The organism is Cohnella phaseoli, from assembly GCF_003386235.1.
GTDB lineage: Bacteria > Bacillota > Bacilli > Paenibacillales > Paenibacillaceae > Cohnella > Cohnella phaseoli.
Window position 1 is genome coordinate 57672 of the sequence record NZ_QRDZ01000010.1, and the last position, 57671, is coordinate 115342.

Sequence of the window (57671 nt, forward strand, 5' to 3'; positions counted from 1 at the left end):
CGAATTTCGGAACAGACGTTAAAAGCGGCGCAAATCTTTGCAGCATCGCTGCCTGTGCTGATTGTCTATCCGTTCCTGCAACGTTTCTTTGTTAAAGGCATTGTGTTGGGCAGCGTTAAAGGATAATTTCGTAGAAGCAGCAATTCGGAGGAGATAAGATGACTACAGCAAGTTATGAAAAATGGGTGTGGATCGAATTAATCGGCTTCGACAATAGAGCAAGCGATTTCGGCGTTGCGGCTTATTTGGACACGGTCGGCACAGTTCCGGACGGCATTTCCTTGCTTTTTTTTACGCCGGATTTTGTTCACGCCCATAAAGGAATGGAGCGGGAGCACATCCTACCGATCGAGATGTGTTCTTACGCCGCGCGTCCTTACGGCAAGCTGCATGATCGGCAGCAGTGGACGAACTACCAATTGCACGGGCTGGTTAAGGAATTGCAAAAGCAGGGTGTTAACGTCTACTGCAGCTTTTTTAATTTATTTCTGTTCAGCGATGAGGGCAGGGAGAAGGCCAGCGAGTGGTGCGCGGCGCACCCCGAGTTGTATGAAATGCGGAAGACGGGAGAAGCGTTTCCTGTTATTAATCCACTGAAGCGGTTCAAGGACGGGACGTATTACGAAGATGTATTTGTCCGCGATCTGATGACCGTTATGCGAGATTACGAATTCGACGGCTATCACGGCGCCGACGGTTACACGAGCCCGCGTCTCAGTCTGGCTGAAGCCGATTACTCGGATGATATGGTTGAGCAGTTCTTGCGGATAAGCGGCGTGGAGCTAGCGTCGGGCTTGCAGGCAGTATGCGACGGTGATTCACTTGCATTGGAGAAACGCGCAGATTGGATTTGGACACATCAGCGAATGGACTGGATTCGTTTCTATGCCGTCCGTTGGGGCGAGCTCTGGCAGAAAATAATGCCGGCGATACGCAACGCAGGTAAAAAAGCCGTACTGAATTCGGTCTGGACGCGGGACCCGTTTGAAGCCTTATATCGTTACGGCGTCGATTACCGGCTGCTGGCCGAGTCCGGCGTTAACGGCTTTGTCATTGAATCCGTTGGCGCCTCGCTTTCCGCGGGAGCGGGGGAATGCGAATATAAGGAACCAGGCTCCGAATTCATGGCGATGATTATGGCGATTAAAGCTTATACACCCGACATGAAGCTCATCTGCTTAAACGCGATCCAGGACACGAACGAGCAGTGGGACGGTATCAGCCACGTGCCGACTATTGTTGAAAGAGATATTTACGCCTTCTCCAATGTCTATTTGCAGGACCGGGAAGGGCTGCGACGCTGCGCGTCGGGGTTTGTGGCCTGTTTGGGCGACGGGATCGAGAAGATGAGCTGGGACAAAATTGTGCGTCAATGGAATCTGGGCTTCGACGGTGCGCCGGAGCGGATTATCGGCGCGAGTTATGTCTGGTCCGACGAAGCGCTGCAACGTTCGTTGGAAGCGTATCCCGCAAGCCGGGGCTGGTCGGCGCATAAATGGCTTACCGAGCTTATTGAAGCAGGCGCGCCGCTTCACTCCGTGGTGAACGTGAAAAATTTGCCGCAGACGAGCGGTGCGATATGCACAGTAGATGTGCAGCTATTGAACGATGAGGAATTGGATCGGGTTCTGTCTTACCGGAGCGGGCCGTCGGTCCTTGTCGGCACGATGACGAAGCGGATTTCTCAAGCATTTGAAAGCAGGGGCTTGCAGGTAAGCTGCGAGCTGAATCAGTTGTTTGGCGTCGCTTGCGATGAGAACGGTGCAATAATCGCAGCGATTGTCGGGGACGAGGCGGATCGTCGCGCGTTCGGCGAGCAGAGCGATCTATCCGCTTTGAACGATATCAAGAGCTGGCTGGAGCCGTTATTTTACCGCGAGGTATCCGCTGAATTTTTGAATCGCTGCGTTCAGGTGCTGACGGATTGCACAGGTGCGCCAAGGACAGTTAGCAACTCGCGATACATTCGCACAGCCGTATTGGAAATCCAACCCGGTCGGTGGCGGCTGCTGATCCGAAACCTGCACATCAATTATAAGTCGGCGCATCTGGATCTCGGCCGCTCCATTGCGAACCTTAAAGTGCTGACCGACTTTCCGGGCATTCCGATTTTCCCCAAGGGTTCGGAGTTCAGCCTGTACGTTCCCGGTCGCGGAATCGTCATTGTCGAAGTGCAAATGAACAAGCTGAATCGTTAAGTTGGAGACCCTTATGTGGTCTAGCGACTTGCCCCGAAGAATGGAATAAAGAGCCGTAAAACACTGCCGACGGTCGTTGCTGCCGTCGGCTGTTTACGTTTTTAACAGCTCCTTTGCAAGTAGTCGTGGACAAAAGATAGCGAAAGTGGAAATCGGAAAGTAGTGGGTCCATATCCCGCTTAGTATAATGAAGCTGATTTTCAACCTTCTCTTGTCCGGGAGAAGGTAAAGCAGGCCCGTAGTGCGCATCAGGAGGTATAGAGAATGCAACGTTTGAGTGAAATGCTTGGAGGTGCCGATCAGGCATTTATTGTCTGCTTGGGAGATTCGATCACGGAGCAAAACGAGCATACGCATGGAAAGCTGAACTACGTGGGCCAGCTTCAAGAAAAACTGCTCAAAAGGTTCGGCCGGCGGCAATTGGTGTTGAATGCCGGCGTAAGCGACGATACGACGCGGGAGATTTTGGAACGGTTGGATCGGGATGCGTTAAGGTTTCAGCCGCATGTCGTAGCTTTGATGATCGGCATGAACGACTCCCTTCGGGGAGCCGGTGAAGTGCAGCAGTTTAAGTCCAATCTGTCCTCCATTGCGGAAAAAGTCAGATCCGCAGGCAGCAAGCTTATTTTGTTGACGCCCAATACGATCAATGCCAGCTTGGAGGAAAATTTCATTCGAGACAGCTACCCTCTCTATATTCAAGCCATGAGAGAGCTCTCTGGCGCGGAACAGGTGCCGTTATGCGATGTCTATCAGGCTTTCGAGGAGCGAAGAGAGAAGGAGCCGAACAGTCAATGGACGTTGATGAACGATTGCATCCATCCGAATGAATACGGTCACGACCTGATGGCGGAAACGTTGTTTCGATTTCTTGATCTGACGGCTTAAGGAAGGAAGTTGTTGCAAGTCGAACCGGACAGGGGAGGAGGGCGTCATATGTCCGTCATAACGGTAGCAGGCAAGATGGAAACGGAAGACCTGGGTTGGATTCTGCCGCATGAGCATGCGTTCATCGATCTGCGCCCACTGGTGCCTGAACCCCAAGCGATTGGGGCGAAGTCGTTGGCTGCGGAGAAGGTGAGTCTCGCCAATTTCGGGGTATTGACCCGCAATCCGTATGCGGTTCTGGACAACGCCGTGATCGACGAAGAGGAGATCGTTAAGGCCGAGCTCATGGCGTTCAAGCGGGCCGGAGGCGGCGCTTTCGTCGACCTGACGCTGCGGGATATCGGACGCGATCCGGTTCTGCTGGCGGGCGTGTCGCGCGAAGTCGGAATTCCGATCGTCGCAGGCTGCGGATATTATATCCACGCTTCCCACCCGCCGGATATGGATGACAAGACGGTTGAATCCATCGCCGAGGAAATTCATCGGGAAGTGACCGTCGGGATGGACGGGACGAACATTCGAGCCGGCGTCATCGGGGAGATCGGGACGAGCGCGGTCATCCACCCGAATGAGAAGAAAACGTTGATCGCAGCGGCGATGGTGCAAAGCGAGACCGGGTTAGGCCTTCATGTACACACGGATCTGTGGGCGAGGCGCGGTCTTGAGGTCATCGATATTCTGACGGCCCACGGAGCCGCTGCGGACAAAATCTGCATCAACCATGTGGACGTCGATATCGTGCCGGATTACTTGAAGGCTCTGCTCGACCGGGGAGCGTACATCGAGTTCGACAACTTCGGCAAGGAGTTCTATGCCGACAGGCGGCACAAGAGCGTCCTGAAGGGGGTGTTCGCACGGGATATCGATAGGGTGCGTACGATCAAGGAGCTCATCGACTGCAGCTATCTGCGGCAAATTCTCGTCTCCAACGACGTCTGCCTGAAGATCGGCTTGCATCGCTACGGCGGCTGGGGCTACGACCATATTCTGACGAACATCGTCCCGATGATGGAGGATGAAGGCATCGAGCCGGAGCAGATCCGGGAGCTCATGTGCGGCAATCCGGCGCGCTTTCTGGACAGTGACTTAGCATAATAAGCGGCGCGAAAGACAGATCGGGAGGGATGAACATGAAAATGATCGATTGCAGCTGTGCGATCGGGTACAAGACGTTGAATTACGAAGTCGTAAACCACGAACATTTGCTAGTCCGGGAGAAGGTGAAGCAGGCCCGCGATGCGGAGGAATTGCTGGCCGAGCTCGATTTCTGCGGCATCGCCCAAGCGGTCGTCAGCCACAACGCGATGGCGGACGTCGATCCCGATTACGGGAATCGGCTTGTGGTAGAGGAAACCGCGAAGGCGCCGGATCGGCTGCTGCCGAGCTGGACGATCTTGCCCCCTGTCACGGAACGGCAGTATGCGCCCGAAGCGCTGTTCCCGGCGATGAAGGAGAACGGCGTAAAGCTGCTGAGAGCCTACCCGCAGCGTAACCGTTACATGCTGAATCGGGTGGCGATGGGCGAGCTGCTGTCGGCCGTCTCCGACGCTCGCATTCCGCTGTTTCTCTCCCCGAGCGAAGGTTGGGAGCCCGTCTACGACGTGCTGCAGGAGTTCCCGGAGCTTACCGTCATTTTGTGCAACTACGGGTTGTGGAGCCATGCCCGACTGACGTTCCCGCTGCTGCGCAGCTACAAGAACTTTTACATCGAGACCGGGGACATGCAGGCGGCAGGGGAAATCAAGGAAATCTGCGGCAAATTCGGCTCGGAACGGCTGCTGTTCGGCTCCGAGTTTCCGAGCAACGCGATCGGCGGACCGCTGGCTTGTCTGCTCGGTTCGGGCATCAAGCAAGAAGAACTGGAGAATATCGCATTCAAAAACGCGGAAAGACTGCTGGGCGAGGTGAGCTTATGAGCAGAGTGCCGATGACCAATCCGTCGCTGCTGGCACGCGAATTCGCGGAAACCGGCAGACTGTCGAGCCTGTCCTACATCGACATGCATACGCATATGGGACCGTTCTACGGGACGTATTTGCCGGAGGCCGAGCTGGAGACGATGATTGCGACGATGGACAGGGAGAACATCGAATGGATCATCTCCGCTCCCCACAGCGCATTGTTCGATCCGATCGGGCGCAATTCGGAAATTCGGGCGGCGATGGCGAAGCACCCCGACCGGATCAAAGGCTATTTTGTCGTCAATCCGCATTACGTCGACAATCTGGACGAGGAGCTGGCCGACTATGACGAAGTCGAGGGCTATGTCGGATTCAAGGTGCTCCCGGACTATCACAAGTACCCGCTGACCGGCGAGAAGTACCGAAAGATGTATGAATTCGCGAACGAGCGCGGACTTCTGCTGCTGTCGCATACATGGGGACACAGCTCGTACAATCCGCCGCAGATGATGGGACAATTGGCGCGCGAATATCCGAATATGACGTTCCTGCTCGGGCACTCCGCGCCGGGGGAAACGGATGTCGCCATCAAGCTGGCCAAGGAGCTGCCAAACGTCTATCTGGAGCTTTGCGATACGGGACGTCTGAACGGAATGATCGGTAAAATGGTGCGCGAGGCCGGATCGGAGAAAGTGCTGTTCGGCACCGATTTCCCCTGGTACGACCCGAATTATATGCTGGGAAGCGTGCTGTTCTCCGGCATCGGCGACGACGACATCGTCAACATTATCCGGAACAACGCCGTGCGGCTCGTGTCCGGCATCCGGGGCAGACGGTGAAAGGCTGCAGGACGGGGACCGGATCGTGGTCAAGCGCTTACGGAACGAAGCAGGAGCAACATCGCATATGAAAAGGAGCAGAACTCATCATGAATGAAATCATTGAATCGTTTGAAACCGCCAAGGGAAACGTGTTCGGCGACTTGCTAACGAATCGGGCGGAGCATCGGCCGCTCAAGGTCGGCCTGCTGACGCTCGGATTTTTCGAATATTGGCGGATGTTCCCGGGCAGTCTGCACGCGAACGTCACGTCGGACCTGACCGCCGTATACGAACGGCTGAAGGCGGCGCTGCCGGATGATCTTGTCGTCTGGCCGGGGTTGGTCGATACGTTGGACGCGGCGGACGCGGCCGGGCGGAAGCTGAAGGAAGAAGCCATCGACCTGATCGTCTACGTCGCCGGGACCTATTGTCCCGATTACATGGCGATCCAGGCGCTGGAGAACTTTCGCCATCTGCCGCTGCTGATGTTCAATACGCAGGGCACAGGCGAGATCAATCTGAAGACGGACTACGAGAACATCCTGCGCAACAGCGCCTTGATCGCCAACCTCCAGCTTGCCGCGACATTCCGTAAAATGGGCTGGTTTGGCGGACTTAAAGTTGTTGTCGGAGCAATCGGCGATGAGGATGCCTATGCGGAGATGGGCCGGTACGCTCGGGCCTACCGGGCATATATCCGACTTCGCAGCGTCAATATCGGCGTCATCGGCCATGTGTTCAGGGGGATGTACGATTTCGAGTACGACAAGACGACGATCAAGGGTACGCTCGGTCCGAACCTCATTTCCATTCAGCTCGATCATCTGTTGAGCCGCTTTGAGGTCGTGTCGGAGGAAGAGATTGCGGACGGCGTCGCTTTGGCCCGGGAGAGCTTCAATATTGTCGGTCTGGAAGAGGACGACATCCGCAAAGCCTCCCGCCTTTACGCAGCCCTTCGGAGCACGTTGGAGCGGTTCCGGCTGGACGCTCTTACGCTGCTCGGGCAGCACTACGTGGAGCAGAAGACGGGAACGACGCCGTATTTGGCGAACACGCTGCTTCACGAGGAAGGCCGCTATGTCGTCAACACCGAGGGCGACATACACGGCTTGATCATGATGACGCTGATGCGGCAGCTGGGCGGGGAAGTGCCGGCATTCGCGGAATGGGGCGAATACGACGAGCGGCTGAACGCGTTATTGATGGTCCATCACGGGTATGCCAATCCGGCATATGCACGAGACCGCAGCTCGGTGAAGGTGAATCGTTCTCCCGAGCAGTGGGGACTGCAGGGCGCCGGCTTCGGCTTTGAATACACACTGAAGCCGGGTGTCGTGACGATCAGCCATCTGATCGTCGATGCCGAAGGATACAAGATGCTGATCGTTCGCGGCGAAGCGCTGGATATCGCGGACAACATTCCATGCGAGGAGATTACGGCCGTCGTGAAATTCCCGGTGCCGATCAAAGCTTTTCTCGCGGAATTGATCAAGGAAGGCTTCGCCCACCACTGCATTATCGGATACGGGGATCTGACGGAAGAACTGTCATATGTCGCCGACTTTATGGGAATTCGCAAAGTAACGTATTTGTAGGAAGCATCAGAGAGGAGCGGGATGGAAATGGCCTCGATACCGGTCGAAGAATATCGCGCCAGAGCCGACAGGCTGCGCGCGTTGATGAGAGAGAAGGGGCTGCAAGCCTGCCTTATCTATGGGGATGAGTATCGCAAAGAAAACCTGCGCTACATGAGCAATTATTGGCCGCTGTTCGAACGAGGCGCGGTGCTGTTACCGCTCGTTGGGGAGCCGATCGTAATTGCCGCTCCGGAGGGGGAGCTTATGTGCCGCGAAATGACGGCGTGGTCCGATGTGCGGCTGCTGCCCCAGTTCACCTGCGTCACGGTGCCGGATGAGATCGAGTATCCGCAGGCGAATTATACGAGCTTGAAAGCGATTCTCGCCGAAATCAATGAGGCGAATCCGCTTCATGCGATCGGCATCGCTGGTCTCGACGCGATGTCCGCCTCGCTGCTGGCGACGATCGAAGGCAGCGCAGAAGGCGTGGAATGGATCGATGCGGGAGAGCTGCTGTTCCGGCTCAGGATGACGAAGACGGAGCATGAAATCGCCTGTCTGAAGGAAGCGGCGCGCATCGCGGATGAGGGCTACAAGGCGATGATCCGCAATGTCCGACCGGGCATGACCGAGCTGGAGTTGTCCGCGTATGCCTATATGGAATGCACGAAGGCGTGCGCGGAGTTCGTGCCGTTCATCGTTATGGCGAGCGGCGAGCGGGTGAACACGATCATCGGCAGGCCGACCCGGAAGGTGATTCAGGACGGTGAAATGATCATGACGGCGATTGCGGTTCAATACGAGGGCTACGTAGCAACCGTCGGATTTCCGTTCGTCGCCGGACAGATGAGCGAGGAGCAGCGGGCGTTCATATCGCTTCTCGTCGAGGCGGAGGATATCGCTCTGTCCCGGCTTGGTCCCGGCAACGCCATGAGCGGACTCGTTGCCGCCGTTAAAGCCTATTTTGCCGACAAGGGCGTTACCGCTTACGATCTGTATCCCCCCTTGCACGGTTGCGGACTTGCCGAAGCGGAATCGCCGTATCCCGATGAGAACAGCGCGGCCCGGTTTGAAGTCGGCATGACGGTGAACACCGACATCAGCCTGTTCGGACATCCTCACGGGTCGAACCGGGTGGAAGAAAGCCTTGTCGTGACGGAGGACGGCTACGAATCGATGTCTGCGCTCGTCCGCCAGCTTAGCCGGACGTGGAAGGAGCGCGGCGTCGTGGCGTTGGCTCCCGAGGACGGAGGCGCGGCATGAGCGGACAGGGCGCGAAAAACTGGTACATCATCGATGGCTACTTACCTTATAAGGGCAAGGTTGAAGAAGAAATTTTCGAAGGCCACGAGGCGATCATGATTCTGAACTGCCAGGAGGAAGACACCGAGGTGCGCATGGACATCTTCTACGAGGATCGCGAACCCGACCGGGACATTCTCATCGCCGTCCAGGCGGAGAGGGTCAAATGCATCCGTATGGATCGTCCGGAGGACATCGGCGGAATCGCCCTGGATCGGCAGCTCCAATACTCCCTGCGGTTCCGCAGCGACAAGAATGTCATCATTCAGTACGGGAGAATGGACATCGCTCAGCCGAATCTGGCTTACATCGGGATGATGGGGTATTCGGAATAATGAAGATTACCGGAAGACGGTTCACCCTCGGGGGAGAGCCCTGAAAAATTACAGAGAAGGTAAAGGCCGATGAGTGATCATCGGTCTTCTTTGTGGTAAATCGGCAAATATAAAATTCGCTGCCCTTAGGGTTGATCAATAGCCAAATCGAAAATAGGTAGCGTTTGTATTGCGGAATGTTTTCCGTAGGTACAAACGCTTATTGGCGTTGTACCTACGGACTGCTTTGCGTATTTTGCAGTTTAAGATTACCTTTTTAATCCATACAGAAAAAGTTTGGTTATTTCTTTGGAAAGCTCATCAGGCGTTTTTAAGCCTGTCCATAATTTTGTTAATGCGAGGTGTCCGATAACGCCAACGATTGCCGAAGCGACAACGCTTAAATCGAAGTCAGGATCAAAAAAGCCGTTTTTTACTTCTGCAGTCAGGTTTTCTTCAATCTGTTTGGCCATTTGCTCTTTTATTTCAGCGGCATCCTCCGAGAGAAAAAAGCCGATTCGTGCGATTTGTTCATTTTCCTGAAATACCTGAAAAACCGAGGCGATATTGTTACCGATTCGTTCCGGCAGCTCGGTCTTCTCACTGTCGGAAGGTAGCCTGCTTTGCTCAACCCGCGGGTGCAGCTTAGATTTAAATAGATCGATTAATTCCTGGAAAATGGCTTCCTTGCTCTTGAAATAGAGATAAAAGGCGGGCTGCGTCACGTTTGCCGCCTTTACGATCGCACTGATTTTCGTATCGTGGAACCCGTGTAATGCAAATTGTTCTGCTGCGATTTTCAAAAGCAGCTCTCTGCTTTTTTCTCCGTCCGCTCCGGCTTTCCGCCCTCTTTTGTTCAGTGGGAACCACTCCAGCCCTTGTATTCTCTCTTAATCGCTTTGCTTATGAATATAATTACTACCTTAACAGCCTCATATCCTTTCGCTTGATTAAAAAATTCATGCCTTCCGGGAAAGCTCTCCGTTGTAAAGCTTCCTCGCGTTTAAGGTGCTTTCCAAATAAATTACTATGTAGTAATATTACTTGTGAGTAATATATTAATCTCATTTCAGCTATAAAATATAAAAAAGGTGGACTGAATTATTCATGGCGAGGCTTATGCGATTCGGTTTGTTAAGTGCGTTGGCTTTTTGTGCCCTTTTTTGGGCCGGGCTTCATGCTCATGCGGCTGTCAGCGGCGATTTTGAATATATGGATAATCCGGACGGCACGGTAACGATTACCTATTATCATGACCCGGTTAAATATGATAATCATTTGGTAGTTCCAGCGCGGCTGGACGGTAAAACTGTAACCGCTATTGGAGATCAAGCTTTTCGTTACGCTTTTATTTTTGGAGTAACGCTTCCGGACACGATCAAGAGTATTGGAAAGGAAGCATTTGAACTGACTCGCGTTCTTAAAAATGTAAAATTGCCAAGCGGATTAGTTTCAATAGGCGACCATGCTTTTAATTACAACCAGATCGAACAGATTACTCTGCCTGACAGCCTGGAACATATAGGTTTCTCGGCATTCAGCTACAATAAACTAAAAAGTGTGTCATTCCCAAGCGGGCTTAAAAGTATGGATTGGTTTGCCTTCTGGCATAACGAAATTACTTCGGTGTCCTTTCCGGAAAATATGACTAAAATCCCTAAACATACTTTTGTTGAGAATAAAATCACTTCGATCACGATTCCGAAACATATAACCGAAATAGAGTCTCACGCATTTTCGGGGAATCCGCTAACAGAGGTAACGATTCTTTCGGCTGCAACCCAGCTGAGTCGAGATTCTATTTTAGAGGTTGGATCCCCATTCACGGTTTATGGGCACAGCGAGTCGCCGGCGCAAAAATTTGCTTTTACCAATAGTTATCTTTTTGAGCCATTTAAGATGAAGGTAACTTACGATGGAAATGGCTCAGCCGGGGGGAGCGTTCCCGTTGACGATAAATCGTATGTAAGATGGGAACAAGCAACGGTGTTAGGGAATACAGGATGGCTGGAACGGCCAGGGTATCGTTTTGACGGATGGAATACCGCTCCCGATGGCAGCGGCGAAGATTACGCCGTTCATAGTAAAGTCAGAATCGAAGAAGATGATGTTATCTTATATGCCAAATGGGGGGCGGCGGCGGATGCCCAAGCTCCCGTCATTACCGATACGATTACCGCAGAGAATACCCAGAGTACGAGCGGGTTGGTCATCATGCCGAATCCGGCGGAGTTCGACTCTGTGACGTATTATAAAATTAGCGCGATTGTTGGCGGAACGCTATACAAGTCTGACAGTACGACACCGATCTCGGATGGAGAATTTATAACGGTTGCAGAAGGCGCTGCGGGTCTGAAATTTACGCCTGATGCGGATGCGAACAGTGTGGCCGGCGATGTATTCTCGTTCCAGGCGCAAGCCGCTTACGATTCTAACGGAACGGGGTTAAGTCCGGCTTCCGAAGCTTCAATTACGGTCAGCGAGGTGAATCAAGCGCCTCTGGCGCCTGATATTCGCTTGCCGGCCAAGGCTATGAACGGGACGAAGCGCATTTCGTTTGCTGAAATTCTAAAGAACGTATCACCGGGTCCGGCGAATGAAAGCGATCAGGCGCTTACCGTCACAGCAGTAGATAACGCGGTTGGCGGCACGGTAGAAATACAAGGAACGGATATTCTTTTTACACTGAACAACAATTATGAAGGTATAGCAAGCTTCCGGTATACGGTCGCCGACAATGGCACAACCAACGGAATGGACGATTTCAAGACGGCGAGCGCGATCGTCAGCTTCGAGGTTGAAGAGGGGGTAGACGATACAAAACCTGATCTTACTTTGAAAGGAGACAATCCGCTGTATCTTCTGCTCGGAGAGCCCTATCATGAGCCGGGATATACGGCATATGACAATGAGGTTGAAGATGTAACGGCTCTTGTAACCGTTACAGGTTCCGTTTATACGCAGACGCTGGGCAGCTATGAGCTTACGTATCGAGTTGCGGATTTAAGCGGTAACGAAGCGGAAGCCATTCGGACGGTGCGCGTGGTTTCGAACGACTTGGCGGATTTGTCTGTTGATGTTAGCGGGTTGCAGCCTGTATTTGATCCGGCAATCGAATTATATTCGATGCAAGTTCCTCATGCTGCGAGTGTGCTTCATGTTACAGCTTCTCTATTGGATCTATCGGCAACGCTGACGATAGACGGAGAAGCGAAGGGGCATCGGGAAGCCAAATCCGTGAGCTTGAGGGAAGGAAGGAACAGCATTACGATCGTGGTGGCGGCACAGGGAGGAGCAACGAAGACGTATACGATCAACGTTGTCCGTGTCGGCGCTCCCTCCCAAGGCGGCGATTCAGGCGGAGGCGTGCCTCCCGTGCCCGACAATACTGACATAGAGAAACCGCAAGAACCACAAAAGCCGCAGGAACCACAAAAGCCGCAACAGCCGCAACAGCCGCAACAGCCCCAAGATTCGGCGCCCTCATTTACGGACATCGCCGGGCATTGGGCGGAAGACACGATCAAGCTCGCTGCGGCGAAGGACATCGTCAGCGGCTATCCTAACGGTCTGTTCAAGCCGAACAGCCCGATTACACGGGCAGAGTTCACCGTAATGCTGACAGGCGCTTTGCACCTGGAAGGATCGCGTACCGCACTCGCCTTCGCGGATCAAGAACGGATCGGCGAATGGGCGAAGCATGCTGTCGCCAAGGCCATGCAGGCAGGCATCGTTCATGGATATCACGATGGCAGTTTCCGGCCCAATGCGCAGATCACCCGGGCGGAGATGGCTTCGATGATCGCGCGGGCGCTTGGACTAAAGCTTGCCGCCGATGGGACCACCGGTTTCGCTGACGATGATGCGATACCCGGATGGGCGAAGAGCGCAGTCGATGCGATTCGCAAGCTTGGCCTTGTCGCTGGTCGTGGAGGCAATCAGTTCGTTCCGAACGAAACGGCAAGCAGAGCGGAAGCTGTCGTTATGCTAGTCAGAATGTTGGAGCTTCAAGATAAGATGACTATTTAAACCAATCAGAAGGACGCCGTCAGGCGTCCTTCTGCCTAGTTACTGACTTTGTTCTTCTGCAGCAGCTCATCGTTTTTTTCTGCGAAACGGTCATTGTGAGAAGAAACGCCCGCCATTTTTGATACTGTAGGATCGATATAGAGTTTGGCGCTATTTACAGCGAGGACGGCATCATTAAATGCGCCTGCAATAAGTCTTACTTTCCCTTCATTCGTTATAATATCGCCTGCGCCAAATATGCCTGGCATACTCGTGCACATTTTTGGCGTAACGGAAATGCCCCATTCTTCCGAGGCTAAGCCCCAATCCAAAATTGCGCCGCCAAAGTGTCGATCAAACCCATGATTGACGAGCACTTCGTCTACTTCAATTTCTGTCGTATCCTTGGAATCAACACGCTGTAATGTGACATGTTCGATTTTATGGCTATTGCTATTGCCATGTAAACGAGAAACTGTATAAGGAACAAAGGTTGTGGCGAGAGATTTCATACGCGTTACAGACGATTCAAAAGCACTAAAGTCATCTCGTCTATGAACGACATACACTTTTTTGGCGATTGGAGCCATTTCAATGGCCCAATCTACAGCGGAATCGCCCCCACCAGAAATGAGTACCCGTTTATCTTTAAACTTGTTTATGTTCGTTACTGTGTAGTGAAGGTTGGTTAGTTCATATCGGTCGGCCCCTTCGACCGTTAATTTCTGAATCCGCGTAATACCGCGTCCTGTAGCTAAAATAATCGTTTTCGTATAATGCTTCTCGCCTGTTTTGGCTGTTAACATAAAAATGCCGTCGGCGCGTTTGTCCATGCCAACAATTTCTTGACCGAATACGATTGTCGGCATAAATGTGGTTGCTTGATTGATTAAGGAATGAATAATATCTTCACAGCGAACAGGCTCAATTCCACCGACATCCCATACTAACTTTTCAGGGTATGTACGCATAAACCCGCCTAATTCCTGTTTCGCTTCGATTATTTTTGTTTTCATTTCACGCATGCCGCTATAGAAAGCAGCATACATCCCTGCAGGACCGCCGCCGATAATAATGACATCATAAATGTCTTGTTTCATTTAGCGCACCAGCTTTTCCACTAGGTAATCAAGGAAGAGGGGAGACCCAACTAAACCTTCACCTACAACGTAATCTGCTGTTTTTAACGGGTAAACATGTCCTGCTTTCACAGCGGCCATTGTTTTCCACATCGGGCTATTCTCTAAATCCTTCATGGATTGTTCGCTGCTATAATTTTGCATTTGACGTTGCTCGACAAAAATATGGTCTGCGTCAATGCCAGGCAATACTTCCAAGGAAATAGGCGTGAACCAAGTATCGCTATCTTTCAACATCGTTGGAATATTTAATCCAAGCTGTGTGTATAGCATGTCACTGCCAGGGCTGCCCTTTTCAGTGCCCAGCACACGATATTGCTTCTGTTCTACACGTAATACGAGAATTTTTTCGTCGCCAATAGCATTGTGCAGTTTTTCTTTGGTGTCTTCTATTTTTTCTCTATACTTCGCGAGAGCAAGCTCAGCTTCTTTTTCTTTATTGAACAGTTCGCCAAGAGTAAGCACAATTTCATCTGTTGAAAGGCCAGCCTCAACGGCAACAGTAGGGGCGATTTTACTTAAAGCCTCATATTTAACGGCATCAATAGCCCCACTTTCAGCAACAATTAGATCGGGTGCCGCCTCCAGAATCACTTCCAGATTTTCTGCATATTGCTGTGTTGGAATCATTTTGACATTGTGCTCATTAAATAATTTCGGGCGATATTCCGGTTCGATTTCTTTTACAATTGTGACCATGTTAGGTGTTACGCCGATTTGAATTAAGTTTTCAGCATAACTAGAACTAAGGACTAGCAGATTCTTGGGTTGGGTAGGGATGGTTACCTCGCCAAAGACATCTTTTACAACACGTGTTGCAGGCTCAGTTTCGTTCCCGTTAACTTTTGCTTCACTTCCGTTATCTTTACTAGCGGTTGAGCAAGCAGCTAAAGTTAAAACGAACAGTAGAAGAAGTGTATACTGCACGGTTTTTCTCACTAAATTACGCCCTCTTTTCTTTGATAATGATTATCACTATCAAATTATAGCGAATAATGAGTCAACCTAATATAGCGTAAAGCGTCTTAAAAATTGGATTATTGTGTTGTTGAATAAGCGCCTCCCAAAATAGATTGTTCAATCTGCCGCATTATTTCCCTTTTACCAAACACACTGCAATTGTTAATCCATAAGCCTGTGTCAACATAAAATACATGTTTGTTTTTTACCGCATCCAAATTGGCCCATTGCTTACTTTGTTGGAGTGTTGATAGGCTGAGGTCTGCATTGTAATAGTCCATTACACGTTTCTCAATAAACAAATACGCAGGATTCGCTTCCTCTAATTGTTGTAAAGAGCACGAGTTGAAACTTTTTTCGTTTGTGCGAAGCTTTGCGGGCATTTGCAAACCGATTTCCTTATATAGAAGTATAGCTGTGTCGCAGGAGGATTCGCCTACATAACGATAGCCCAGCTCTTCTACACGGAGGTAAAGCACGGTAGAGTTACTCGAGATGTGATTTTGTATTTTGTTTTTTAGAAGATCTACCTGAGCAGTAAGCTCGTCAATCATTTGCGTAGCCTGACCTGCTTTGTTGAACAATTCGCCGAAATAGCAAATAAGTGAATTAAGATCGTGCGGCAGCCCTGTTAGGACGGGTGCAGCGGAGCGAAAATGTTGTTTCGTATCTTCGGTTAAGTTGGCGCTGATAATTAAATCGGGTTGTTGTTGTACAACGATGTCTTGCGGAATGACATATTGAGGTGTATCTAATAGGGTCACACCCCATTGATGAAACATGCCTTTTTGATAGCGGGGGGTTAAGGAATTAGTAACGACAACACAATGGGGGATGACGCCGAATGCAATTGCAATTTCTGCGTGTGCAGACGAGAGAAAGCAAATTCGGTATTGTGCAACCGTTTTTTTGAATTTCCTAGGCGAGTGGCCGACAATTCGTGTAAACTGTCGACTAAAATATTGAACATCGTCAAAACCCGCTTTTTTTGCAATATTTTTAGATAAGTCATCTGTGAGGAGCAGCATTTCCTGAGCACGGAAAATACGATAATGAATTAAATACTCTATCGGCGTTTTACGATAGATATCAATGAATTTTCTTGAATAATACGATGGGCTGTACCCGGCGATCGCCGCTAACTCGTTTCTTGTCATCATTTGATTATATTTTTGTTGCATATACGTTACTGTGCGCTCAATTCTTTGTTCAAGCGTGTATTCATCGGTTTGTTGTTCTGGATCTAATTCTTTTAATAAATGGTATAAAACATATTGCTTAATGGTTGTATTGAGATGATCCGTCGTTTCAGCGAGCGATATTCGAATATCTGCTACGACCGTTTCAGGCACTCTTTGAACATAATAGCCCGTCGTCGTATTTACATCCCAATCGCAGAGCGATTTCATTTTCATGTCATACGTATTGAAGCTAATGATATAGCCCGAAAAATCAAGGTGATTGGTTTTTGTCAGTTGGATGACGGAACCACTTGCAATAGCAATTAAATGACCAAATATAATATGCTCTTCATGCCCATTTATCGATAGCGTTGCTTGGCCATCCGTAACCAAAAAGAGAGAAGCTTGGTCAAGGTGCATACTCGATTGTTTAGATAACGATTTGGCTAAATCTTTTATTTCCGTGCAATGTGCAAGCCAATCGGGATTAGAATCAAGCATTATTTGCTCCCCCTATTTTTTGGGTGTGCCGGTCAGAAATAAATAAGAGCGAGACGTGGGCCGGTAAATCCCCCTGTCCCGCTAAGCAGGTAATCGCATAATTTTGTAATCATACAGCAGCTGTCAAGAGAGCGATAGTCGATGAAGGGCACGGTTTTTGGCCATCTCTAAATAGTATCGTCAATAACTCATAAAAACGTTAAGATGAATCTCTTTGGCGAGACTTGGCCGGCGTCTTCTGGAGCTGGTGACATTAGGTTTGCAAACATGTTCTATCCGCAATCAGAGACATCCGATTGCGAGAATGGCAGCTGCTGCGGCGAATAGGATTGGAGAATCGCCTCGTCCGTCATTTGGAAAACGATTTTAGCGCCTTCCGTTAATTGAGCATGAGTAAAGAACAACTTCTCATGCGTTTCACCGTTAAGGGCAACCGATTTTACATACTTATGATCAGAGCTGTTGTTTACGGACTGTATGTCCAGCCTACGTCCATTCTGGAGCTTGACGCTCATGCTGCCGAAGAGCGGGCTTCCGAGCGTATACTCAGGCACGCCGGGGCAGAGCGGATACATGCCCATCGCTCCAAAAATATACCAGGCGGACAGGCTTCCGTTATCCTCGTCTCCGGGAAGTCCGTTCGGTTCCGCGCTGAAATGCTCCTCCATCGTCTTTCTTGCCCAATATTGCGTGCGCGAGGGAGCCCCAAGCGCCGTAAACAAGTAGGGGAAATGGAAGCTGGGCTGGTTGCTGATGGCGAACTGCCCCAGATCGGCCGCGGCCATCTCCGACATCTCGTGAATTTCCATTCCATATGAACCTACATTAAAATGCGGTTTCGCCGCGAACAGCTCGTCGAGCTTGCGAACCATCTGCTCAGAGCCTCCGAGCAGTTCCGCATAGCCGCGAATATCGTGCTGAACAGCCCAACTGCACTGCCAGGCCCCGCCTTCGCAATAAGGGCCGCCCCAATCCAGCGGATTGAAGTCCGGTCTCCATGCTCCGCTTTCTTGCCGCCCGTGCATGAAACCAACCTCGGCGTCGAACAGCAGGCGATAGTTGCGGGCGCGTTCCGACAGGGCAAGCTGCGACTCGCCGTCTCCCAGCGCCCGGGCAATGACGGATAGGCAGAAATCTCCATAGGCGTAGTCAAGCGAGTGGCTTACGCTATGGTGGACAAGCTCGTCCGGCAAGTAGCCCAGTCGAATATAATGATCAAGACCTTCCCGTCCGACCATGTCGCGATCAGGCGGCAGGGTGGCATGCTTCAGCAGTCCCTGGTATGCGGTTTGAGCGTCGAAGCCGTCGATTTCCTTGGCAATGGCGTCCGCGAATACAGCGTCAATGAGCGTTCCCGGCATAGCGCCGCGTTCTCCCGGCGACACCCACTTGGGCATCCAGCCGCTTTCTTTGTAGGCGAGCACCCAGGATTGCAGCATCTCGCCCAGCTCGCGGGGACAGAGCAGACTGAACAGGGGGACTGTCGTCCGGTACACATCCCAAAAACCGACGTCCGAATACATCGGCCCCTCGCAAAGCTTGCCGTTGAATGGGCTATAGTGAACGGTCCTGCCTGAGGCGTCCAACTCGTACGATTTCCGGGGAAACAGAAATGTCCGGTACAGACACGTATAAAATGTGCGCAGCTGATCCACGGCTTCATCGCTCTTTATTTCGATTGTGCCAAGCCGCTCCTCCCATTCAGCGGCGGCCTGACTGCGCAGCTCGTCAAAATCGGCGTCCCCAAGCTCGCGTTCCATGTTCAGCGCCGCCTGCTCGAGGCTAATGAACGACAGGCCAATCTTTGCCTGAGTCGTTCCATCGGTCGGCAGCTTCAAGCCGACGCTAGCGCTAAGCTGCTCGCCCGTATGGCTGAGCGCACCGACCGGCGCGAACTCGGCGTTGTAGATGTCGCACGCCGTTTCGTCCAGTTCGCAATCGAACGCAATTACGAAATACAAGGCGAAGTTGTCGGGGGTTCCGCCTCTGCTCGCTCGCGTGAAGCCGGATAAGGTTCGAGCGGCGTAGTCGAACTGAAAGCTTGATTCGCCTTCGTAGGTCGCCAGCAGCAGTCTGGCATTTCGCGAATCTTCATACGCGAGCCTGATCGCGGCGCTCCGTTCTGCGGGTGTAAGTTCCAGCGAGGCCCGATAGCGGGAGAAGCGCACCGACAAGTAATCCGGCCGCAGTGTCGATTTCTCCGGCTCATAAGAGCTGGGGCGAAGCTCCGGCGCCAGGCAGGACGGTCCGGTTTGCGGCAGCAGCAGCAGCTGGCCGTAATCGCCGATCCAAGGACTCGGCTGACGGGTCAGTCGAACCCCGTTCAAGCGGCGGTCTGACGGATGAAAAAACCAGCCATCCTTCACTTCCCTTGTCTGCAGACTCCAGGAAGCCATGCCGAACGGACGGGAAACAAGCGGCAGCGTGTTGCCGTATGAATATTCATATACGGAAGCGGTTCCTTGCAGCGGATTGACATAGGACAATCGTTCCATCTTTCGCGCACCTCTTTTTCAATTTGAATATTCCCCATTGTAGGTGCTTGTTTTTTGAAATACGTGTTAAAATTAAACAAAACCTCTCATTTTTTATGATGAAAGCCTGGTGTGAGATGATTCCCCATCACTACAGCGGAGATATCGAGATTCATGGAGAGTTTCCCTACACGTTGAAAATCCATCATCTGACCGGCAATGTTCCGTCACACGTGCATTATTTTCTCGAGTATACCTACGTCTTCCAAGGCGAAGCCATCGAGATAATCAACGGAATCGAGCGACGGATCGCGCCGGGAGCGTTCACGCTGCTGTTCCCTCATCAAGTTCACGAGCTGCGAATCGCGCCGGGGCAGGAGCTGTTCATGTACAATGGAGCGATTGGACTTCAGGCTTTTTTTAATCGATCGCATCCTCTGATGTCCTTGCAGGGACTGCTTAAGGAGGCGGAGTCGGATTGGCACACCTCCTATGCGCTTGATGAACCCTATGCGGATTCGGTGTACAGGCTGCTTGTTCAAATGCATGAGGAAATTCGCAGCGATCGGACGTGGCGTGAGGCGATGTTTGTGTCCAAGCTGTTCGAGCTGTTCATTCTTGTGGATCGATTTCGCCGGCGTCTCGGCGGCAGTGCAGGAGCCGGGGGCAGGAACGACGCCAGAGGAGGCATGTGGACGGTCATTCGGCATGTGTACCAGAATTTTCGCGATCCGATTTCGCTGAGCAGCTTGGCGGCGACCTACGGATACACTGAAGCGCATATTAGCGCGGAATTCAAGAAGCTGACAGGGGGAAACTACTCGCGATTTCTGGAACGTATCCGGTTGGCTCACGCGTGCAGCTTGCTGATTGGCACCGGGATGAAGGTGACGGACGTCTGCTATGAGGCTGGGTTTTCATCCTATCCGACTTTTGCCCGTGTTTTTTCCGAGCGAATGGGCAAGTCCCCGATGGCTTATCGGAAAGACGGGAAAAAGTGATGCTTGCTAAAGGTGAAAAATGTTGAATAAATAACGAAACAAGCGTATGATGAGTTGAAAAGAAAAATAATTGAATCAGAGGTTTTGTAATGAAAAAAAAGGTGACCATGCAAGCGATAGCGGATGAGCTGGATATTTCGAAGTCTCTCGTATCCAAGGCGCTGGCCAACCTGCAAGGCGTTAGCGATGAGACGAAAGAGCTTGTAAGAAGGACAGCGATCCGGATGGGCTATCGCGCTGTTCCGGTTCTGAAGACGAACAGAATAGGCAAAACGGGGAACGTCGCGGTGCTGCTTCCGCGCGATGACTTGAAGGATTCCGATTACTGGGGGAAGATCATTCACGGCATCGAGGAGGAGCTAAGCAAGCTGCAATTCAGCATGATTGTTGCCGGGATTGACACCTCGATCGCCATTGAGGATGGAATGCCGCATTGCATTTCGGAAAGAAAAGTGGACGGAGTCATCATTCTGGGACAGATTCCGTATACTTACGTTCAGGCCATTCATGCTGCCGACATTACCGCAGTGTTGGTAGATTCCTCCCAAGGTCGAATTAAACTGGATTTGGTTATGGCTGAAAATTATGGCGGGGCGTACGAGGCGACATGGTACTTGCTGGATCGAGGCCATCGGAAAATCGGGTTTGTGGGCGATCTGTCTTATGCGGCGAGTTTCAAAGAGCGTTACCGCGGCTTTACCGCAGCAGCCCAAGATTATCGCCGCGATCGACCGGATGAAGATATTCGGATGTTTGAATGTACGGGATCTCGGGCGGGGAAAGTGATTCCGTTCTCCGTTCCTGAGTTTGAAGCGATGATTGTACAAGAGGAGAGACCGACCGCAATCGTCTGCGCGAACGATCCCGTTGCTTTTAATTTACTGCAGCTGCTTGGGAAGTTCAATCTTTCATGCCCCGGCGATATTTCTTTGATTGGATTCGACAACGTGAATAAATGCAATTTGTTTATTCCGCCCTTGACGTCTGTAGACGCTTGTAAAGAGCTGATGGGCAGACGGGCGGTAGAGATGTTGATGCGAAGATGGGAAGACCCTGAGCTACGACCGGAGCAAATCAATGTGATGACGCAAATTGTGGAACGGGATTCCGTTGCAAATAGATAATGTTAAAGTTGATATTTGTTGAAGTATTTAATTCAACAAATATCAATTTTTTTATTGAAATTTGCCCTTACCTATGTATAATTGAGTGTATGAACCATTTGAAAGCGCATTAATTCTGGGATGAGGAGTGGATTGGCTCGGGGGATCACCTTTTTGTTTGAAGTTTATTTAAATTTAATTCAACAAGTTTCAATTCGAACGTGAGCTAATGGGGGAGATTGTTTTGAAATTAGTTTCGACGAAAACGATGCTTGCAGCCATAATGGCAACTATGCTGCTGTTAACCGCGTGTGGAAATTCCAACAATCAAACGAACGGTACGACGACGCCGAGCTCGGCGAACTCCAGTCCGTCAGCAGGCGGCAGCCCGGAACCGGAGAAGCAGGAAAATGTGGAATTGAAGGTCATTAACTTCCGCGTCGAGGACAAAGCCTTCTTCGATGAAGTCAATCAGGCGTTTGAAGCAAAATACCCGCACATCAAGATTAAGTATGATGCGGTTCCGACAAAGGATTGGGCTGCTTTTAAGGAAGCGCGTATTACGACTGGAGACGTAGACATCATGGGGAGCGGAGGCGAGGCGGATATTTACAATCCGGCCCTGAGGCAGCAAATGGCGGATATCGGCCAGCATCCGTTCTTCGATCAATTTTATCCGGATGCATTAAAGGCTGGTCAGTTGGACGGCAAACAATACTTCCTGCCGATGAGCTCGATCGCGCTCGTGACCTTCTATAACAAGAAGATCTTTGCCGATCTGGGGCTGAGCGTGCCTCGAACATGGGATGAGTTCGTAAGCGTAAGCGAAAAGCTGAAGTCGGGCGGGATTGAACCGATCATGTACGGGGGGAAAGACCAATGGCCGATCAATATGGTTATCGGCGCTCTGGAAGCCGGTATCGTAAGAAGCCAAGATCCGGCTTTCTACGACAAAATGAAAACGGAAGAAACCAAATTTACCGACCCTGCCTGGGTTGAAGTGTTCGAGAAGCTGGGCGTTATTAGCAAGTATATGATCAAGAACTCACTTGGCCTCGATTACGGCCAGGCGCCAGGATTGTTTGCCCAAGGCAAAGCGGCGATGATGATTGACGGCTCCTGGAGTTTGTCGCAGATTGAAGACGCCAAGCCTAATTTCGAGGTAGGCGCATTCCTGCTGCCTGGCAGCAACGATGAGGAAGCAAACGGTATTGCGACCACGAAATTCGGCTTCGGATGGAATATTTACAGCGGTTCGAAAAATAAAGAAGCTGCGGTTACGTATTTGGAGTTCATTATGGAACCGGCGAATTATCAGAAGTACATGGATATGGTCAGAATGCTGCCGGTCATTGACGGCATTCAGGTGACTTCTCCGGTTGCCAATGAAGTTTCCGCCCTCTTGAAGAAGCAGATGCCGATTTGGGAGCTTTACCGGATTCCAGGCGCCAAATACGAATTCGAAAGAATCGGCGTAGAGATCATTATGAACAGGCTGACGGCTGCGGAGGCTGCCGACCAGTCTCAACAAGCGCTCATCGGAAGTAAAAGCAACTGGCAATAAAACCGGAATGAATTCATGCGGCAAGGCTGCCTTGAATTTGCAGCCTTGCCTGATGGGGAGATCAAATGGCGCCGTTTCAAAGTCGACACGCAAAGCTATGGCCTATTGTTGTCACGCTGCCTGCTTTACTGTTGTTTGGAGTTTTTGTTTTGCTGCCCGCACTTGGAAATTTTTATTTTTCGTTTACCGATTTTAACGGAAATATTCATGTGCCGCATCGTTGGGTTGGCTTGCAAAACTACATGCAGGCTCTATCGTCCGATTTTCGCAATATTGGAGAAGCCGTACAAAATACGTTCATCTTCTCCATTCTGGTCACTCTGGGACAGAACGCGCTGGCCGTTCTTCTCGCGGTTCTTGTGAACATAAAGCTCCGCGGGCGTAATATTTACCGTTCGGTTCTATTTATGCCCAGCGTACTGGGCGTCGTGGTGATCGGATTGATCTGGACGCTGATGTTCGACCCGTTCTCGGGTCCGGTGCATGCGCTGCTGCAGTCGATGGGCTACGACTCGCCGCTGTTGGGCAGTCCGAATGCCGCCTTATATTTGGTTGTTTTTGTCATGATTTGGTCTTATGCCGGGTACTCGATGATCATCTACTTGGCCGGTCTGCAAAATATTCCGGAAGAGCTGTACGAAGCCTCTCGCATCGACGGAAGCTCGGATTGGCAAAACTTCAGACACATCACGCTGCCTCTGCTGCAACCTGCGATCACACTTAACGTTCTGCTTAGCATTATCGGCACACTTGGCGCCTACGACATTATCGTCGTGCTGACGAATGGCGGTCCGGGAATGGCCTCTACGACGCTGGGGCTCTATATTTTTAAAAATCTGTATTTGCCGGGGCTGTCCAAGGGCTACCTGGCTGCGCTCTCCATCCTTCAGTTTGCGCTCATTTTGTTCGTTGTGGTCATTGTGCAGTATTATCTGCGGCGCAGGGAGGTTGATCAGTAATGGCTGCGCGCGATAAAGGGAAATACGGATTGGCGCATCTGGTGTTGTTGGTTTTCTGTCTGCTGATCCTCGCGCCCGTTCTGCTGCTCGTTAACGTGGCCTTGAAAAGCAATGTGGAATTTCTGAACTCGCCGCTTTCCTTCGTGAAGGAGTTGGAATGGAGCAATTTTACAGAAGCCTGGCTGCAAGCGGAGATGGGGCTCTATTTCAAAAACAGTGTCATTATCACTTTTTTCGTATCCGCATGCACGTGCATCGTGGCAACGATGGCGGCTTATCCGATTGCCAGAGAGCATTATCGAGGCTCCCGGTTTGTTCACATGCTGTTCATGTCCGCGTTGTTTTTGCCGGTTGGTTTAGTTCCGCTTGTCGTCATCATGGATAACCTGGGGTTCATGAATTCATACATCGGCTTCATTTTATTCAAGACCGGGGGCAGCCTTGCAATTGCCGTGTTTATCCTTGTTGCCTTCGTCAAATCGTTGCCGCGGGAACTGGACGAAGCTGCCGCGATGGATGGATGCGGCTACTTGAGATTTATTTTTACCATTGTATTTCCTTTGATCAAACCGGCGTTTTTTACGGTGGCGATGTTGACGGCCATGAACGCTTGGAACGATTTTATTAATCCGCTCCTGTTTATGACGGATAAAAGCATGCGGCCGCTTACGGCCGGTCTGTACATGTTCTTCGGCCAATTTTCTACGAACTGGACGATACTGGCTGCAGGGATTATCGTTGTCGCGGCCCCGTTAATGACGGCATACGTGTTTTTGCAAAAGTATATTATTGCAGGCGTGACCAGCGGTGCGGTTAAAGGATAATGGAAATTTGGGAGGACGTCTTAGTTGGAATTTTTATTGTCGGCGCACAAGTGGTCTGTTAAAGGTTTCTATCCATGGGTTCCGCTGCTTAAGTTCGGAACGGAAACGGGGCGCGAATTGTTGGGGGTCACGGATTGGATTCCGGCTTCCGTCCCGGGCGGCGTACATTACGATCTGTTTAGAGCCGGGTATATCGATCATCCGCACACGGATTTGAACAGCCTGAAGTGCGAATGGGTTGAGAATCGCTGGTGGATGTACAGGACAGTCGTTCCCCGTCCGGAGAGAACAGGCCATAAAGTCGAGCTAGTATTCGAAGGTCTGGATTATAAAGCCCGCATTTTCCTGAACGGGTCGCTGCTCGGCGTTCATGAAGGCATGTTCCATCCGGCGATTTTCGATGTAACGGACGAAGTCAAGCAGCACGAGTCGCTGACGATTGACGTATTGCTCGAGCACGCTCCGGATGAAATGTCTCAAATCGGCTTAACTTCAGAGACGCATACGCAGAAAAGCCGCTTTAATTATAAGTGGGATTTCTCGGCTCGGATGGTCAATATCGGAATATGGGATACGTGCAGGCTTGTTGTTCACGAGACTTGTTCTTTGGGGGAAGTGTACGTGCTTTCCGACACGGAGGACGGAGACGGCTTGATCGAGCTGGAGGCTGAAATTCGGCTGCATGGTCAGGAAACGCTCGTGCCGGGAAAGCAAACGCTGCAAATCCAATGTGTGAGCCCGGACGGCGAAGTCGTTTATTCCACGGAAGAGCCTCTTTCCTTGGAACGATTGTACATCAGAAACAGGTTGAAGATCGCTAACCCCAAGCTATGGTATCCGAACGGATACGGCGAACAGCCGTTGTACGAAATTCGTTTGACGCTAATGGAACAAGGGAACGCCTATGAGACGCGCCGAATGAAAACCGGAATTCGAAAGCTTGCGTATGCCCGGAACGAGAGAAGTACCGACGATGCGCTTCCTTATACATTCGTCATTAACGACACCCCCGTTTATGTGAAAGGGGTCAATATGACGCCGCTTGATATGTTGTACGGCAACGTATCGTCGGCTCATTATGAATGGCTTGTGCTGCTGATGAAAAATGCCAATGTGAACCTGGTCAGAGTATGGGGCGGGGGCATCATCGAGAAGGAAATTTTTTATGCGCTGTGCGACCGGTACGGCATCATGATTTGGCAGGAATTCATTCAATCGAGCTCGGGCATCGACAATACGCCGCCCAAGCATCCGGATTACTTGAACCTGTTGGCGCTCAGTGCCGAATCGGCTGTCCGGAAACGGCGAAATCATGTTTCCCTGTCCGTTTGGAGCGGCGGCAATGAACTGACGAGCGAGTTCAACAAACCGTCCACCTACGAGGATGAGAACCTGGCCATGCTGCAGCAAATCGTTGCTCGTCTGGATCCGCAGCGGCTGTTCTATCCGACATCGGCATCCGGTCCCGTGGAATTTATTACGAGAGACAAAGGCGTCTCTCATGACGTTCACGGTCAATGGAAGTATATTGGGAACCCGGAACACTACGAATTGTATGGCAATTCGGATAATTTATTTCACAGTGAATTCGGCGTGGATGGCGCCAGCTCGGTCAAAAGTCTCGTAAAATTTCTCGGACCCGGCCATCGGCTTCCGGTTTCCATGAAGCAAAGCGAAGTATGGCGGCATCATGGCGAATGGTGGGATACGCTGGACCGGGATGAAACTTTTTTCGGACCGCTGGCCGAATTGGAGCAATTTGTACAATGCAGCCAATGGCTGCAGGCTGAAGGCCTGCGCTATATAGTAGAAGCGAATCGCCGACGTAAATTCGCGAACAGCGGCAGCATCGTCTGGCAATTAAACGAGCCTTGGCCCAATGTATCAAGCACCTCCTTAACGGAATATTACGGTGAAGCGAAAATGGCCTATTACTGGGTGCTGAACGCTTACGGGAAGCTTCATGTCTCCCTGAATTACAGCAAATTGAATTACAGCGCGAACGAAAGGTTTGCATGCGATATTTATGCGGATGGGGAGCAGTCAGGGGAATTCTGGATTGCCGCCGAGGCGCTTGACGGGCAGGGGAACATCCTGACAAAGCGGGAGTACTCGGGAACGCTGTCCGGGGATAGATGCCTGAATGCAGGCGCTTTTTCCTTCATTCTTCCCAATCCCTGTCCCGCTTTGTTCGTCATTCGATTGCGTCTGTACGCAAATGGCGAAACGGCCGAGAATATGTATTATTTTTCCTCGGAGCGGAAGCTGTATTACGAATCCGCGCTAAGCTTGTCGGGTGCCGATTTGTCTATACGCGCAATGAATGATTGGCAGTGCGGCCTGACTGGAACCGAAGGGAGGTGGATGCGAAGCTTTGAAGTAACCAATACGGGAGGTGACATGGCGCTTCACGTATATCCGGAAGAGACGACAAACGCATTTTGGATGGTTGCAGAGCGGGCGTATATTACGCTCATGCCGGGAGAAAAACGAGTATTCAACGTTGTCTGCATGCGAAAGGCTGGAGGCGGCTTTTTGGAGATGGATGCGCCGGGTGCCGGCGCCGAGGTCGATCTGCCGAAAATCGCTTTTAATAAATTCGGGAGTGCAATCATGCGCGGGGAGGAAGACGTATGTTTATCAAGCTAGCGCGAGTCACGCTTGTCATCGCACTTTTGTTTTCTGTATGGGGAGGCGCCGGAGAAGATTTCGGTTCGTATTCGAAAGCTTATGCGTCCGGTACGTCACCGGTTCAATTGGACTTGTCGCCTTATTTTAACAACGATGCGTTCAGCTACGACGCGAACCGCAGCAACGGCGATCTGGATGGGAATGGGAATACGATTTCCGCAGATCTTGTTCAAGTCAATCCGATTTATGCGGGCGCGCCATTCACGCTGGGCCCCTTGAGTGACGGCAGCCAAAATAACATTAAACCGGGCGGCCAGATTATTGAACTGGACGATGAGCCGTACAACTCGATTCGGGTATTGGGAGCGGCCTCGGGTACGGATGAAACGGGCTATTCTTCCGGCAAATTTACTTTTGTCTATGCCGACGGGACGACATCCGAGGAAACGCTGTTAATGCTGGATTATCGAAGCCAGAGCGCCTTCGACCTCGAAAACCAACAAACGGTGCAGACGATGACTCATCATCACAGCAAAACAGCAGATATAATGGAGAACGCGAGATTGTACCAATACAATCTGTCGCCGGAACCGGGCAAGAAGCTGGATAAGCTGATTCTGCCCAACAATGCGCAGTTGAACATTTTTGCGATGACGCTGTTTGTAGGAATTTCGGTCGACTTGTTCAGCGAATATAACCATGACGGTTTCAGCTACGATACGGATACGCATCCTTGGAGAAATCGGAAAATCGGGGATGGCGCTTACGATTCTCTTGCGGGGAGCGGGAAAACGTACTCGGCCAATCTCGTACACCGAATTAATGCGCTCGATGGCGTTTCTTATTCGCTAGGCCTGTTCGAGGACGCTTACGACAATGCAGTCGCTGCCGTCGGTCAAACCATTCCGCTTCGTCGGGACAACTATTCTTCCGTTCAAGTGGCAGGGTCCGCTACCGCAGGGGATAAAACCGGAACGTTTCGCATCCTCTATACGGATGGAACGTATGACGACATGTCCGTGACGATGAAGGATTGGGCCACCGCCAACCCATCCGGACAACATATCCTGCAAACCCTGAATCACAGACATACCGGCCCAAGAGGCAGCGGTTCGGACGAATCCGTGACCAACTACATCTTTGTGTACGAATTGGCAGTCGACACAGCCAAATCGGTATCCGGCATCGTGCTGCCCAATGAATGGAACATGCACATTCTGGCGATGACCTTGCTTCCCGGACCGACGGGAGGTGTGGTTCCGCCCGCACCAGATCCGCGCGTGATGCCCCTGACGCTTCCGTCCGAGGACGTGCCTGTGGCGATGTACAGTGTAACCGATTTCGGCGCGGTCGCGAATGATCTCATCGACGACACGGCTGCTTTTCAGCAAGCGCTGGACGCCGCAGCATTCTACGGTGGCGGAGTTGTTTTCGCGCCAGCGGGGCGCTACGTCTTTGAAGGCCATCTTTCCGTTCCGGAGCTGGTCACGCTAAGAGGGGAATGGCAGAACCCTGAACAGGGCGGGCTTGGAACGGGAACCATTCTGATGTCTTACGAGAACAAAGGGAACGAGAATGGCGCTGCTTTCATTTCCACGAAGCAGTCATCGACCGTGCGCGACGTCACGATCTGGTATCCGGAACAGGACGATATCGGAAATATCCAAGCCTACCCTTGGACGATTGCAGCCGACTTGACAACGCGAATCGGACCGACGCTAAAAAATATCACGCTCATCAATTCGTACAAAGGCTTCAATTTATTTCTTGCGGCGTGCAGCTACTCAAAAAACATATATGGCACAGTCTTGAAGCAAGGCTTCGAGATCGATAAGATCGGCGATATTCTCCGTATGGAAACCGTCCATTTGCGACCCAAATATTGGGCAGACAGCGGTTTGGGGACGCCGCCGACCGAATCTTCCATTATGGCTTACCAGAGAGCGAACGGAACCGGAGTCGTGCAGAAGAAGAACGACTGGGGTTACATGTACGATGTGTTTCTTGAAGGCTACGGGATAGGACTGCTAGTCGAAGAAGGCATATACGGCAAATACAACGGACAGATTCAGAAGCTTCGCACCGAGAACGGCAAGATCGGGATCAAGCTCGCCGATCCGAGCGGTGCCGGAATAACCATTAGCAATAGCACGATCAACACGACGGGCAGCGATGGAATTTCTGTGGAAGCGCCTTCAACCTTCGATGAGGAAGCGGTCGTCTTTTTCAACTCGACGACTTTCGGTTCGCCGGACGGTATTCCGGTCAAGATGGATGGCGCGGGGACGCTTAGCTTCGCTCATGCGACTTTTTCGGATTGGGGGTCGGGGAGGGCTGTCGAAGCGTCGGACGGAACGCTGATTATTACATCTTCCGTATTCGGTGTGGACCAGCCTGAAGTCTGGCTTGGTTCCGGAGTCAGCTCCTTGACGATGGTCGGCAACGAATTTGCCGGCAACTCGCCCGATGTCCATAGCCTCAGCTCGGGAGACATCAAGTTTAACAACGACGCGCGAACGGCCTTCTCTCCGCAGCTGCCTGCGGGCGATCCGCTCATCCCGGCCAATCGCAAGCCGTCGACGTCGAATTTCTTCAACGTGAAGAAAGCGCCGTACAATGCCGAGGCCGATGGAACGACCGACGATACCGGAGCGATTCAGGACGCCCTGGACGACGCCGGGACAGCAGGCGGGGGAACCGTCTACTTGCCGGCTGGTCGCTATAACATAGCCGGACATCTGTCGGTACCTGGCAACGTGGAATTGAGAGGCGTCAGCGACGGACCTTACCATTACGGTTCGAAACGGAAAGGCACGGTGCTGCTGGCATCGGAAAATCAAGGCGACGAAAGCGGCGATCCCTTCCTCGCGTTGGGTCAGGATGCCGGCGTTCGCGGTCTCAGCGTGTTTTATCCGATTCAAAACTTCAGCGCACCTATTGCCTATCCCGCAACGATTCAAGGAAATGGAGCCGGGGCTTATGTGAAGGATGTAACGCTTCCGGATTCCTATACGGGAATCAAAATGAACGAAGGCGACTATTTGATCGACTATGTCAGGGGCGTTGCGCTCAAAACGTTTATCGATCTCGACGGCGTGAACGGCGACCCGGGATATATCCGCAATCTGATGAATACGGTTGGGGACTGGCAGGATGCAGGACGCGAAGACAATGCTCCGCGTATCAATTGGTGGATGAATACCCCTTCGACGATGGCAACTGGCATCCGGATTCATAACACGTCGCATGTGAATGTTTTCCAAAGCTTTTCTTATGGGGTCGGTTATGGAATAGGCATCAGCGGAAACTCGTCCGATATCCAGGTGTACGGTTTCGGTGCGGACAATGCGGAGCACGGGGTTGAGCTGGGCGGCTCGGGCACGAATATTAACTTTATTAATACCCAGCTTACGGCAATCGGAGGAGGCAATAAAAGATACATCAACACCGCTCATACGTTTACCGGGGATGTCAAATTTTTCAACACAATTGCTTGGGCCGCACAGAACGGATCGCAATTCAACGGTCCGGGCAGCGTAACTTTGCAGCAGTACCATGACACTTATTCCGGAAATCCCTATCGGATCAGACACATTAGCGGAAAGCTGTGGCTGGACAGCTCCGTATTCCCGCAAGTCAGCGACCAGGTGTACATTTCGCTAGGCGCTGAGGATGCGGCGATCTTCGCGAACGTTGGCGTAAACGGGCTTCAGGTGCACAATGATTTGGGCGATCCCGATGTATGGATGAATATTCGCAAATAGAACATCCGGGAGGTCTGTCGGTCGGAATGACACCCGGCCGACAGACCCTTCTATAATGGAGGAAATGACAATGGCAAAAAAAGTGAGATTAGCCGTTATCGGCGGCTCGCGCGGCGGGGCATTCGACAATGCGCTTTCGATACTCGCAGAATGCTTGGAGCTGACGGCCGTATGCGATCTGAACGAAAAGGTTCTTCAGGACTGGAAGATAAAGTACCCCGAAATTGTTACGTTTTCCAGCTATGATCAGCTATTGGAAAGTCCGTTGGTCGACGCCATTTTCCTGGCGACCCCGATGTTGCTTCATGCCGATCAAGCGATTCAGGCGCTCCGCGCGGGGAAACACGTTCTGAGCGAAGTGATTGCCGCGCATACGATTGAAGACGGATGGAAGCTGATTGAAGCGGTGGAAGCGAGCGGCTTGAAGTACATGATGGCGGAAAATTACTGCTATACGCGCGAGAATAAAATGGTTCAGCAGATGGCTGACGCAGGCGCCTTCGGCGAGATTACCTATGCGGAATGCGGATACATTCACGATGTCCGGAATTTGCTGCATGGCGCGGACGGGAGCTTGACCTGGCGCGGACAATGTGTACACGATTTTAATGCTTGTACTTACCCGACTCATTCGCTCGGTCCGATCGCCAAGTGGCTCGGCATTGATCAATCGGGCGGTGATCGCTTCGAGGAATTGGTCACCTTCAATACCAAAAGCCGCTCGACGGCCAACTATTTTCGGGAACGGTTCGGAACGGATCACCCGGGCGCACAGCCCGATTTCTGGCGGCAGGGGGATAGCTCCACGACACTTATCCGCACGAAGAAGGGCGTTGTCGTGTCGCTCCGCGTCGATATCCAGTCCGCCCGCCCGCACAATATGGTGCACTATGGGCTGCAAGGGACGGAAGGCGCGTATCTCGGGCCGCGCTTCGAAGGAGAGGACCCGCTCATTTGGCTGCACAACGAGGCTTCCGGCAATTCCGTAACCGATCCGCAATGGGATTCACTTTGGCTTCATAAGACCAAATGGGATCATCCGGATTGGCGAGCGTGGGAGAAAGAAGCTCTCCATACCGGCCACGGCGGAGGCGATTTCTTTGTGATCCGGGAATTCGTCTCTGCCATACAGGAGGACAGGAAGCCTGCGGTCGACGTCTACGACGCGGTGACCTGGAGTTCGCTGTTCGCGCTGTCGTTGCAGTCGGTTTCTGGTGGCGGTTCGCCAGTGAAATTCGTCGATTTTTATGGGAATTCGTGAATATGAATGATGATGGTTGTCCCTTTGCCCATCTCACTCTCTAATTGAAAACGAGTTCCTTTAATTAGAGAAAGCTTTCTAAATGGATTAGTAAAGCCTAATCGCTCGTTTCGCCCGCGCAATAGTTCTTGTTGTTTTTCAAGAGGAATTCCGATCCCGTCATCTTCTATCGTGATTTTGATATGCTGCTGTTCCCGTTCAATCGTAAGACGCAGCGTTCCGCCATCGTTTCTTTGTGTTATCCCGTGACGTACGGCGTTTTCCACAAGCGGCTGAAGGGTCAGTGCCGGGATAGAGGTTTGAATGGTTTCATCAATGTTATATTCGATTTGAAGTCTTTCTTCAAAGCGCATTTGTTCGATCGCTAAATAAGCTTTTACTAATTGTATTTCTTCCTCCAAAGGGACCAGCGAGCGCTGTTTTTGGTAATCCAGCTTTCCCCGGAAATAGGTAGAAAGATGCTCTAATGCCGTTCGGGTCTTTTCCTGATCAGACCAGCTTAGCGCAATAATCGAATTGAGTGTGTTGTACAAAAAATGCGGTGTAATCTGAGCGTAAAAGTAGCTGAGTTCATGCTCTATAGCATCGTGCGCCGATTTTTTCATTAACAGCAACGACTCGATTCGCATCTCTAATTCCTTCAAATTTACTGGCTTTTGCAAGTAATCGTTGGCTCCTAATTGGAAGGAAATCACTAAGTCGGACAATTGTCCTGCTGCCGTTAATATGATAATAGGCAAATCCACCAAGTCTAGCTTCTGTCTAATCGTTTGGCAGACCTCATATCCCGTCATATGGGGCATCATCAAATCTAAAACTAATAGATCAACTTGTTCTGTTTCAATAATGTCGAGTGCTTCCTGACCGCTGCCTACTGCAATTACGCTATATTGAAGCGAATGAAGCCTATTAATAAGCACCTTCAAGTTGGCGGGCTCGTCATCTACAACTAATAGGGTATACGGCTTTGATCCTTCTACTCTTGTAGTCAGGGCAGGCTGCGACTGCTTCCCCTCCCGTTCCATTCTCTGGGCAGACGCAACCTGTTCGTGCGCTTCGCTTATTTCCTTATATCCTAGCAGCTGCTCGTTCGTAGCCAAGGGGATCGTGAAGGTGAAGCAAGAGCCTTTGCCGATTTCGGAAGTTACCCAGATACGTCCGCCTGCGCTTTCCACAATTTTCTTGGTAATGCTTAATCCCAGACCAAGACCTTCCGATTCCCTGGCACGGCTGCTTTCAACTTGATAGAAGGTTGTAAAGATGAGGTCGTGGTGCTCTGCAGCAATACCCGGCCCGGTATCCGCAATCGATACGTGCGCCTGTTCCTCCAGGATTCGAGCCGAGATCGCGATCGTTCCCTGCTTGGTGAACTTAATCGCATTGTAGATCAGATTAAAGAAAACCTGCTTTAGCTTCTGCTCATCGGTGTAGACGAGCGGAAAATTAGCCGGGACCTTATTGATTAATTGGACAGACGGAGAAGGGGGCGTGACGTAGGCAATCTCAGCAAGCACTTCTTCAACCATTCGGATATCGATCGGTTTGGCTGTGAAAGAAACCTCTCCCTGCTTTATTTTGGAGATGAAGGAAAGATCCTTAACCAACCCGGCCAATCTTCTGCTAACCGAGTGTATTAATATTGCGCTTTCTTGCTGGTTCCTTTTTAATGGCCCCTCTACCCCCTCCAGCAGCGATTGAGAAAGATTCATAATCCCATGGAGCGGAGTGCCAAGCTCATGTGAGGTTTTGACTAGAAATTCATCCTTCATTCGGTCGAATTCAAGCAATTCATTCGACATTTCCTCTACTTTGTTATATGCCTGCTGGGAACGATGACTCAGTAATAGCGCCAAACTCAACACCATAATTAAAAACAAAAGAAATGACGGCGTTTCGATATCCACTTCAAATAGCAGAACAATGAGAAGCAGAACGCCATAAAGAGCAAACGTATAAACAACGATCAGCACATAGTTGGACTCATCCGTTTTTTGTTTGTAGGCTTTCAGCAGCAGGATAAAAATATACACGTAACCGATAGCGGTGGTCACTGAAATAATGAGTTGACTGATCGTAATAGAAACGCTTACCATCAGATCGATTGTCATGCTTAGCGTAAATACGGCCAAGGCTTGAATTCCAAGCATTGCGCTTAATGCGGCGACGATCCTTCTGTTGGCGGTCATGTTGAAGAAATGATACACAAACAATAGGAAAAACAAGACGAAAAGCGTAAGCGAGATGGCTTGTATTTCTAGTTGAGAAGCTGGGCTTAACTCCGGAAACAGTAAATAGATCCATCTTTCATTTATCGTCGATATATGTAAAGCTTGCGCTAAACAGAATAGGCTGAAATATAGCTCATACCGAAATTTCCGTTTGTGCTGCAAATAGGCCGTAAAGTATATAAACGAAAATAGCAGATAGCCGGAAATAAGAAAGCCTTCAACGAATTTGGCACGGCCTTGTTCGGATAAGATTTGATCGGCTAGACCGAAATCGAGCGAGCTGACAATCCCGCCAACGACATAGTCATAATTGGCAACGAGAATAACAAGCTCTATTTGTTTATTCTTACTGTTTCCCAACACGACATACTTTTTGTAATCGAAACGATATTCTTCGGCTCTTTGGGAAGGAACGCCTGCCGAGCCAAGCTCCTGCCCGTTTATAAACACTCTATTAGCATTACGAATCGTATTCAGCTTGACGCCATACAGGTCATCTTCCGGAACATGGATAAGCAAGCGATACGTGCCTGTCCCGTATGGAGCTGCCTTCTCTGATTTATAGCGATTCCATGCTGCGGGTACGGGGATGGTTTGGCGTTGAGTCTTGTAACGATCAAAAACATGCTCGTCCGGGCTTGGTACGATTAATTGTTCCGGATAGAAGTCCCATTCTCCATCAAGCTTAAGTTCATCCTGACGATCCCAATGCTGCAACGAGAGAACGCCATCGTTCGCCGTGAATGTATTGGAGTCGAATATGCGAAAGGAATGAAGAACAAAGTACGTTGTCAAGAGAGTGATAGCGACCATAATTAGAGAGAGAATCTTTCTATTTTTCACACTGCCAATTCCTTTCACTATGGGTACTGCGGTGTAGGCTATCTCTCAATAGTATCGTCAGTAACTCGTAAAAACTTTAAGAGCCGCATTACCTGTAAGTTGAAGGGGCTGTCCCATGAGCACAACAAGCTGCTGCCAAAGATAATCGATGATAAAAGTACAAGGGGTATGTACCTCCTTCCGATGCTATACGCACCTGAAACCTGAATGGGTAAACCCGTGATAAGGTGGTTTCAGGAGCGTATGAGGCAATCTCCAGGCTAATCATGACCCACTACGTTTCCAATTTATTGCATATAGAACTTTTACGGCGGATCAATTTGCACACAAGAGTTTACGAAGAGAAGTTAGTCGAAAAATCGTACAACGCAGCTCGAATCAGGCTTAAACGGCGGACGTTTGTAGGAAAAACCGCACAAAGCAACTCGGCTCAGACTCAAACGACGAACGTTTGTAGGAAAAATCGTATAAATCAACCAAGATCAGGGGGTCTATGTTGGGAATTATCTGGAAGTGTTGTGGGTCAAGCGTAGATCTTCAGGAGGTACATCCCCCTTTCCTTTTCTTGCATCTTAACCGGATGGAAGCTGTGTATGCCGGTTGCTAGAAGTACGGTGCAAGCGCGAGTTTAAAGTTTTCTTTGTAATTCACAAGTTGTCCCAACTGCCCTGCTAGAATAGAGGAGAAAAATCGACATCATTTTTCCTATATCCGGCTATGAGAAGGGATGAACAAGTGTGAAGAAGGCAAAAAAATGGGGATGGACGTCGAAATCACGGCTTCTGGCGTGGATGCTGATCGTCAGCATGATCGTGACCGCACTGCCTGTACAGCAGGCGGCAGGGGCCGAACTCCCGGTACAGCGGGCGATAGAGCCCGAGCTGCTGATGCAGCAGGTGGCAGCGATAGAACCAAGCGGGTTTCAGGATGTGAAACCAACGGACTGGTTCTACGATGCGGCCGTCTATGTCCGGAAGAATGGTATATTCGGCGGAACGGGCGGGGGCGCCTTCTCGCCTAAGGGAACGATGACGCGCGCCATGTATGTGACGGCGCTTGGACGAATGGCCGGCGTGGATGTCAGCGAGTATTCCGCCTCGAGCTTTGCCGACGTGCCGGCGGGCATTTGGTATGCGCCATTTGTAGAGTGGGCGGTTAAGAAGGGGATTACTTCCGGCACGGGAGCTCGCAATTTCTCTCCGGATGCAACCGTGTCCCGGGAGCAGATGGCGGCGCTGACTTTGCGCTATTTTGAAAGCTATCAGATTCCCTATCAAACTGGCAATCCCGTAACTACGCAGCCAAAGGATCTCGCGAACGTGTCTTCCTGGGCGGCGGATGCAGTTGTGAAGCTGTGGCAAGCGGGTTTGTTCGACGGGGACAGCAATGGCAACTTCAATCCACATAAACAGGCGACTCGTGCGGAAGCGGCTGTTTTCTTCATGCGCAACAACGCGATTGTGGAGGCGTGGAAAAATCAGAATCCAACAGCACCGACGCCGACCCCCTCGCCGACATCCGATACGGATAATGGCACGACGAACGGCGCAGGGCTGCCGACGTCCGGAACCGGCGGCGGTGGCGGAGGAAACGGAGGCAGCCCAGTTATCGAATATACGCTGACGTTTGAGAGCAACGGAGGCACGGAGATAGCCGACCAGAAGGTGCGGCAAGGGAAAGCGCCGAGTCATCTGCCTGCTCCGGCGAAAGAGGGGTATATCTTCCAAGGATGGTTTAGGGACAGCGATTTATCGCTCATCTTCGCGGAGGGAAGTCCCGTTAACGCGGACACCAAGTTGTATGCGAAATATATAGATAGCGTGAGTAATGCTGTACAGAGCACTCCCAGCTACTCTGAAATGGATGTCGCTCCGGACTTCACTATTACGGTTTTCGATGCGTCCGGCAATCTGACCGCGTCGGAGGTGCAAGCGGGGCTTGAGTTCGAGGATACTTCAGATCCTGATTTTACGGGGATTACCGTCACCGGCTCGAATGGTCACTTCAGATTAGCGGCCGAAGGCGGTCGATTCACAGAAGGACACACCTATCAACTGACGTTAACGGATGACAATCTGTCTTTCCAAGGTCAAGACGCTACGACGAGCATCTATGTTTTTAGCGTTGCCAAGGAAGAAGTCATGAATGTCCCGCTAAATCCGAATATGATCTATCTGCCTTTCGCGGATGTCACGAATATGATGCTTGATGGCGCGGAAGTAGGTTCGCCGGCCATTCCGCTCATTACGACGACGGTAGGTGACAGCGAGAACGGTCTTGCCGCCGCGAATGGCGGCAGTGGAACTTTCTCCTACAGCGGAAGCAGCGAGATTCAAGTGGGCGCTGTCGTTGCAATCTACGAAGGGGTTCGTCCCGATCTGCGCACGGTAGACACAACCGGCGCCGACGATGGCGCTGTCGCTTATGTACAGATTACGGCGATTAACGGCAATACCTACACCTATGATCACGCGGATGCCAAGCAGGTGTTGTTCAAGCCGGATGTTCTGCCTGTGAGCGTAGAGGCGGATACGGACGGAGAACCGGACAATAACTCTATCACGGTAGAGCATATCGCGATGAACTACAGCGACAGCATGTATGCGCCACTAGGCTTGAGCGAGCTCACCACCGTCGATGTAGGCGATTTTATCGCTTTCTATGAGGGTGAGTTAGTGAATGGCGGCTCCCAACTGTTAATCGGTTATGGACGTATTACGTCGATTACGCCTGTGGCGGAGATGGATATTATTAAGTATGTCGATGTCACGGAAGAAGACATCGCGCATATCCTCGACGTCTATCAGCAACAGGCGATTGACGGCGACCAACTGCTGTCGCAGGAGGAAATCGCGCAACTGGAGGATCATATTGAGCAGCAAGCGATCGCCAGCGGCTTCGTCGATCAGGCTGCGGACTATCTGTCTGCGCTGGCCATGGAGACGGATGTCTTCAAGACGCAGATGGAAGTGAATATGCTAGCGGCTAACGGCGTAGGCAAAGTCAGTGTGGAGAATCTGACGGTTGTCGCTGCGCTGGGCACGAGAGTGAATCATATTGCCGGACAAAACTCCGGAGTCAGCGCTACGCTTCAGATCGGCGCCGACATTGTCATTCGCATCCATGAGGAGAGCGACCTCGTCATCCATATGACGGGTACGTTCTTGCAGGAGATTACTTTGAATCTCGGCATCGATGGGGGGACGGATTGGGGGGAGGCATGTGTTTGGTTTCTCTGTGTGCCCTACCCGAAAGATTATCGGATTACCGCCAATCTGGATGCGTACACGTATACCGGAATTAACATTACGGCGGAGATTGCCACGGTGGCACACGATAAGCTGCAGGAAGCACTGGATGACTGGGATGAAGCAGCTACTGGCGGCAAACTAGGCAAGGTTCGCGACATCGCGACAGAGATGCAAGCGCTAATCGACGGTGTACAGGATACGACGGTGGACTCGGCGGAACTGAAGGCACAGTATCAAGAAATGATGGAGAACGAGACGGATTGGGTTCCGTTGATCAAGAAGAAGCTCTTCGAGAAGAGCGTGCGCGTAGTTATGGGTATCGTTGAAGTCAACTTCACAGCCGAGTTTGTGGTCAGCGCCAATGTGAACCTGACGATCGGCGCGGATTTCAACTATACGACAGCCAAACGCTACTCGGCTACCGTACACGTGCTTGGTTTCCGAGGTACGAGCAACACCGTAAGCTTGCCGGGGGACGGCAATTACCAGTTTACCTTCTATGTGATGGGGACAATCGGCTTGCGGGCGGGTGTTCTGCTGGAGCTTAAAGCGGGAGTTGGCAGTGTTAAGCTGAATAGCATCGGGGTGTCTATTGAAGCCGGTGCGTACGTGAATCTGTGGGGGTACTTCTACTATCAGTTGAAGCGACTGGAAGGGGTGCAGACTACCCGGTCAATGGGCGCTCTGTACGTAGAGATCGGCATCTATCTGGAGACTGCAATCGGCGCCCAATTGGGCGATGGCTTGCTCTCGGGCAGTATTCCGGTATACGAGAATACATGGCCGTTGTACACGGTAGGGGAGCAGAAAAATGTCGATGACTTCGCCTATCCGGAGGATAAGCCGGTTAGATTAAACCTGGCGGGCTCCGCGTCATCGATCGCCGTGCCGGAGTCGTGGCTAACCATGAGTCGGTTTGATTTGAAGACTGGCGAAACAGATACCCAGACCTTTGACCGCGCGAAATTCGATTTCCAGGTGGACAACAGGAATTTCAGGTATAGGGCGGATACAGGAAAGATCGAAGTGGTGAACACGGACATTCAGGTGAGCGAGGGCAATCTGGTCATCACCTGGAGAGGCGCGCCTCTGTCGCTCTCGTCCGAACCGATCCAGCGCACGATTTCCTTGAATTGGCTCGCCAGAGTGGGTGACTATATCATCCAACTGGACCTGCAGAACGGTGAAGCGAACCAGATTGTCGCAGCGCCGTACAACGCACCGATCAGCGTGGACAACCCGGTGTATCCGGGATATACCTTTGACGGCTGGTACTGGTCAGGCACCGGCGGTTCGAAGGCAACCATTCCAAGCCGTATGCCTGCACAGGATTGGATTCTATACGCGCGATGGATCCCGAACACGGATACGCCGTATACCGTTCAGCATTATTTGATCGACCCGAATACCAAGACAGCGACGTCGCCTGCAGCGACGGAGACTTTGACCGGAACAACCGGCACGGAGATTCAGATCGTCTCCGACAGGTTCCTTGACCAAGGTTATGCGACAGGTAAGGCAAGCGGGATGAAGATCAAGGGGGACGGTTCGACGGTCGTCAGGGTTGATCACTATCCGGCGAATCGCACGATGACCTTCGACGGAGGGTATGTGGGCTCACCGGGCAGCTCGCTGACGGAAGCAACCGGCAAGAATATCTCTGCTCGCATCCCGATACCGACCAGACCGGGCTATACGTTCGCCGGATGGTCGCCGGATGTTCCAAGTGCGATGCCTGCTACGAACACGTCGTATACGGCCCAATGGACGGCGAAAGAGGACACGTCCTATCAGGTCGCCTACCTGCTGCAAAACATCGGAAGCGATACCTATACGGTAGCGGATATGGAATCGTATCGCGGGGCAACCGATGCCGAGGCAAGCCTGACGAATCCGGCAAAATCCTATGAGGGCTTTACGTTCGACGCCACCATTCCGGGAACGGTACTGTCTGCCCCGATCGCGGGCCGAGGCACAACGGTTCTGAAGGTGTATTACAAGCGCAATAGCTATGCCATGACGATCAATTACAACGGCTCCGGCGAAGCGACCAGGGTCATTGATCACGTACCGTTCGGGGCAACGACGGGGTTATACCTTGGAGTACCGGCTTGGCAGGGGAGCGCGTTCGCCGGATGGTCGCCCGCTTCGCTGACCACGATGCCCGCGTACGATGTCGAGTTTACAGCCCAGTGGGCGCTGAACACCCACACGGTGAGCTTCAACAGCAATGGAGGGTCGGCGGTCAATGCCTTAACGGTTGGATACGGCTTCCAGGCAAGCGAGCCGGATGAGCCGACGAAGGACGATCTGGTGTTCGGCGGCTGGTACAGGGATAGCGCGCTGACGATGGAATACGACTTCGGGACGCAGGTGACGGAGGATCTCGCGCTGCATGCGAAGTGGCTGCACAGCTACACGGTGAGCTTCGAGAGCAACGAAGGGTCGGAGGTAGCCGATCTGAAGGTTAACGAAGGAAGCCATGCGTTGGCGCCTGACGCGCCTACGAAGCAAGGCTTCGTATTCAGCGGCTGGTATAGAGACAGCGAATGGACGAGCGCTTATGACTTCGAGACGGAGATCGTGACGGCCAACCTTATTTTGTATGCAAAATGGGTGGTTGCTACCAAGATCAGCTATACAGTGAGCTTCATCAGCAACAACGGCACGACAGTGGAAGATTTGACAGTAGACGAAGGAGCCGTGGCTACGGCGCCCGGCGCACTGACGTTGACCGGGTATACCTTTGACGGCTGGTACACCGACAGCACCTTCCAGAACCGATTCAGCTTTGCGACACCGGTTGAGTCGAACCTTACACTTTACGCGAAGTGGATGCGGAACAGCTACACGGTGAGCTTCAACAGTAACGGCGGATCAGCGGTGGCCAGCCAGACGGTGGAATACAACGACACTGCGACATTGCCTGCCGCACCGACGAGAAACGGACATATGTTCGCCGGCTGGTACACCACCGCCGGTCTGGGCACAGCCTATAACTTCTCGACCGGGGTGAGCGCCAATCTTACGCTGTACGCGAAGTGGACCGCCGTCTACACGGTGAGCTTCGACAGCAACGGCGGATCGGCAGTGGCCAACCAGACGGTGGAAAGTGGCGGAAATGCCGATGAACCCGCCGCACCGACGATGGACGGTTATACGTTCGCGGGTTGGTATAGCGACGCCCTCCTGCAAGAAGCTTACAGCTTCACGAACAGAGAGGTGAACGCTAACCTCACCTTGTACGCGAAGTGGACATTTAACAGCTATACGGTAAGCTTTGACAGCAATAACGGACCCGCTGTGCAGAGTCAGGCGGTGGTTCCGGGCGGCAACGCTATAGCGCCTCCCGTACCGAAGTGGATCGGTTTCAGATTCGACGGCTGGTATAGCGATCCCGCGACGACAATCGCCTATGACTTCTCGACAGCGGTGAACGCAGATATGACCCTGTACGCGAAATGGACGATGACCTCGTGGACGACACTTGGCGATGCGCTGGTAGGGGGAGCGCAAAGTCACTCCGATATCGTATTCGACAACAGCGGCACTCCCTATAGTGCTTATGTGACGTGGAATAATGAAATCATCGTAATGAAATACGAGGATGACGAGTGGCAACCCGTCGGCAACCTGACTGCCTTCAATAAAGCGTGGAATAATACGATTACTGTTACGCTCGCCATAGACAGCAAGGATACGCTTTATGTTTCTTATATGGCGAAAATCGATGAAGCTTATAAACACGTTGTAATGAAATATGATCAGGGAGCTTGGGAAGCCTTGGATCTTTTTACGCAACAGAATTTCGGATACGATGCCTCCATGGTCTTTGACGAGGATGACAATCTTTATCTGTCTTATCTCGAACAAGGTAACAACATTAGATCCTTGTATGTGAAGAGATACAAGGACAATATATGGGAGAATGTACACAGTACCAACTGGGCTAATGCTAATTATACTGCCCTTGCGTTTAACCCGAGCGGCACCCTTTATCTATTCCATATGTGGTACAACATGCCGGATTATATAAGCAAAACATCGTTGAGGACATACGATGGCAGCATGTCGTGGTCTCCCGTTAACAATGCGGAACTCCAAGCAACGCTTAGTGCGGATGCCTCATTCACACTTAGTCCGGATGGCGTACCTTATGTGGTCTACAAGAGTAAGTCCAATAACGAGGTGGTCGTGGCGAAGCATGAGGGTTCTTCATGGCAACCTGTAGGTACGACTGGAATCTCGTATGAGACGTCCGGGGCTCCCAACATCAAAATCGCCTTTGACAGCGAGGGCACGCCGTATGTCGCGTATGTAGATACGGATCACGGCAACAGGCTGACGGTGAGGAAGTACGAGAATAACAGTTGGAACATCGTCGAGTATGCAGGCATCTCGGCTGCTAACATTAGTTACTTAAATCTCTCCATAGACAGCAACGATAACCTTTATGTGAGCTATAAAGAAGGTATCACCACGACAAGTAAATTGACCGTGATGAAGTATGATCCGAGCCTGCATTAACCTTAAACGGATTGAATCACAGAGCAGCCTGCCCCCATCGGAGCAGGCTGCTCTGCTGCGAGTCCGGCATAGGCCAGAACTTATGCTGGAAAAAAGGACCTCATCGTGATAGTTGTATTCTACGCCTTGCACAGATTTGCAGGGCACAATTTCCTTTAATGATGTTATCATTAGGAGAATTAATTTACATATCGCGCATCCTGTAGATTGGGGTCGATATCATCATGAGGGGCATTCTCCGATTCGGTTCTCGGACGATCTTGCTTTATATCGCTGCTGCCGTTGCTGTCGGTTTGGTTGCAAGCTATGCCGTCATGCCTGCACCGGACTCCCCCAGGATCGAAAGTAAAGAAGGCATTCTGGATTTAACGCAGGTTCATGTCAGTGAGAACCCGCTAAAGTTAGCGGGGGAGTGGGCGTTCTACTGGCAAGAGCTGCTGTCGCCCGAGGATATACAGAATCGCCTGGCAAGGGGCGGCAATCCTGAACGCTGGATCAGCATCCCCAACTCCTGGCTAGGCGATCGGTTGGATGGCCAGCGGCTGAGCGGTACAGGTTATGCCACCTTTCGGGTCGTCATAAAACTTAGCGAGCAGGATCGCAGCGAGCGGCTTGCGCTGCGGCTGCCTGCGATCTTTCATGCTTATAAATTGTGGGTTAACGGCGAGCTTCTGGAAGAGGTTGGTGTGGTCGGTAGGGACAAGAGTAGAGCGATCCCGCGTCTGGCAACGAAGCTTGTGTTCTTCCAGCCCGAGCAAGATTCGGTGGAACTGGTGATGCAAGTTGCCAACTTCCATCATAAGCGAGGCGGCATCACCCAGTATATCGAGTTGGGCGGAAGTGATGGATTAACGGTCAAAACCCATCTGAACATCGCCGCTGAAATGTTCATCACCGCAAGCCTGCTGGTGATTGGGGTCTATCACCTGCTGCTGTTCGCCTTGCGACGCAAAGACAGGGCGCCCTTGTTCTTTGGTCTGTTCACCCTAATGTTCGGCATCCGCTCGTTGCTGGTCGGCGAGCTATTGCTCACACAATGGTGGCCGAATTTTCCGTGGGAATTGCAGTTCAAGATCGAGTACCTGATTCTATGCAGCAGCGGGTATATCATCACGATGTACTTCAATTGCATCTTTCCGAATTATGTGTCGCGTTGGTTCCATCATGGCACGAGGTTCGTAACCGGAGCATTATGTATCGTTGTTGTGGCGGCCCCTGCCATTATCTATACCCGAATGTTGCCAATGATCGGTGTGGTCGTTGTCCTGCATATGGTTTATCTGATGGTTGGACTGGCCCAAGCGGCTGTGCGGCGTAGGGAGGGAGCGCTGATCTTCCTGCTGGTGTCGGTGGTTGCTTTAGTGACGGTGATCAACGACTTTTTATATTACAACGAATGGTCGCGAATCGGAAATACCTCTCCGCTGGGTCTGTTGGTGTTTACAATCGCACAGATGATGCTGCTTTCTTCCAGATTTACGAGGGCGGCGGCGAACGAGGAGAGGATTGCGCGCGAATTGCAGGACGCTAACAACAAGCTGACCGAAATGAATATGAATTTGGAACGGACCGTGCAGGAACGCACACAGGCCTTATCCGCAGCTCATGACGATCTCCGCTTATCGTATGACCAGCTGCTTCAATCCGAGGAAGGGCGGAAGAAGCTCCTCGCCTATATTACGCATGATCTTCGCATGCCGCTGTCCAGCATGCTGGGTTATGTCGAGGCTGTGCAGGACAGAGTCAAGCCGGAACGCAATGATCAGTACCTGAAATATATCCGGGATAACACGATAAGGATTAACCGCATGATCGAGGAGTTAAGCTTCTTGTCGCATTTGGAGACGGGACAAGTCTCGTACCGCATGGAGCCGGTTCATGTGGTTCACTTCTTGCGCCGGTTCTATGAACAATATGAGTTGGTAGTGCGTGACGCAGGTCTGGATTTTAGGCTGGACTACAGAGGTGAGGAAGATCAAGGATCTGATTCGCCTGTTGTCGTGATGGATGCGCAAAGACTGGAGCAGGCGTTGTTCAATCTGGTGTCGAACGCAATGAAGTTTACCCCAAGGGGTGGGGTGGTGCGTATTGCGCTAGCTGTGGATGAGGTGAATCTTACCCGTTATGCGATCATTAGCGTACAAGACTCAGGCATGGGAATTCCGCCGGAGCAGCTCGAGCAAATCTTCGATCGTAATTACAGGTATGATCAACCGGGTGAGAAGGGCGTAGAGGGCAGCGGGCTCGGACTGGCGATTTGCAGGGAAATCGTGCAAGCGCATGGAGGAACGGTTCGAGCGGAGAGCGACGGCAGGACGGGGTCGATCTTCTCTGTATCGCTTCCTTGTATTGTAAATGAAGGAAGGTGACGATATGGCGGTAGCGAACAAAATCATGATCGTCGATGATGATCCCTGTCCTATTCGCTCCCCCGCCCCTAAGGACGGTGAAAGGCGTTTATGCGGTGTTTTAAGCATTCAATGAGACGACGGGTTTTGTTTCCGTTGGCCCAATCACTCCATTTTTATAGCGATGATTAATCTAATAATAACGCTTAGGAGCGACGTAGGGATAATCTCCCTTACGTCGCTATTTTTTTAGAATCCGGATAGGTCCAACTAAGTTGGTCTTCTTGGATGTGGCTTTGTATTTATCTTGAGCGCGAACTCAAAGTTTTCTTTGAGATTCGCCCATGGGCGAATCTGCCATGATAAGATACAAGGAGAGAAAACGCTATAATGTAACATACATCAGGGGGAAAACGAGGCTATGGTGCCCCAGCGGTGGAGGGAAGGTGACGATGTGGTGGACGCTCATAAAATAATGATCGTAGATGATGATTCCCATATATGCGAGATTGTTCAGGTATATTGCGAGCGGGAGGGCTTCATATCCTCCTATTGCCACAGCGGGACAGAAGCCATGAAGCTGCTTGCATCGTTCAAGCCGGATTTGATTGTACTGGATGTCATGCTGGCTAATGAAAACGGCATTGATTGGTGCAAGAACGCACGTAGCTATACGAATGCACCGATCGTGTTTCTGAGCAGCCGTGAGGAAGACGAGGTAAAAATCAGCGCATTATCCGATGGCGGGGACGATTATGTGACCAAGCCGTTCAGTCCGGGAGTCCTCATGGCCAAGATCAAGGCGCATCTTCGTAGAGTGTCGACGGGCAGAAGGGAGCAGCTGCTGGAGTTGCCGGGATTGACGCTGGATTACTACGCACAGTCCGTCATTATGGGGAGTGAAACCGTCTTTTTATCGAAAAAAGAGTTCGGTCTGCTGTCCTATATGGCACAAAACGTGAATCGTGTCGTCAGTGTCGATGCGTTGTTTCAGCTCATCTGGGGAACGGAGAGCCTAGAGGATACGAGAACGGTCGCTGTACACGTCAGCAATTTACGAAAAAAAATCGAGGCCGACCCTGCCAATCCTGAGAGAATCGTGACGATCCGGGGGACGGGATATATGCTGGTTGCCAGAGGTTCGGTGTAAGTATGAACTTAGTGTTAAGGTTGGTAGCCTACCATAAGAAGGGCGAAATATCCTTAAAAAATGGGTTAATGGCGTTGGGGTATGACTTGACGCTGTTGACCTTTTTTTGTTCTTTCCGCTAACAGCGTCAATTAAACGCTTTCCAAGAGATTGTGTTGTAAGCGCGAGTTTAAAGTTTTCTTTGAACTTCACAAATGGATCAATCTACCATGTTATATATAGAAGTAATATTTGAATTAGGGGGGAATGGCGTGAATGTAAAATCCGTGCAGCCGGTCAGTGATTATTTCAAAGCGATGCAGCAATACAAGGACGCGCGTGAGACGAAGGATCAATCGCGTTTGGCATCTATTCGAAATATACTCATGCTGGGCAAGAAGCTACGCACTGACGAAATGGACTATTTACAGCGACAGGATCCCAATCTATATGATCAAGCAATGAGACTCTCGATGGAGCGCCAAGCGTATGAGATCTCATTGAAGCATAGCCGTAGCAAAGCGGATGCGAACTATTACAACACGTTCAAGCTGATGCAGATTGCCGGGCAACTGAAGCATGGCGGTTCCGAGGAGTTGCTGATGCGCACGAACGCGATTCAGGAAGCCCATCGCGAGTTCGTGCGATTGAGCAAGTATGCCTCACTGAGGGGGGGAGACGGATGACGGTTTCGATTAACAGAATGTCTTTGAGTTTCCAATCTTCCAATAATCCGGTGCTAACTCATCTTTATCATTAAAATTCGTTTCCAAGAGCAAGACTTATGGGCAATATATCAAGACAGCAGCAATCTTTTTTTTGAAGTGTGCGCAGGATATTCAAGGATCAGCGCAAAAAATAATGCAGAACGATCATTCATCTTTCCATACTAGGACGGCGGAATCATCGGACAGCAAGAGGGTCACTGCAACTGCATCGGGCGGAGCTGCGAGCAAAAGTTATGAAGTTAAAGTGAATGCAATCGCGACTGCTCAAATGAACAGGGGAACATTGTTATCTGAGCAGGCACGTCCGTTGTAAGCAAAGGCATCAATCAGTTCAACATTACGATAGGCGGCAAGACGACGAAGGTATCGGCTGTTATCTCCGATAACGATACGAACGATTAAGTGCTGAACAAGCTGAAAGATGCGGTCAATGCAGTGAAAATGGGCGTAACTGCAAGTATTGTAACGGATGATAAAACAGGCAATAAGAAACTTGAGTTAAGCAGCGACAAGACAGGAGCGGATCAGGCTTTTGAGGTTGAGGATGTTACCGGTAACGCGATGTCAGCAACCGGCGTTATGAATGCAACGAAACTAGCACTAATGCGTCCTACAGTGTAAACGGCGGCGTAATTCAAACTTCGAAGTCGAACACGATTGATCTGGAGAAGGGCAAAGTTACGGTGACACTAATGGCCCCATTGATGGAAGCTGTGAAAATTCAAAACAAAACGGACAAGACAAAATCATCGCGCAAATTAAAGGGCTGGTGTCGAGTTACAATTCGATGTATGATCGCCTGAAAGAAGCAGGCGGAGTTATGAATTCATCTGTCCGTAAAAGCCTGGAATCGTTAGTCGGTTCATCTACTTATGAGCGAATCGGTAGTAACGGCGATGGTACCCTCAAGCTGGGTGAAGCGCAGCTTACGATGAGCCTAAGCTCCAATTTTGAACAAACAACGAAAGCGATTAGCGGCAACTATGGCCTGGCTGACCGTCTATTATCCGCAGTGGAAATATACAATGAAGTCCCGACAAGAAGCTTGCTGAACTCGAAGGCTCGCCAGATGCAGCAATTCGCGATATACCAATTATTGATGCAAATGGCTATACCGAAACAGGCAAGCGGGTGGGTCGTGAAACTGCTATATTAACTCGATACAGGTAAAGGCGGGTTTGTGCATGTTGTTGGCAGTGAAACCAACTCATGCGGTAGAGCGCTTCGCTGCCAGCAATGACCTCAGCGGTTCGATCCCGCTGAGGTCAACTGTAATTTAAACCACGCAGCCTGCTAAAGATTGCTTTTTCAATTGGAAGGGGGATGTAAGCGGATGAATCAAACGGGGAGCAAGCTATATCCAAGCGCGAATTTAAAGTTTTCTTTGAGATTCATTAACGGGCTAATTTATCGCTTAAGTTTCATAAATAGGCTAATTATTGTTTGTTTCTCTGTTAAGAAGCTTATTCAATAGTGCAGAATAATGTTATTATTTTAATAAAAGTGTCGAACGAAGTATTTCCGCCATTTCCCGCATTCTAATATTGGAGGAATAAGTTAAACATGGTTATACATTTCGCTTCCTCGGGCGCGCAGCTTGGAAGTTTCAAGCCGTTCGAAGTCGGAGACGAAGAGGTCGTGCTCACGGGCTTATGGTTAGATAATCTAGAACCCTCACATCGAATTGTGCTTGAAATTGAAATCGGATGGGACAAACCCATTACCTCCGATCTGGGCGAATTAGAAATCATGATTCGAAAAGGAGATCCAAACGGCGAAATTGTCGAATGGACTCAGGAAAATTGCTTTAATAGCACTTTAACTAAGATAGAAGTAAGTACGGGGGAAGAGTCGTCTTTTCAGAACTATGTTTTGACGGTCAAATCGCTCGGTACGAGGGCGAGGATTATTGGTCCGTACCTCCTTAAAGGAAGCGTTCTAACTAAATAACGTTAGGAAGTGCAGGCTCATTGAGAATCGCCGACATTAAAGGAAAATACGACGACATTTTTAGCTTAGGGCAACTGTGCTATATTTCCATCCAATTGGAGAAAAACGGACTTAGACCCTATTCGGGCGTGCTGGACTGGGTAGGCTCTCCTAATCTAAGCAGCGTTAATAGATTATTGCGGAACCGGTTCCAGGGCTTCATGGACCGCCATCAGATGGAGTGTATTGGAACCGCGGGAGATAAACTTTATCTCGTGCAGGACAAATTGTACGACATTTACTCCAATCATGACTTTTTTGTCGCGCAGAACGATCCTAAGCTGTTGGAGGCATATCCGAGCGTCAAGACCAAATACGACCGCCGGGTAGCTCGTTTTTTAGAGAAGGTCGACACGGCCGAAAGGCTGCTTTTTGTCCGAAGCGGCGGAACGTACGAGGAAGCGAAGGAATTGCTAGAGATTCTGGACGATCTCGTGCGAAATGATTATGTTTTGCTGTTTCTCGACCCTGGCCAAGCGGACGAAATCGAAGAAAACGACTGGCCATTGGAACGCGTTTGTTCGGTGAACGTTCCGCACGTCGATAAATTATGGAACGATAGCGATCATATTTGGAAAGAGTTATTTGCAGGAATTGAGTTGCAAAAATGAGGTGTATGATTTGGTGTCGGAGGAAGCTAAAGTTTCCATTGTCATTCCTGTGTATAACGGGGCGAACTATTTGCACGAAGCCATAAACTGCGCTTTGGCACAAACGTATTTGAACGTTGAAGTCGTCGTCGTTAACGACGGCTCGAACGACGGCGGTGAAACGGAACAAATCGCTCTCTCGTACGGCGACAGAATCCGTTACTTCTCCAAAGAGAACGGAGGAGTGGCTACGGCACTGAATTTGGGTCTCGAAAAAATGACCGGAGACTACTTCTCCTGGTTAAGCCATGATGATATGTACACTCCTGATAAAATCGAAAAGCAAATGAATGCTTTGCGCCAATTCGGTGACCAAGCGGTCGTCTTCAGCGATTATTGCCATATCTCTCCCGCTGGAAAATTGCTTCATACTTATCGGGTATCTCCCCAAGGATCATCCAATACTCGCGCTTTGCTAGCCATTTCGCATGAAGTCGGATTTCATGGCTGCGCTTTTCTGATTCCTCGACAATATTTCGATAGGTTCGGAGTGTTTGATCCGGCGCTTCGATATACCCAAGATACCGATCTATGGTTCCGCATGGCCGGCAGCGTTCCATTCCTGCACGTCAAAGAGATTCTTGTCCGTTCTCGTCAGCATGAAGAGCAAGACAGCCAGAGGTATCATGACGGGCTCGCGCGTGAAGCCGACCGCGTCATGAGTCGAATGATCCGGGATTTATCTATTGAGGAAGTCAACTTATATAACGAGCATTCGTATAAGATTCTCGAACACAGGTATCACTCTTTCAAAAAAATGGGATTCGAGAAGTGCGCATACAGGCTCTTAAAACATTTGTGCTCGTCGACGCTAGATCCCAAAGAACAAGAGAGGGTCTCGGCTCTTATCCAGGCGGACGTCGGAATTAAGGAAATCGATCAATCCCCGATTAACTGGGAACGGAATTTATCTCCCCTATTGGCTAGGAAGAAAAGCAAACCTCGTATTGTCGTCTATAGCGGGGTATGGATTCGAGGCGGTGGCGAAAGAGTATTCTCCGCGATAACCGAGACGTTAAAAGGCAAGTACGATTGGTTTATCGTTTCCAACGATCTTCTGAATAAAGAAGGTTTCCCTATTGCTAAAGAGATTACGCATATTCGATTAAAAGTCGGGACGATGGAGAATCTATCCACTCAGCTGACGGTCGTTTGCTCCTTGCTCGACGCGGATTTGTTCTTGGCCAGCCCGAACTTCGACATCAATCTGCTTTCCGTCTACGAGAAATTAAGAGGGATGGAAATTCGAAGCATCGCATGCAATTTCGGCCATTATTTCCTTCCTTACGTTATCGAAGATTTGTATCCCATCATCGAACGCCGAACGGAGGCTTTCAATCAAGCGAGCGCCGTCACGTGGCTTACTTCTTACAGCGCGAACGTTTATTCCCAAATTAACGACAACGGTGCTTTGCTGCCGACGCCTAACACTTTTCCGAAATCTCCGATAAAGGCACCCAAGGATAAAAAAGTCGTGCTCGCCGTTGGCAGGTTCAATGACCCGATCAAGCGATTGGATCGGATTCTGAAGGTGTTTGCCAAAGTAATGGCGAGCCATCCCGATGCCGAATTGCATCTGGTCGGACCTTACAAATTAAACGCGCGAACCGATAATCGTTCCAAAGAAACGATAGGGGAACTGATTGCGCGCTTGCAAATACCGAGAGATAAAATGTTATTCGTCGGAGAACAAGAGAACGTCGAACCGTACTATATGAAGGCTTCCGTTCTCCTGTTAACCTCGGAGAGCGAAGGAATTCCGATGGTTCTTAACGAAGCAGGCACTTTCGGATTGCCTTGCGTCATTAGCGACATTTCCGGATTGGAAGACATGATTACGGACGGAGAAAGCGGCTATATCGTTCCTCAAGAAGATTTGAATCTGATGGCCGGCAAAGTCTCGGCATTGTTATCCGACTTCGATTTGCGCGATCGAATGGGCAACCGGGCGTACGAACTGGTCGATCGTTTCGCGCGGCAACGGATTTGCGAGAGATGGGAGAAACTGATGGACACCGTGCTGTCGGTCAAAGGCCAAGACGAGCTGAATTCGATACTGAACGATCGATTTATGGAGCCTCCGGCGCAGTACGACAGCTTCTCCAGAAAAGTCATTCGCGAGTACGAAAGAAACATCTCTTTATTGATTGAAACCAAAGGGACGCACAATGTGCCTCAACCGCGACTTGAGACGGAAACGGATAGTCATTCGGAAATCGCGGCCGAGATCGAAGAAAATTTCCGGGCAAGCATTCATGCGGAGGCTTATCAACAAGCGGCGCGGGAATTTTCCAATACGATTTCCTGGAAAGTGACGAGACCGTTACGGTGGTGCAAGCGTTTCTATGCATCCGCCAGAAATGACGGCATTCGCGTCGCCATGCGAAAAGCGGGGCAAAAAATCAAGACCAGGGCGAGAGGTTAACGCGGAATGAATAACTTGATCGCCGCATGCCGACTTGCCAAAACGACCTATGAGATTCATGAAGCGGCACGGATGTTGGATGAAACGATCTTTCGGACTTCCAAGCTCGACGAAGTATCGGAATTGTTGATTCAACTCATCCAGCCCCTATTGAACGAAGAGAGGCGCGAGCCGGTACTGCTGTTTCACGCATACGGGTGGCAATTCGGCGGAGCGGAGAGGCTTATTGCAGGTTTGACCAATTACTTGGCGCGCAAAAAATACCGGATCATCGTATCCGTTTTTGAGCCGGTGCGTAGCAACGGCTTCCAATTGGACCCTTCAATCGCTTTTGTGCCTATTTTGGAGAACGATCGAAGGATCGAGAGACTTATCCAGCTAGTCGGACTACTGTCGCCAGATATATTTATAGGCCACAATAACAGCATCCCCGAGCTAGCCGCCGTATACCCCGTATTCAGGCAATTCGGAATCCGAACGATTGCTTATACGTTGGAATATTATTTTTTTCCGCACAGAATTCCGGAATTGGCTTCCACGGTAATTGCCCGAAGCGAGGCGCTGGCTCAGGCGAACGCGTCGTGTTTTCTTACCCGATTCAGCGCCAACGCTTACGGAATGGCTTATCCTAACGCCGCGGTCATGCAAGGGCTCACCTCGTTCTCCGTTCCGGCTTATGATTCCGATAAACGCAACGGTAAAACGGTAATCGCCGTTGGGAGGTTCTCGGATCCGATAAAGCGGTTGGATCGCGTGTTAACCGCATTTCGCCATCTGCTCGAAAGCCATCCCGATGCGCGGTTATTGATCGTAGGGCCATATGATTTGGAAGCCGCAATTCCCCGGAATGCCAAGGAAACGATAGGCGAGCTGCTTAGACGAACGGGTGTATCCGGCTCTCAAGTCCGATTCGTCGGAGAACAAGAGAGAACGCAAGATTTTTATAGCCAAGGCGACGTATTTGTACTAACTTCGGATAGCGAAGGATTTCCATTAGTTCTCAATGAAGCCGGAAGTTACGGGCTGCCTGCCGTAATCGTGGATATTCCCGGACTTGAGGATATCATTGCGGATGGAGTTAACGGTTATATCGTTCCTCAAGACGACATGCGGGCAATGGCCAATAAAATATCGGCCTTATTCGACGATTCGGAATTACTGAAGAGAATGTCAATGAATGCGCGCGAAATGGTCGGAAGATATTCCATTGATCAAGTCGGACCTCGCTGGGAAGAACTGATCCGAGTCGTGTTATCCCATTCGGATCAAGATGAGATCAATCGGATCTTAGCCGAACGTTTTATGGGCGAGGTCGTTAACAAGAAGGCATTCTGCAGAACGATCGTCAAGGAATACGAACGGACGGCTGTCTTGGTTTCCGCCGTGCCTAAAGTCCGCACGACACGAATGCAACTGGATGAAATCGAGACGATTGCCGTAAAACTCGTAAACCACTTCAGGGATTATGGGTTGCGCGCCACAATAGGCAAGGCGACGTTAAAACTGAGGGGACTTTGGCAAAAGCGCTTCGGTAAATATAGACAAGCTAGACAATGAATTGACCTTCGAGGAGAGGTTTGACCGTGCGAAAGCTCTATAGCAGGCTTTCTGTTGTTTGGAAATATAACAATTTACTCAAGGAACTGGTCATTAGAGATATCAAAGTCAGATATCGAAAATCGGTGCTGGGACTGCTTTGGACATTGCTGTATCCTTTGTTAACCATGATCATCACGACGATCGTATTTTCTTCGCTTTTTAATACGTTGCCCAACTATGCGGTCTATTTTTTGACTGGAAGCATTTTATTCTCGTTTAACACCGAGGCGACGACTTCCGCGGCAATGTCTATCGTGGGTAACGCCGGGTTGTTGAAAAAAATATATATTCCTAAGTATTTGTTCCCTCTCTCCAGAGTATTGTCCTCGCTGGTCAATCTGGCATTTGCTTTCGTGGCATTGCTGCTGGTGATGTTGGTTACGAGCGCTCCCTTTAAACCGACCTTGTTTTTGAGTTTCATTCCGATCTTCTATCTGATTATCTTTACGGCCGGGCTTTCGTTGAGTTTATCCGCGCTGACGGTTTATTTCCGCGACATTAATAGTTTATACGGGGTACTTGCGCTTTTATGGACGTATATGACTCCGATATTTTACCCGATCTCCATTATTCAGGATAAGTATTCCTGGATCTACGAATGGAATCCGATGTATTACTACATAGATTACTTAAGATCATTGATTCTCGAAGGGGTTATGCCCGGAGTGGTTCCTAACCTCATCTGTTTACTGTGCGGGTTCGTTTCGCTCGGCATAGGCTGGTTAATTTTTAACCGGACGCAAAACCGATTTGTTTTATACATGTAAGATACGGAACGGAGAGGTATTCATGCCCGATACGCTTGTGGAAGTCGACGATGTTTCGATGCTATATAACATCAGCCGGGAGAAAGCTGACAACCTGAAAGAATATTTGATACGAGCCCTTAAAGGGGGGCTGGCGATCGACGAGTTTTGGGCTCTTCGAAATGTCTCTCTGCGAATGATAAGAGGAGAATCGTTAGGAATTATCGGATTGAACGGTAGCGGTAAAAGCACATTGCTAAAACTGATTGCAGGAGTATTGCAGCCGGCCAAAGGACGGATAAAAGTAAGGGGGTCCATAGCTCCGTTAATCGAATTGGGCGCCGGTTTCGATTTTGACCTCACCGCACGGGAAAATATTTACTTGAACGGGGCAATCCTCGGACATAGCAGAGCGAAGATGAACGAGAATTTCGACGAGATTATATCGTTCTCCGAAGTGGAGGATTTCGTCGACATTCCGATAAAGAATTTCTCTTCCGGAATGGTGGCTCGGCTTGGCTTTGCGATCGCTACGATCAGCAGACCGGATATTCTGATCGCGGATGAAATCTTGAGCGTCGGCGATATACCATTTCAGAAAAAATGCGAATCCAGAATTGCGGAGATCGTGAACAATGGCGCCAGCGTAATTTATGTATCGCACTCCGTGGAATCCGTAAAAAAACTTTGCACGAAAGCGGCATGGTTGCACAAAGGGGAACTGATTCGTTTCGACGATGTGGGTTCGGTGTGCGACGCTTACTTAGAAAGCTTGGGTTAATTATTCATTCGCGTTCAGAAGGGGAACATCAATGATGATTTCTGGAATATCCAATCAGGTACTGTCCGAGATCGACAGCGTCCGCGGATCTTCGAAAATAAAAGTCGCCTCCGTCGGATCGACGTCCCGTTTGCTTGCGGATTTTTTGGTTTTGCCAAGGAGATCTTATGAGCATTATGAGTGTATCAACTTTCTAGTCTCAAGGCCGGAAGATGCGAGTTTTTGTTTTGAACGTCTGGATGGCGTCGTGGATATCGTGCTTGTGGATGTAGAGGCGAAACAGAGCTTGGATCTGATGGGAATCGCCACCCAGTATGTCCAGCATTCTTCTATCGTAGCTTATAAACCTAACGATGCCAGTGTAGAAGCTGCCGATTTGCTAGTCAGGCAACATTTCAAAGATCAATTAAACGGGAAAACGATATTGATCTTGGGAGCGGGGAATATTTCGGCGAAATTAGCTCTGCGTTTATGCGAAAGGAATGCCAGTATTAAAATGCTTTCCAGAAATTATAACAAAGCAAGCACGGTTGCCGATGGATTGAATGCCATACTGCCCAAATATTCTCGATCTGCTATCAAGGCTATTGAAAGTTTGTCGAATCAGCCTTTATTTGACGGTCTGGTTTCCTTTGTTGCCGCTGACGGTGTAGCTCAAGAAGAAATGGCTTATCTTGTAAAGAGAGGCGGGATCGCGATTGACGGGGGCATTAATAATCTTTCTCCCGGATTTCTGAAGGCAAGCGGGGAGAACGGCGTCATTTGCAATCGCATGGATGTCAGACTAGGCTTTGTGTACTCGTTGCTGTCGTCCAGTCCGGATGTATCGAATTTCTACATGAATGTAAGAGGAGAGCGCTTTGACGATAACATTCGCTTATTAGCTGGTGGCATAATAGGCAACCGGGGGGATATTATTGTAGATCGCATTCAACAACCCACTCAAATTGTCGGAATGGCTAACGGGGTAGGGGGAGTTCTTTCGAGTAAGGACTATTCGTCCAAGGACAAGATCAGGCTGGAACGAGCCCGGGAAATCTTGAATATCGTCACCGAGGAAGGTGTGAGATGAAAGACGGCGACCTGGACAGAAAAAATACTCGCTGGATATTCGCGGCAACGTCCTTTTTCGTCGTTATGTTTTTGTTCCTCGCGCCATTTAATAAGGGTTTGTTCGTTGGGTACGAAATCACTTTCGAAAGGCCATTATACATCGCTCTTTTTTGTAGCTTGGTATGTCTCACTTTCATTTGCGTCTATCTTTACCGAGATTGGCAGCTGGCTTCTCACGGGGACATTCTTGTTGCTCTGATATGGATCATACCGATATCCTATTTCATTGCGACGTTAGAGGCGATCACGAGCCATTGGGCTTTCATCGAAGCTTTCGTCAGATTGGGTTGGGGCGTATTCTTTGTTCTTGGCTATTATGTAGCCCGTCATTCCGCTGGCTATAACCTATTACTGATCGCTTTAATCGGTTCAGGATATGTAATCGTTATGTTTGGATTACTGAACTGGTTCGGCAACGCTCATTATAAAGATGCGGTTCTAGCAGAACGATTATCCAGCGTCTTTCAGTACCCGAACGCTTATGCGGCCTACTTAATCGCGATAGCCATATGCGCCTTGATCATGGTTCAATCCTCTCGAAAGAAAAAATATCGTATTTTTCATGCATTTATGCTGGTACCCGTGTTCTTGTCCTTGCTGCTCACCCTTTCCAGAGGAGCGCTGCTTGTTCTATTTATCGTCCTCATCTTCTATTTGACCTTACTCCCTTGGAAACGACAACTCATAAGTTTAATGGAACTAGGGATTGTTGGGATCGCTGCATTTGCCGTATATGGTTTTGCAGTCAAGACAAGGGGGCAATTGCTAGAAAATTACTCACAGGGGGTCACTTTGCGCGGATGGCTGCTCGTGCTGGGGATTTCTGTAATTGCAAGCCTGGTTGTGCTTGGAGTAAGGCTGTGGTTCGGCAAGTTAGATGATAATAAGGCAGACAAACGATGGAGCCCTAAACATTTGGCGTTACCGGTCGTTCTTGTCTCAT

General features: G+C 50.4%; 39 protein-coding genes (2 of these 39 cut by a window edge). 33 read left to right on the top strand and 6 right to left on the bottom strand.

All coding sequences use genetic code 11. From position 1 onward, the window contains the following. From DFP98_RS14325 to DFP98_RS14365, 9 genes are all read left to right on the top strand, one after another. A protein-coding gene (locus tag DFP98_RS14325) for a carbohydrate ABC transporter permease (protein WP_116061292.1) crosses the window boundary here: on the top strand, window positions 1–126 show its end. It extends 759 nt beyond the left edge of the window; 126 of the gene's 885 nt are visible here — the last part of the coding sequence; its start codon lies off the left edge, out of view; its stop codon occupies window positions 124–126. 32 nt (window positions 127–158) lie between these two features. After that, window positions 159–2198 carry a hypothetical protein gene (locus tag DFP98_RS14330; protein ID WP_116061293.1) on the top strand — a complete coding sequence of 680 codons (2040 nt, stop codon included), beginning with the start codon at window positions 159–161 and terminating at the stop codon, window positions 2196–2198. 264 nt (window positions 2199–2462) lie between these two features. Next, the gene (locus DFP98_RS14335) at window positions 2463–3086 is read left to right on the top strand and encodes an SGNH/GDSL hydrolase family protein (protein WP_116061294.1); all 624 of its coding nucleotides are present in this window, start codon (window positions 2463–2465) and stop codon (window positions 3084–3086) included. A 48-nt stretch (window positions 3087–3134) separates the two neighbouring features. Continuing rightward, window positions 3135–4181 (top strand): phosphotriesterase family protein, encoded by a 1047-nt coding sequence (locus DFP98_RS14340; protein WP_116061295.1) that lies wholly within the window; start codon window positions 3135–3137, stop codon window positions 4179–4181. Between the two features lie 35 nt (window positions 4182–4216). After that, window positions 4217–5002, top strand: coding sequence for an amidohydrolase family protein (locus DFP98_RS14345; protein WP_181917690.1), 786 nt, complete (start codon window positions 4217–4219; stop codon window positions 5000–5002). After that, a complete protein-coding gene (locus tag DFP98_RS14350; RefSeq protein WP_116061297.1) occupies window positions 4999–5826 on the top strand; it encodes an amidohydrolase family protein in 828 nt (275 codons plus the stop codon). The genes DFP98_RS14345 and DFP98_RS14350 overlap by 4 nt, the downstream gene beginning before the upstream one ends. An 89-nt stretch (window positions 5827–5915) precedes the next feature. Further along, on the top strand, window positions 5916–7403 hold the full coding sequence (locus DFP98_RS14355; RefSeq protein ID WP_116061298.1) for a hypothetical protein: 1488 nt from the start codon (window positions 5916–5918) through the stop codon (window positions 7401–7403). A gap of 27 nt (window positions 7404–7430) precedes the next feature. After that, window positions 7431–8648: a M24 family metallopeptidase gene (locus DFP98_RS14360; RefSeq protein WP_181917691.1), complete on the top strand. Its 1218-nt coding sequence runs from the start codon at window positions 7431–7433 to the stop codon at window positions 8646–8648. Then, window positions 8645–9022, top strand: a complete 378-nt coding sequence (locus DFP98_RS14365) for a sensory rhodopsin transducer (protein WP_116061300.1) — start codon at window positions 8645–8647, stop codon at window positions 9020–9022. Before DFP98_RS14360 ends, DFP98_RS14365 begins: the two co-directional genes overlap by 4 nt. A gap of 248 nt (window positions 9023–9270) precedes the next feature. On the opposite strand, the gene DFP98_RS14370 is transcribed toward DFP98_RS14365, so the two are convergent. After that, window positions 9271–9804, bottom strand: coding sequence for a TetR/AcrR family transcriptional regulator (locus tag DFP98_RS14370; RefSeq protein WP_246016532.1), 534 nt, complete (start codon window positions 9802–9804; stop codon window positions 9271–9273). Between the two features lie 409 nt (window positions 9805–10213). Here DFP98_RS14370 and DFP98_RS14375 point away from each other — a divergent pair, with 409 nt between their 5' ends. Then, window positions 10214–13030 carry a leucine-rich repeat protein gene (locus DFP98_RS14375; RefSeq protein ID WP_425455534.1) on the top strand — a complete coding sequence of 939 codons (2817 nt, stop codon included), beginning with the start codon at window positions 10214–10216 and terminating at the stop codon, window positions 13028–13030. A gap of 35 nt (window positions 13031–13065) precedes the next feature. Here DFP98_RS14375 and DFP98_RS14380 read toward each other — a convergent pair whose 3' ends face one another. From DFP98_RS14380 to DFP98_RS14395, 4 genes are all read right to left on the bottom strand, one after another. After that, window positions 13066–14109, bottom strand: coding sequence for an NAD(P)/FAD-dependent oxidoreductase (locus tag DFP98_RS14380; RefSeq protein ID WP_116061303.1), 1044 nt, complete (start codon window positions 14107–14109; stop codon window positions 13066–13068). Beyond that, entirely contained in the window at window positions 14110–15087 is a 978-nt protein-coding gene (locus DFP98_RS14385; RefSeq protein ID WP_116061304.1) for an ABC transporter substrate-binding protein, read from the bottom strand. Window positions 15088–15185: 98 nt separating this feature from the next. After that, complete coding sequence (locus DFP98_RS14390; protein WP_116061305.1) at window positions 15186–16790, bottom strand: AraC family transcriptional regulator; 1605 nt, start codon at window positions 16788–16790, stop codon at window positions 15186–15188. A 272-nt stretch (window positions 16791–17062) separates the two neighbouring features. Then, complete coding sequence (locus tag DFP98_RS14395) at window positions 17063–19285, bottom strand: GH92 family glycosyl hydrolase (RefSeq protein ID WP_116061306.1); 2223 nt, start codon at window positions 19283–19285, stop codon at window positions 17063–17065. A 116-nt stretch (window positions 19286–19401) separates the two neighbouring features. On the opposite strand from DFP98_RS14395, the gene DFP98_RS14400 reads away from it, so the two are divergent. From DFP98_RS14400 to DFP98_RS14435, 8 genes are all read left to right on the top strand, one after another. Further along, complete coding sequence (locus DFP98_RS14400; protein WP_116061307.1) at window positions 19402–20265, top strand: AraC family transcriptional regulator; 864 nt, start codon at window positions 19402–19404, stop codon at window positions 20263–20265. Between the two features lie 89 nt (window positions 20266–20354). Beyond that, a complete protein-coding gene (locus DFP98_RS14405) occupies window positions 20355–21389 on the top strand; it encodes a LacI family DNA-binding transcriptional regulator (protein WP_116061308.1) in 1035 nt (344 codons plus the stop codon). Window positions 21390–21612: 223 nt separating this feature from the next. Continuing rightward, window positions 21613–22932 carry an ABC transporter substrate-binding protein gene (locus DFP98_RS14410; RefSeq protein WP_181917692.1) on the top strand — a complete coding sequence of 440 codons (1320 nt, stop codon included), beginning with the start codon at window positions 21613–21615 and terminating at the stop codon, window positions 22930–22932. 149 nt (window positions 22933–23081) lie between these two features. Next, window positions 23082–23891 carry a carbohydrate ABC transporter permease gene (locus tag DFP98_RS14415; protein ID WP_181917693.1) on the top strand — a complete coding sequence of 270 codons (810 nt, stop codon included), beginning with the start codon at window positions 23082–23084 and terminating at the stop codon, window positions 23889–23891. After that, entirely contained in the window at window positions 23891–24715 is an 825-nt protein-coding gene (locus tag DFP98_RS14420; protein WP_116061311.1) for a carbohydrate ABC transporter permease, read from the top strand. Before DFP98_RS14415 ends, DFP98_RS14420 begins: the two co-directional genes overlap by 1 nt. Before the next feature lie 24 nt (window positions 24716–24739). Then, window positions 24740–27364, top strand: a complete 2625-nt coding sequence (locus tag DFP98_RS14425) for a glycoside hydrolase family 2 protein (RefSeq protein WP_116061312.1) — start codon at window positions 24740–24742, stop codon at window positions 27362–27364. Further along, window positions 27349–31110 (top strand): glycosyl hydrolase family 28-related protein, encoded by a 3762-nt coding sequence (locus DFP98_RS14430; protein WP_116061313.1) that lies wholly within the window; start codon window positions 27349–27351, stop codon window positions 31108–31110. Before DFP98_RS14425 ends, DFP98_RS14430 begins: the two co-directional genes overlap by 16 nt. A 70-nt stretch (window positions 31111–31180) precedes the next feature. Next, window positions 31181–32371 carry a Gfo/Idh/MocA family protein gene (locus DFP98_RS14435; RefSeq protein ID WP_181917694.1) on the top strand — a complete coding sequence of 397 codons (1191 nt, stop codon included), beginning with the start codon at window positions 31181–31183 and terminating at the stop codon, window positions 32369–32371. Here DFP98_RS14435 and DFP98_RS14440 read toward each other — a convergent pair. Beyond that, window positions 32356–35442: an ATP-binding protein gene (locus DFP98_RS14440; protein ID WP_116061315.1), complete on the bottom strand. Its 3087-nt coding sequence runs from the start codon at window positions 35440–35442 to the stop codon at window positions 32356–32358. The genes DFP98_RS14435 and DFP98_RS14440 overlap by 16 nt on opposite strands. A 737-nt stretch (window positions 35443–36179) precedes the next feature. On the opposite strand from DFP98_RS14440, the gene DFP98_RS14445 reads away from it, so the two are divergent. The 15 genes from DFP98_RS14445 to DFP98_RS14515 form a co-directional block, all read left to right on the top strand. After that, on the top strand, window positions 36180–43220 hold the full coding sequence (locus DFP98_RS14445) for an InlB B-repeat-containing protein (RefSeq protein WP_116061316.1): 7041 nt from the start codon (window positions 36180–36182) through the stop codon (window positions 43218–43220). A gap of 224 nt (window positions 43221–43444) precedes the next feature. Next, window positions 43445–45589: an ATP-binding protein gene (locus DFP98_RS14450; RefSeq protein ID WP_116061317.1), complete on the top strand. Its 2145-nt coding sequence runs from the start codon at window positions 43445–43447 to the stop codon at window positions 45587–45589. Between the two features lie 454 nt (window positions 45590–46043). Continuing rightward, window positions 46044–46718, top strand: coding sequence for a response regulator transcription factor (locus DFP98_RS14455; RefSeq protein WP_246016543.1), 675 nt, complete (start codon window positions 46044–46046; stop codon window positions 46716–46718). Window positions 46719–46969: 251 nt separating this feature from the next. Beyond that, window positions 46970–47383: a hypothetical protein gene (locus DFP98_RS14460; RefSeq protein WP_116061318.1), complete on the top strand. Its 414-nt coding sequence runs from the start codon at window positions 46970–46972 to the stop codon at window positions 47381–47383. A gap of 133 nt (window positions 47384–47516) precedes the next feature. Then, window positions 47517–47738: a flagellar cap protein FliD N-terminal domain-containing protein gene (locus tag DFP98_RS40225; protein WP_147310187.1), complete on the top strand. Its 222-nt coding sequence runs from the start codon at window positions 47517–47519 to the stop codon at window positions 47736–47738. A gap of 89 nt (window positions 47739–47827) precedes the next feature. After that, window positions 47828–48046: a hypothetical protein gene (locus DFP98_RS14470; RefSeq protein ID WP_116061320.1), complete on the top strand. Its 219-nt coding sequence runs from the start codon at window positions 47828–47830 to the stop codon at window positions 48044–48046. Between the two features lie 166 nt (window positions 48047–48212). Next, window positions 48213–48581, top strand: coding sequence for a hypothetical protein (locus DFP98_RS14475; protein WP_147310188.1), 369 nt, complete (start codon window positions 48213–48215; stop codon window positions 48579–48581). 407 nt (window positions 48582–48988) lie between these two features. Next, on the top strand, window positions 48989–49375 hold the full coding sequence (locus DFP98_RS14480) for a hypothetical protein (RefSeq protein WP_116061322.1): 387 nt from the start codon (window positions 48989–48991) through the stop codon (window positions 49373–49375). Between the two features lie 20 nt (window positions 49376–49395). After that, on the top strand, window positions 49396–50025 hold the full coding sequence (locus DFP98_RS14485; protein WP_116061323.1) for a DUF1796 family putative cysteine peptidase: 630 nt from the start codon (window positions 49396–49398) through the stop codon (window positions 50023–50025). Between the two features lie 13 nt (window positions 50026–50038). Further along, window positions 50039–52489, top strand: coding sequence for a glycosyltransferase (locus DFP98_RS14490; protein ID WP_220377103.1), 2451 nt, complete (start codon window positions 50039–50041; stop codon window positions 52487–52489). Between the two features lie 6 nt (window positions 52490–52495). Further along, a complete protein-coding gene (locus tag DFP98_RS14495) occupies window positions 52496–54046 on the top strand; it encodes a glycosyltransferase (RefSeq protein WP_116061325.1) in 1551 nt (516 codons plus the stop codon). Between the two features lie 26 nt (window positions 54047–54072). Next, window positions 54073–54855, top strand: coding sequence for an ABC transporter permease (locus DFP98_RS14500; RefSeq protein ID WP_116061326.1), 783 nt, complete (start codon window positions 54073–54075; stop codon window positions 54853–54855). 22 nt (window positions 54856–54877) lie between these two features. Then, window positions 54878–55615 carry an ABC transporter ATP-binding protein gene (locus DFP98_RS14505; RefSeq protein WP_116061327.1) on the top strand — a complete coding sequence of 246 codons (738 nt, stop codon included), beginning with the start codon at window positions 54878–54880 and terminating at the stop codon, window positions 55613–55615. Window positions 55616–55646: 31 nt separating this feature from the next. After that, window positions 55647–56687, top strand: coding sequence for a Rossmann-fold NAD(P)-binding domain-containing protein (locus tag DFP98_RS14510; RefSeq protein ID WP_116061328.1), 1041 nt, complete (start codon window positions 55647–55649; stop codon window positions 56685–56687). Continuing rightward, window positions 56684–57671, top strand: partial view of an O-antigen ligase family protein gene (locus DFP98_RS14515; protein WP_116061329.1) — the beginning only. It continues 1232 nt past the right edge of the window; 988 of the gene's 2220 nt are visible here — the first part of the coding sequence; its start codon is at window positions 56684–56686; its stop codon lies off the right edge, out of view. Before DFP98_RS14510 ends, DFP98_RS14515 begins: the two co-directional genes overlap by 4 nt.

Coding starts and splice junctions, on each gene's coding strand:
- DFP98_RS14330 (WP_116061293.1), top strand. CDS start 159: ATGACTACAGCAAGTTATGAAAAATGGGTGTGGATCGAATTAATCGGC.
- DFP98_RS14335 (WP_116061294.1), top strand. CDS start 2,463: ATGCAACGTTTGAGTGAAATGCTTGGAGGTGCCGATCAGGCATTTATT.
- DFP98_RS14340 (WP_116061295.1), top strand. CDS start 3,135: ATGTCCGTCATAACGGTAGCAGGCAAGATGGAAACGGAAGACCTGGGT.
- DFP98_RS14345 (WP_181917690.1), top strand. CDS start 4,217: ATGAAAATGATCGATTGCAGCTGTGCGATCGGGTACAAGACGTTGAAT.
- DFP98_RS14350 (WP_116061297.1), top strand. CDS start 4,999: ATGAGCAGAGTGCCGATGACCAATCCGTCGCTGCTGGCACGCGAATTC.
- DFP98_RS14355 (WP_116061298.1), top strand. CDS start 5,916: ATGAATGAAATCATTGAATCGTTTGAAACCGCCAAGGGAAACGTGTTC.
- DFP98_RS14360 (WP_181917691.1), top strand. CDS start 7,431: ATGGCCTCGATACCGGTCGAAGAATATCGCGCCAGAGCCGACAGGCTG.
- DFP98_RS14365 (WP_116061300.1), top strand. CDS start 8,645: ATGAGCGGACAGGGCGCGAAAAACTGGTACATCATCGATGGCTACTTA.
- DFP98_RS14375 (WP_425455534.1), top strand. CDS start 10,214: ATGGATAATCCGGACGGCACGGTAACGATTACCTATTATCATGACCCG.
- DFP98_RS14380 (WP_116061303.1), bottom strand. CDS start 14,109: ATGAAACAAGACATTTATGATGTCATTATTATCGGCGGCGGTCCTGCA.
- DFP98_RS14390 (WP_116061305.1), bottom strand. CDS start 16,790: ATGCTTGATTCTAATCCCGATTGGCTTGCACATTGCACGGAAATAAAA.
- DFP98_RS14395 (WP_116061306.1), bottom strand. CDS start 19,285: ATGGAACGATTGTCCTATGTCAATCCGCTGCAAGGAACCGCTTCCGTA.
- DFP98_RS14400 (WP_116061307.1), top strand. CDS start 19,402: ATGATTCCCCATCACTACAGCGGAGATATCGAGATTCATGGAGAGTTT.
- DFP98_RS14405 (WP_116061308.1), top strand. CDS start 20,355: ATGAAAAAAAAGGTGACCATGCAAGCGATAGCGGATGAGCTGGATATT.
- DFP98_RS14420 (WP_116061311.1), top strand. CDS start 23,891: ATGGCTGCGCGCGATAAAGGGAAATACGGATTGGCGCATCTGGTGTTG.
- DFP98_RS14430 (WP_116061313.1), top strand. CDS start 27,349: ATGTTTATCAAGCTAGCGCGAGTCACGCTTGTCATCGCACTTTTGTTT.
- DFP98_RS14435 (WP_181917694.1), top strand. CDS start 31,181: ATGGCAAAAAAAGTGAGATTAGCCGTTATCGGCGGCTCGCGCGGCGGG.
- DFP98_RS14450 (WP_116061317.1), top strand. CDS start 43,445: ATGAGGGGCATTCTCCGATTCGGTTCTCGGACGATCTTGCTTTATATC.
- DFP98_RS14455 (WP_246016543.1), top strand. CDS start 46,044: ATGATCGTAGATGATGATTCCCATATATGCGAGATTGTTCAGGTATAT.
- DFP98_RS14475 (WP_147310188.1), top strand. CDS start 48,213: ATGTATGATCGCCTGAAAGAAGCAGGCGGAGTTATGAATTCATCTGTC.
- DFP98_RS14480 (WP_116061322.1), top strand. CDS start 48,989: ATGGTTATACATTTCGCTTCCTCGGGCGCGCAGCTTGGAAGTTTCAAG.
- DFP98_RS14495 (WP_116061325.1), top strand. CDS start 52,496: ATGAATAACTTGATCGCCGCATGCCGACTTGCCAAAACGACCTATGAG.
- DFP98_RS14505 (WP_116061327.1), top strand. CDS start 54,878: ATGCCCGATACGCTTGTGGAAGTCGACGATGTTTCGATGCTATATAAC.
- DFP98_RS14510 (WP_116061328.1), top strand. CDS start 55,647: ATGATGATTTCTGGAATATCCAATCAGGTACTGTCCGAGATCGACAGC.